Source organism: Tabrizicola flagellatus (assembly GCF_046295235.1).
Classification (GTDB): Bacteria; Pseudomonadota; Alphaproteobacteria; order Rhodobacterales; family Rhodobacteraceae; genus Tabrizicola; species Tabrizicola flagellata_A.
The window spans coordinates 53,605-106,195 of sequence record NZ_JBKBLV010000010.1 but is presented as its reverse complement, the minus strand read 5'-3'; the positions used below and the strand labels follow the sequence as shown (position 1 = coordinate 106,195).

Annotated in this window: 55 protein-coding genes (1 of these 55 cut by a window edge); 26 read left to right on the top strand and 29 right to left on the bottom strand. The window is 67.2% G+C overall.

What is annotated here, in order from left to right:
* Positions 1-726 precede the first annotated feature (726 nt).
* Both proS and ACK4IU_RS06335 read left to right on the top strand, forming a co-directional pair.
* Positions 727-2,064, top strand: coding sequence for a proline--tRNA ligase (gene proS / locus ACK4IU_RS06340; RefSeq protein ID WP_409732767.1), 1,338 nt, complete (start codon positions 727-729; stop codon positions 2,062-2,064).
* A complete protein-coding gene (locus ACK4IU_RS06335) occupies positions 2,064-2,645 on the top strand; it encodes a DUF998 domain-containing protein (protein WP_409732765.1) in 582 nt (193 codons plus the stop codon). The genes proS and ACK4IU_RS06335 overlap by 1 nt, the downstream gene beginning before the upstream one ends.
* Positions 2,646-2,695: 50 nt before the next feature.
* On the opposite strand, the gene ACK4IU_RS06330 is transcribed toward ACK4IU_RS06335, so the two are convergent.
* The 4 genes from ACK4IU_RS06330 to ACK4IU_RS06315 are packed head-to-tail and all read right to left on the bottom strand — an operon-like array spanning position 2,696 to position 4,989.
* Positions 2,696-3,658, bottom strand: coding sequence for an NADP-dependent oxidoreductase (locus ACK4IU_RS06330; RefSeq protein WP_409732763.1), 963 nt, complete (start codon positions 3,656-3,658; stop codon positions 2,696-2,698).
* The gene (locus tag ACK4IU_RS06325; protein WP_409732761.1) at positions 3,655-4,296 is read right to left on the bottom strand and encodes a DUF2306 domain-containing protein; all 642 of its coding nucleotides are present in this window, start codon (positions 4,294-4,296) and stop codon (positions 3,655-3,657) included. Before ACK4IU_RS06325 ends, ACK4IU_RS06330 begins: the two co-directional genes overlap by 4 nt.
* Positions 4,297-4,319: 23 nt before the next feature.
* Positions 4,320-4,541 (bottom strand): helix-turn-helix transcriptional regulator, encoded by a 222-nt coding sequence (locus tag ACK4IU_RS06320; protein WP_409732759.1) that lies wholly within the window; start codon positions 4,539-4,541, stop codon positions 4,320-4,322.
* A 1-nt stretch (position 4,542) separates the two neighbouring features.
* Entirely contained in the window at positions 4,543-4,989 is a 447-nt protein-coding gene (locus tag ACK4IU_RS06315; RefSeq protein ID WP_409732757.1) for a hypothetical protein, read from the bottom strand.
* A gap of 149 nt (positions 4,990-5,138) precedes the next feature.
* Between ACK4IU_RS06315 and ACK4IU_RS06310 the strand changes: the two genes are divergently transcribed.
* From ACK4IU_RS06310 to ACK4IU_RS06295, 4 genes are all read left to right on the top strand, one after another.
* Positions 5,139-5,795, top strand: a complete 657-nt coding sequence (locus ACK4IU_RS06310; RefSeq protein WP_409732756.1) for a ThuA domain-containing protein — start codon at positions 5,139-5,141, stop codon at positions 5,793-5,795.
* 86 nt (positions 5,796-5,881) lie between these two features.
* Positions 5,882-6,544, top strand: coding sequence for a PAQR family membrane homeostasis protein TrhA (trhA, locus tag ACK4IU_RS06305; protein WP_409732754.1), 663 nt, complete (start codon positions 5,882-5,884; stop codon positions 6,542-6,544).
* Between the two features lie 58 nt (positions 6,545-6,602).
* Entirely contained in the window at positions 6,603-7,451 is an 849-nt protein-coding gene (locus tag ACK4IU_RS06300; RefSeq protein ID WP_409732752.1) for a carbohydrate ABC transporter permease, read from the top strand.
* Positions 7,448-8,227: a carbohydrate ABC transporter permease gene (locus tag ACK4IU_RS06295; RefSeq protein ID WP_409732750.1), complete on the top strand. Its 780-nt coding sequence runs from the start codon at positions 7,448-7,450 to the stop codon at positions 8,225-8,227. Before ACK4IU_RS06300 ends, ACK4IU_RS06295 begins: the two co-directional genes overlap by 4 nt.
* Before the next feature lie 29 nt (positions 8,228-8,256).
* Here ACK4IU_RS06295 and ACK4IU_RS06290 read toward each other — a convergent pair whose 3' ends face one another.
* From ACK4IU_RS06290 to ACK4IU_RS06280, 3 genes are read right to left on the bottom strand one after another with little or no spacing between them, the layout of a single operon-like run.
* A complete protein-coding gene (locus ACK4IU_RS06290) occupies positions 8,257-8,769 on the bottom strand; it encodes a helix-turn-helix transcriptional regulator (RefSeq protein ID WP_409732748.1) in 513 nt (170 codons plus the stop codon).
* The gene (locus ACK4IU_RS06285) at positions 8,766-9,410 is read right to left on the bottom strand and encodes a cytochrome b/b6 domain-containing protein (RefSeq protein ID WP_409732746.1); all 645 of its coding nucleotides are present in this window, start codon (positions 9,408-9,410) and stop codon (positions 8,766-8,768) included. The genes ACK4IU_RS06290 and ACK4IU_RS06285 overlap by 4 nt, the downstream gene beginning before the upstream one ends.
* A 1-nt stretch (position 9,411) precedes the next feature.
* Entirely contained in the window at positions 9,412-9,687 is a 276-nt protein-coding gene (locus tag ACK4IU_RS06280) for a PepSY domain-containing protein (RefSeq protein ID WP_409732744.1), read from the bottom strand.
* Between the two features lie 221 nt (positions 9,688-9,908).
* Here ACK4IU_RS06280 and ACK4IU_RS06275 point away from each other — a divergent pair, with 221 nt between their 5' ends.
* Genes ACK4IU_RS06275 through ACK4IU_RS06265 form a run of 3 tightly spaced genes read left to right on the top strand, consistent with a single transcriptional unit; the run spans position 9,909 to position 14,008 of the window.
* Positions 9,909-11,090, top strand: a complete 1,182-nt coding sequence (locus tag ACK4IU_RS06275; protein ID WP_409732742.1) for an AI-2E family transporter — start codon at positions 9,909-9,911, stop codon at positions 11,088-11,090.
* Positions 11,087-11,752, top strand: a complete 666-nt coding sequence (locus tag ACK4IU_RS06270) for a chromosomal replication initiator DnaA (RefSeq protein ID WP_409732740.1) — start codon at positions 11,087-11,089, stop codon at positions 11,750-11,752. The genes ACK4IU_RS06275 and ACK4IU_RS06270 overlap by 4 nt, the downstream gene beginning before the upstream one ends.
* Before the next feature lie 45 nt (positions 11,753-11,797).
* The gene (locus ACK4IU_RS06265; protein ID WP_409732738.1) at positions 11,798-14,008 is read left to right on the top strand and encodes an RNA degradosome polyphosphate kinase; all 2,211 of its coding nucleotides are present in this window, start codon (positions 11,798-11,800) and stop codon (positions 14,006-14,008) included.
* 54 nt (positions 14,009-14,062) lie between these two features.
* Here the strand turns inward: ACK4IU_RS06265 and ACK4IU_RS06260 are convergent, their stop codons facing one another.
* The 4 genes from ACK4IU_RS06260 to ACK4IU_RS06245 form a co-directional block, all read right to left on the bottom strand.
* On the bottom strand, positions 14,063-14,518 hold the full coding sequence (locus ACK4IU_RS06260; RefSeq protein WP_409732781.1) for an MmcB family DNA repair protein: 456 nt from the start codon (positions 14,516-14,518) through the stop codon (positions 14,063-14,065).
* Positions 14,519-14,872: 354 nt separating this feature from the next.
* Positions 14,873-15,697: a YdiY family protein gene (locus ACK4IU_RS06255; protein WP_409732736.1), complete on the bottom strand. Its 825-nt coding sequence runs from the start codon at positions 15,695-15,697 to the stop codon at positions 14,873-14,875.
* A gap of 222 nt (positions 15,698-15,919) precedes the next feature.
* On the bottom strand, positions 15,920-16,801 hold the full coding sequence (locus ACK4IU_RS06250) for a LysR family transcriptional regulator (RefSeq protein WP_409732734.1): 882 nt from the start codon (positions 16,799-16,801) through the stop codon (positions 15,920-15,922).
* A gap of 165 nt (positions 16,802-16,966) precedes the next feature.
* Positions 16,967-17,284, bottom strand: a complete 318-nt coding sequence (locus ACK4IU_RS06245; protein ID WP_409732732.1) for a hypothetical protein — start codon at positions 17,282-17,284, stop codon at positions 16,967-16,969.
* Positions 17,285-17,486: 202 nt separating this feature from the next.
* Between ACK4IU_RS06245 and ACK4IU_RS06240 the strand changes: the two genes are divergently transcribed.
* The gene (locus ACK4IU_RS06240; protein ID WP_409732730.1) at positions 17,487-17,909 is read left to right on the top strand and encodes a host attachment protein; all 423 of its coding nucleotides are present in this window, start codon (positions 17,487-17,489) and stop codon (positions 17,907-17,909) included.
* Here ACK4IU_RS06240 and ACK4IU_RS06235 read toward each other — a convergent pair whose 3' ends face one another.
* The 5 genes from ACK4IU_RS06235 to ACK4IU_RS06215 form a co-directional block, all read right to left on the bottom strand.
* The gene (locus tag ACK4IU_RS06235) at positions 17,910-19,736 is read right to left on the bottom strand and encodes a M3 family oligoendopeptidase (protein WP_409732728.1); all 1,827 of its coding nucleotides are present in this window, start codon (positions 19,734-19,736) and stop codon (positions 17,910-17,912) included.
* Positions 19,737-19,883: 147 nt separating this feature from the next.
* A complete protein-coding gene (locus ACK4IU_RS06230; RefSeq protein ID WP_409732726.1) occupies positions 19,884-20,867 on the bottom strand; it encodes a Gfo/Idh/MocA family protein in 984 nt (327 codons plus the stop codon).
* A gap of 35 nt (positions 20,868-20,902) precedes the next feature.
* Entirely contained in the window at positions 20,903-21,535 is a 633-nt protein-coding gene (locus ACK4IU_RS06225; RefSeq protein ID WP_409732724.1) for a class I SAM-dependent methyltransferase, read from the bottom strand.
* A gap of 86 nt (positions 21,536-21,621) precedes the next feature.
* On the bottom strand, positions 21,622-22,371 hold the full coding sequence (gene pssA, locus ACK4IU_RS06220) for a CDP-diacylglycerol--serine O-phosphatidyltransferase (protein WP_409732722.1): 750 nt from the start codon (positions 22,369-22,371) through the stop codon (positions 21,622-21,624).
* Between the two features lie 3 nt (positions 22,372-22,374).
* Positions 22,375-23,067: a phosphatidylserine decarboxylase gene (locus tag ACK4IU_RS06215; protein WP_409732720.1), complete on the bottom strand. Its 693-nt coding sequence runs from the start codon at positions 23,065-23,067 to the stop codon at positions 22,375-22,377.
* A 158-nt stretch (positions 23,068-23,225) separates the two neighbouring features.
* Here ACK4IU_RS06215 and ACK4IU_RS06210 point away from each other — a divergent pair, with 158 nt between their 5' ends.
* Positions 23,226-24,191 (top strand): alpha/beta fold hydrolase, encoded by a 966-nt coding sequence (locus tag ACK4IU_RS06210; protein WP_409732718.1) that lies wholly within the window; start codon positions 23,226-23,228, stop codon positions 24,189-24,191.
* Positions 24,192-24,198: 7 nt separating this feature from the next.
* Here the strand turns inward: ACK4IU_RS06210 and rpoH are convergent, their stop codons facing one another.
* Both rpoH and ACK4IU_RS06200 read right to left on the bottom strand, forming a co-directional pair.
* The gene (gene rpoH / locus ACK4IU_RS06205; RefSeq protein ID WP_409732716.1) at positions 24,199-25,095 is read right to left on the bottom strand and encodes an RNA polymerase sigma factor RpoH; all 897 of its coding nucleotides are present in this window, start codon (positions 25,093-25,095) and stop codon (positions 24,199-24,201) included.
* 183 nt (positions 25,096-25,278) lie between these two features.
* Positions 25,279-27,255, bottom strand: a complete 1,977-nt coding sequence (locus ACK4IU_RS06200; protein ID WP_409732714.1) for a potassium transporter Kup — start codon at positions 27,253-27,255, stop codon at positions 25,279-25,281.
* A 346-nt stretch (positions 27,256-27,601) separates the two neighbouring features.
* Here ACK4IU_RS06200 and ACK4IU_RS06195 point away from each other — a divergent pair, with 346 nt between their 5' ends.
* Positions 27,602-28,633: an IS110 family transposase gene (locus ACK4IU_RS06195; RefSeq protein ID WP_409732712.1), complete on the top strand. Its 1,032-nt coding sequence runs from the start codon at positions 27,602-27,604 to the stop codon at positions 28,631-28,633.
* 457 nt (positions 28,634-29,090) lie between these two features.
* Positions 29,091-29,621, top strand: coding sequence for a DUF4189 domain-containing protein (locus tag ACK4IU_RS06190; RefSeq protein WP_409732710.1), 531 nt, complete (start codon positions 29,091-29,093; stop codon positions 29,619-29,621).
* A 110-nt stretch (positions 29,622-29,731) separates the two neighbouring features.
* Here ACK4IU_RS06190 and ACK4IU_RS06185 read toward each other — a convergent pair whose 3' ends face one another.
* On the bottom strand, positions 29,732-29,989 hold the full coding sequence (locus ACK4IU_RS06185; RefSeq protein ID WP_409732708.1) for a YjhX family toxin: 258 nt from the start codon (positions 29,987-29,989) through the stop codon (positions 29,732-29,734).
* Between the two features lie 345 nt (positions 29,990-30,334).
* Positions 30,335-31,372 (bottom strand): pseudouridine synthase, encoded by a 1,038-nt coding sequence (locus tag ACK4IU_RS06180; protein WP_409732706.1) that lies wholly within the window; start codon positions 31,370-31,372, stop codon positions 30,335-30,337.
* Here ACK4IU_RS06180 and ACK4IU_RS06175 point away from each other — a divergent pair.
* The 11 genes from ACK4IU_RS06175 to ACK4IU_RS06125 all read left to right on the top strand — a co-directional run bounded on the left by ACK4IU_RS06175 (position 31,371) and on the right by ACK4IU_RS06125 (position 42,855).
* A complete protein-coding gene (locus ACK4IU_RS06175) occupies positions 31,371-31,718 on the top strand; it encodes a DUF6476 family protein (protein WP_409732704.1) in 348 nt (115 codons plus the stop codon). The genes ACK4IU_RS06180 and ACK4IU_RS06175 overlap by 2 nt on opposite strands.
* Positions 31,719-31,783: 65 nt before the next feature.
* Positions 31,784-33,463, top strand: coding sequence for an ATP-binding protein (locus ACK4IU_RS06170; RefSeq protein ID WP_409732702.1), 1,680 nt, complete (start codon positions 31,784-31,786; stop codon positions 33,461-33,463).
* Between the two features lie 103 nt (positions 33,464-33,566).
* Positions 33,567-35,003, top strand: coding sequence for an amidase (locus ACK4IU_RS06165; protein ID WP_409732700.1), 1,437 nt, complete (start codon positions 33,567-33,569; stop codon positions 35,001-35,003).
* Between the two features lie 62 nt (positions 35,004-35,065).
* Positions 35,066-36,139, top strand: coding sequence for an ABC transporter ATP-binding protein (locus tag ACK4IU_RS06160; RefSeq protein ID WP_409732698.1), 1,074 nt, complete (start codon positions 35,066-35,068; stop codon positions 36,137-36,139).
* On the top strand, positions 36,140-37,054 hold the full coding sequence (locus ACK4IU_RS06155) for an ABC transporter permease (RefSeq protein ID WP_409732696.1): 915 nt from the start codon (positions 36,140-36,142) through the stop codon (positions 37,052-37,054).
* Positions 37,047-37,850: an ABC transporter permease gene (locus ACK4IU_RS06150; protein ID WP_409732694.1), complete on the top strand. Its 804-nt coding sequence runs from the start codon at positions 37,047-37,049 to the stop codon at positions 37,848-37,850. The genes ACK4IU_RS06155 and ACK4IU_RS06150 overlap by 8 nt, the downstream gene beginning before the upstream one ends.
* A 22-nt stretch (positions 37,851-37,872) precedes the next feature.
* The gene (locus ACK4IU_RS06145; protein WP_409732692.1) at positions 37,873-38,901 is read left to right on the top strand and encodes an extracellular solute-binding protein; all 1,029 of its coding nucleotides are present in this window, start codon (positions 37,873-37,875) and stop codon (positions 38,899-38,901) included.
* Between the two features lie 80 nt (positions 38,902-38,981).
* A complete protein-coding gene (locus tag ACK4IU_RS06140; protein ID WP_409732690.1) occupies positions 38,982-40,397 on the top strand; it encodes an amidase in 1,416 nt (471 codons plus the stop codon).
* 24 nt (positions 40,398-40,421) lie between these two features.
* Positions 40,422-41,357 carry a Gfo/Idh/MocA family protein gene (locus ACK4IU_RS06135; protein ID WP_409732688.1) on the top strand — a complete coding sequence of 312 codons (936 nt, stop codon included), beginning with the start codon at positions 40,422-40,424 and terminating at the stop codon, positions 41,355-41,357.
* Complete coding sequence (locus ACK4IU_RS06130; protein WP_409732686.1) at positions 41,358-42,059, top strand: cytidylyltransferase domain-containing protein; 702 nt, start codon at positions 41,358-41,360, stop codon at positions 42,057-42,059. It abuts the gene before it with no gap.
* On the top strand, positions 42,052-42,855 hold the full coding sequence (locus ACK4IU_RS06125; protein ID WP_409732684.1) for an SDR family NAD(P)-dependent oxidoreductase: 804 nt from the start codon (positions 42,052-42,054) through the stop codon (positions 42,853-42,855). Before ACK4IU_RS06130 ends, ACK4IU_RS06125 begins: the two co-directional genes overlap by 8 nt.
* Here ACK4IU_RS06125 and ACK4IU_RS06120 read toward each other — a convergent pair.
* The 8 genes from ACK4IU_RS06120 to ACK4IU_RS06085 form a co-directional block, all read right to left on the bottom strand.
* Complete coding sequence (locus ACK4IU_RS06120; protein WP_409732682.1) at positions 42,842-44,116, bottom strand: 3-deoxy-D-manno-octulosonic acid transferase; 1,275 nt, start codon at positions 44,114-44,116, stop codon at positions 42,842-42,844. The genes ACK4IU_RS06125 and ACK4IU_RS06120 overlap by 14 nt on opposite strands.
* A complete protein-coding gene (locus tag ACK4IU_RS06115) occupies positions 44,113-45,360 on the bottom strand; it encodes a 3-deoxy-D-manno-octulosonic acid transferase (RefSeq protein WP_409732680.1) in 1,248 nt (415 codons plus the stop codon). Before ACK4IU_RS06115 ends, ACK4IU_RS06120 begins: the two co-directional genes overlap by 4 nt.
* Positions 45,353-46,468 (bottom strand): UDP-N-acetylglucosamine 2-epimerase, encoded by a 1,116-nt coding sequence (neuC, locus tag ACK4IU_RS06110; RefSeq protein ID WP_409732678.1) that lies wholly within the window; start codon positions 46,466-46,468, stop codon positions 45,353-45,355. Before neuC ends, ACK4IU_RS06115 begins: the two co-directional genes overlap by 8 nt.
* A 274-nt stretch (positions 46,469-46,742) precedes the next feature.
* Positions 46,743-47,897 carry a rhamnan synthesis F family protein gene (locus ACK4IU_RS06105; protein WP_409732676.1) on the bottom strand — a complete coding sequence of 385 codons (1,155 nt, stop codon included), beginning with the start codon at positions 47,895-47,897 and terminating at the stop codon, positions 46,743-46,745.
* The gene (locus ACK4IU_RS06100; protein ID WP_409732674.1) at positions 47,894-48,922 is read right to left on the bottom strand and encodes an N-acetylneuraminate synthase family protein; all 1,029 of its coding nucleotides are present in this window, start codon (positions 48,920-48,922) and stop codon (positions 47,894-47,896) included. The genes ACK4IU_RS06105 and ACK4IU_RS06100 overlap by 4 nt, the downstream gene beginning before the upstream one ends.
* A gap of 48 nt (positions 48,923-48,970) precedes the next feature.
* Complete coding sequence (gene thpR / locus ACK4IU_RS06095; RefSeq protein ID WP_409732672.1) at positions 48,971-49,510, bottom strand: RNA 2',3'-cyclic phosphodiesterase; 540 nt, start codon at positions 49,508-49,510, stop codon at positions 48,971-48,973.
* On the bottom strand, positions 49,507-50,646 hold the full coding sequence (locus tag ACK4IU_RS06090) for an acetoin utilization protein AcuC (protein ID WP_409732670.1): 1,140 nt from the start codon (positions 50,644-50,646) through the stop codon (positions 49,507-49,509). The genes thpR and ACK4IU_RS06090 overlap by 4 nt, the downstream gene beginning before the upstream one ends.
* Positions 50,646-51,161, bottom strand: coding sequence for a glutathione peroxidase (locus tag ACK4IU_RS06085; RefSeq protein ID WP_409732668.1), 516 nt, complete (start codon positions 51,159-51,161; stop codon positions 50,646-50,648). The genes ACK4IU_RS06090 and ACK4IU_RS06085 overlap by 1 nt, the downstream gene beginning before the upstream one ends.
* A 165-nt stretch (positions 51,162-51,326) precedes the next feature.
* On the opposite strand from ACK4IU_RS06085, the gene ACK4IU_RS06080 reads away from it, so the two are divergent.
* Together ACK4IU_RS06080 and ACK4IU_RS06075 are read left to right on the top strand one after the other, a co-directional pair.
* Complete coding sequence (locus ACK4IU_RS06080; protein WP_409732666.1) at positions 51,327-51,875, top strand: NUDIX hydrolase; 549 nt, start codon at positions 51,327-51,329, stop codon at positions 51,873-51,875.
* Between the two features lie 54 nt (positions 51,876-51,929).
* Positions 51,930-52,379, top strand: coding sequence for a DUF1178 family protein (locus ACK4IU_RS06075; RefSeq protein WP_409732665.1), 450 nt, complete (start codon positions 51,930-51,932; stop codon positions 52,377-52,379).
* Between the two features lie 153 nt (positions 52,380-52,532).
* Here ACK4IU_RS06075 and ACK4IU_RS06070 read toward each other — a convergent pair whose 3' ends face one another.
* A protein-coding gene (locus ACK4IU_RS06070) for a MarR family winged helix-turn-helix transcriptional regulator (RefSeq protein WP_149589925.1) crosses the window boundary here: on the bottom strand, positions 52,533-52,591 show its 3' portion. It continues 439 nt past the right edge of the window; only the last 59 of its 498 coding nucleotides appear in the window; the start codon falls outside the window, past its right edge; the stop codon is at positions 52,533-52,535.

Here is a 52,591-nt window from a genome sequence, read left to right as displayed (position 1 = left end):
GAAGGGCTGCAAACGGGCCATCTGCGCATCGGTCAGCCAGAAAAGGTTGCTCATGATCCAGTCTCCCTGCGGAGGCTGAATCACGCCGCGAGCGGATGATCAATGGGTCCTGACCCTAGAAGATGGGTTGTTTGAGTTACTCCAAAGTATTGGGAACCGCCGTCTTTATGGTAGGCAGCTCGAGCGCTTTTTGAAAGCCGCGCGTAGTGTTGTTGATGCCGATGGCCAAGTCCACACTTCAGAGTATGAGTTTATCGAATATCTGCACGACTTGGCCGGCAATATTTGACGAAAGTGTCGAAATGCATGGAAGCAAATGCACGATTCCACACCGTCAGCTTTGCCCAAAGCAAATCTCACCGCGCCCTCCCTCCCGGCCCTCGGCAGCGGCCTCGGGCGTTCGACGCTGAAAACGGTCCACTGGACCGTTTTCGCCCCGGCAAGCCGGGGCCGCGTCTCACCCCCCGCATGCCGGTCGCGGTCAGCCTTGCACCCCGGCGTCCCGACGCGCCTCCCCTCCCCCTCGTGGGGAGGGGATGGGGGTGGGGGGCAACCCGGCGTCACACTTCCCCAATGTCACCCCCGAAATCATCCTTGCCGCCCGGTAAACTCCCACGACCAACCCATTGCGATCAAACAACAATCCGGAAATGTCCACCGTGGACACTTGCCTGCCCGCGCCCGACCCGCTAGGAAACCCGGGACCCCATTGGCAAAGGCCCGAAGATGCGTCTGTCCCGCTACTTCCTCCCCGTCCTCAAGGAAAACCCCGCCGAGGCGCAGATCGTCAGCCACCGCTACATGCTGCGGGCCGGCATGATCAAGCAGCAGGCCGCCGGCATCTATTCCTGGCTGCCGCTCGGCTACCGGGTCCTGCGTCGGATCGAGGAGATCGTCCACCAGGAACAGATCCGCGCCGGGCACATCCCGCTTCTCATGCCGACGATCCAGCCCGCCGACCTCTGGCGCGAGTCGGGCCGGTATGGCGACTACGGCGAGGAGATGCTGCGCATCACCGACCGCCAGAAGCGCGAGCTTCTCTACGGCCCCACGAACGAGGAGATGATCACCGACATCTTCCGGTCCCATGTGAACAGCTACAAGGACCTGCCGCTGACGCTCTACCACATCCAGTGGAAGTTCCGCGACGAGATGCGGCCGCGCTTCGGCGTGATGCGCGGGCGCGAGTTCCTGATGAAGGACGGCTACAACTTCGACGTGGACAAGGAAGCGGCGCTGCATGCCTACAACCGCCACATGGTCAGCTATCTGCGCACCTACGAACGCATGGGCCTGACCGCGATCCCGATGCGCGCGGCTTCGGGCCCGATCGGCGGCGACAACACGCATGAATTCCTGGTGCTGGCGCAGACCGGCGAGTCCGAGGTCTTCTACGACGACCGCGTGACGCAGCTGAAACTGGGCCAGCGGGACATCGACTACGACGACCGCGCCCAGGTGGCGAAAGTCTGCGAGGAGTTCACCACCCTCTACGCCCGCACCGACGAAACCCATGACGAGGCGATCTTCGCCCAGGTGCCCGAAGCCCACCGCAAGGTCGGCCGCGGCATTGAGGTCGGGCAGATCTTCTACTTCGGCACCAAGTATTCCGCCGCGATGGGGGCCGAGGTGACGACCGCCGAGGGCACCAAGGTCCCGGTCGAGATGGGCAGCCACGGGATCGGCGTCAGCCGCCTCCTGGGCGCGATCATCGAGGCAAGCCACGACGACAAGGGCATCATCTGGCCGGAAGGCGTGACGCCTTTCCCGGTCGGGATCGTGAACCTCAAGCAGGGCGACAGCGCGGCCGATGCGGCCTGCGAAGGGCTTTACAAGGCCCTCGCCGCCAAGGGGCTTGAGGCGCTGTATGACGACCGCGACGAACGGGCGGGGGCGAAGTTCGCCACGATGGACCTGATCGGCCTGCCCTGGCGGATCACCGTCGGGCCGCGGGGCCTGGCGAACGGGGTGGTGGAACTGACCTGCCGCCGCACAGGCGAATCCGAGGAGGTCTCCCCGGAGGCCGCCGTCGACCGGATCGCGCAGATCTACGCCGGGCGCTGATGGAACGGGTCGCGGCCGCGCTGTACGGCCTCGACCTTATGTTCCTTCTGTCGTTCCAGGTGCTGAACCGGGACCAGCGGCCCTTTGCCAAGCCCGTCAGCGAATACGGCCTTGGCCGCACGGCGCGGCTGTTCCGTATCTACCTGGTCGCGGGCTGCATCGCGCCACCGATCCTGGCCTGGCAGGTCCATGTCTCTGGCGAGCCGGACTTTCCGCTGGCCGTCACGGTCTACCTTGCGCTCGTCGCGCTGGGGCGGCTGGGGATCGCGATCTGGCAGAACGACCCGCACGGCACCCGCCGCACCCGGCGGGGGAACCTGCACCGGGCCGCGACGCTGCTGGCCTTCACCGCGGCCTACATGGCGGTGGTCGAGGCGACGCCGCATCTGGTGGCCCTGCACGAGGGCTGGCGGTCGGTGGGCGACGAGGTCCTGAAACTGGTCATCAGCGCGGCCTTCCTGGCCGTGGTCCTGACCACCTCGCCCGGCCTTCGCCCCTGGTTCGGGCTGGCGGAGCGGGTGTTCCTGTATGCAACGGCACTGTGGTTCCTGCTGGCCACGCTGACCCTACCGCCGCTTTAGTCGTCTCAACGCCCCGGGCCGCGAACGGCGCGCCGATGTCGCGCCGGTGGTCAGTCCATCGTCACGACCAAATTGCCGGGCTTGTGAAAGCTCTCGGCGATGGCATGGGCTTCGGCCAGCCGTTCGAAAGGCAGGACAGGTCCAAGCGCAGGCGTGTAGCCCCCGGCACGATGCAGCGCGACCAGGCGACGCATCGACGGCAGGTCGTCCTTGTTGGAACCGGTGATGATCCGGCGCCCCTCCCGGACCGGCCGCAGGCTCGCCCCCAAGAACTCGGCCAGGCTGGCGGTGATCTGCACATAGCGGCCGCCGGGGGCGAGCAGCGGCCACGCGCCCGCCCTACCAAGCCGGCCCATCACGTCGAGGATCACGTCGAATGGCCCCGGCGGCGGGGCATCGCGGTAATCGGTCACCGCCTCTGCCCCCAGATCGCGGGCCAGAGGATGGTTGACATGCGAGGCCGTCGCACTGACCTCTGCCCCTAGGTGCCGCCCGATCTGCACCGCCGCCCCGCCGACCGCGCCCGTGGCACCGCAGACCAGAAGTCGCTCTCCCGGCGCAAGCTTCGCCCGGTCGATCAGGAACTCGGCTGCGGTCAGCCCGCCGAAGAAGAAGGCCGCGCCGGTCAGGTGGTTCAGCGTCTCGGGCAGGGGCAGGATCCGGCCATCGGCGCGGATCACCAGATGGTCGCGGTGCGCTCCGCCCTTGAAGCCGGTCAGGCCGAAGACCCTCTGCCCCGGCGTGAAACCGGCGACACCGGGGCCAAGGGCCGCAACCTCGCCCGAGAAGGCCCAGCCAGGGGCGACACGCGGGCGGGTCAGGCCGATCGCAAGCCGCAGCATCGGCCCCAGCCCGCGTGGCACGCGGCCAGAGCGCAGACGGGCGTCGCCGGCCGTGACCGGGGCGGCGTGGACGCGGACCAGCACCTCTCCGGCCGCGGGGACCGGGACCGCGGCCTCGCGGATGACGATGGTTTCCGGCCCGCCATAGGCGGTGTAACTGGCGACCCTCATGCCGGCCTCCGCGACAGAGGGCGAGAAGGCCGGCGCAGGATCAGTTCGGCGATGCCGATGGTCATGGCCCAGGCACCGATGAACAGGATGTCGGCGGCGATCCCATCCGGCGCCCGTCCCGCAAGGACGTAGATCGGGAAGAACACCAGCGCGATGGCCCCCGACCCCATGCCGATCGCATAGGCACGGATGATCCAGGCGCGATGGCGCGGGATGTCACCATCCCGGATCGCCGCCATCGCGCAGGCAAGCGCGGCCAGCAGCGCCAGACCGAACAGGCCGCGCGCACCTTCGGCCAGCGGCGTCCGCACATGCGCCACCTGCGCCAGAAGCGCCAGGCCCGACAGGCCCAGAACCGCACCGGAAATCACGAAGATCCGGCCCGCCAGCCGGTGCAGCGCCCCGAAGCGGTGGCGCAACGCCCGGACAAATTGCAGCGGTCCGGTGACGCCGAAGGCCACCGCCGTCAGGACATGGGCGAACCAGGCGACCGGGGCGACGGCCAGGCGCGCGCTGTCCTCGGGATAGGTGCCGGTGGGGATCTGGACGACCTCGACCAGCGCGATCAGCACCGGGACGGCGCTGAAGACGGCAAGGCCGAAGGCAAGCGGGTTCGGCCGCTGAAACAGGCGGATCATGGCGGTCTCCTGGAAGAATCGGGTCAGTCGTCGTGGAAGGTGAAGACGTCCTCCAGCCCGACCCCGAAGGTGCGGGCGATGCGGAAGGCAAGTTCGAGCGTCGGGAAATACTTGCCGTTCTCGATGGCGAGGATGGTCTGCCGGGTGACTCCCACCCGGTCGGCAAGGTCCTTCTGCGTCATTTCCCCGGCGTCGAAGCGCAGGCGGCGGATGCGGTTCTCGATGCGGCCGGCGGGACGGGCCATCTCAGGCCCCGCGCCGGTAGAGCATCACCTTGGCCGCGTCCTTGAAGGCCTCGGACAGAAGGCACAGCGCCAGGACCGTGTTCATCGCCTTGAACGCGGTATCGCCAAGGGCGAGGCCCACGATGATTCCCAGAAGCCCGAAGGACAACAGATACCAGGCCCAGGTCAGCGCGCGGCGGTCGATGTCGCGGTCGCGCTCGTCGCGGCGGTCGTCGGGCTTTTCGCCGGTCAGGATGCCGTGCAGGACGGCGGACAGGATGGCCACCGCGATCGCGATGCCGATCGACCAGCCGATCAGCAGCAGAACCGACCGCGCCCAGAGCCTCAGCCCCTCGGGCCCGTCGAAGGCCCCGGCGGCCGTCTGGCCGGACAGCTGCCACAGGAACAGGACGATCACGATCAGGCTGGTGACCAGACCGGACAGGGCTTCGCGCTCGCCATAGGACATCGGGGCCTCCATTCTTGTCGGCTTGGTATGCCAGGGCAGACATGGAGTAAAGATTATTTTACATTGTGTCAGGCTTTCCATACCTGCCGTCACGGATTGACCCCGCCCCGCGCTCTGCCTAGCCTGCGGCGCAGACAAGCGGAGGCGGCATGGCACGGGCACTGGTCACCTGGGGCGGATGGGAGGGGCACGAGCCCGAGAAGGTCGGCCCGATGTTTGCCGACTGGCTGCGCACGGCGGGGATGGAGGTCACGCTCACCGACAGCCTCGCCTGCTTTGACGATGCCGAAGCGGTCAGGGGGTATGACCTGATCGTGCCGGTCTGGACCATGTCGAAGATCGCCAAGGAACAGGCGCTGAACGTCTGCGCCGCCGTTGCGGCGGGCACCGGGATCGCGGGTTGCCACGGCGGCATGTGCGATGCCTTCCGCGAGAATGTGGACTGGCAGTTCCTGACCGGCGCGCAATGGGTAGCGCATCCGGGGAACGACGGTGTGGAATACGGCGTCCGCATCGTCTCGGACGACCCGCTGGTGGCGGGGGTGGGCGATTTCACGGTGAAGACCGAACAGTATTACCTGCATGTCGATCCCGTGGTGAAGGTCCATGCGGTCTGCGACTTCCCGGTGGTGGACGGGCCGCATGCGGTGAACGGACCCGTCGCGATGCCGGTCGTCTTCACCAAGGGCTATGGCGCGGGGCGGGTCTATTACAACGCGCTCGGCCACCAGAAGAATGTCATCGACCATGGCCCGGCGGCCGAGCTGATGCGGCGCGGCCTGCTCTGGGCGGCGCGGCGGGGCTGACATTACGTCACATCAGGCGAAGGTGACTTGGCCTTGCGCCTTGTCCCGGTCATGCTTTGGCAACATTTGCCTGCAAGACTGGTGCCATGACCCTGCCCGCCGATCATCACCGCATGACCAAACGCGATCTGTCGCTGGCCGAACTGCTGGCCGACGGCATCGTGCATGCGCTGGCGCTTCTGGCCGGGCTGATCGCCTTTCCGCTGCTTCTCTTCCATGGGCTTCAGAACGCGGGGCCGGGCACCTTTGCGGCGCTGACGGTCTATGCGGCGGGGTTCTTCCTGATGTGGGGCTTTTCGCTGGCCTACAACATGACGCCGCCCTCGGCGCTGAAGTGGCTTCTGCGGCGGTTCGACCATTCGATGATCTACGTCATGATCGCCGGCACCTACACCGCCGTCATCCCGCATCTGGACAGCCCCGCCTGGGCCTGGACGCTGGGCGCCGTGGTCTGGACCGGGGCGGCACTGGGGATCGTCGTCAAGGTCGCCCTGCCCGGCCGCTATGACAGGCTGTCGATCCTGGCCTATGTGCTCCTGGGCTGGGTGGGGGTGATCGCCGCCGGCCCGGTGATCGCGGCGCTGCCCACCGCCTCGCTCTGGCTGCTGGTGGCGGGCGGGGTGACTTATGTGTCAGGCGTGGCCTTCTATGTCTGGGAACGGCTGCGCTTCCAGAACGCGATCTGGCACCTTTTCGTCGCCGTGGCCGCCGCGCTGCATTTCGCCGCCATCGCCGTCGCCGTCGCCTGAAGGCGGACCGTCCGTGCGGGGTTGACATCCCCCGGCCCTCGCGATGCTCTGGCCCGCGATGCGCCCCCATGACAACCGCGCCTGGTTCCTGATCGCCCCGGCCTGCCTGCTTCTGGCGCTGGTCGGAGGGCTGCCCTTGCTCGCGGTCGTCAACTACGGCTTCCACGACATCTTCACCCTGTCGGACGTGCACTGGGTGGGGGTGCAGTGGTTCGCCGACATCCTGGGATCGGACCGCTTTCTCGCCTCGCTGGGGCGGAGCCTCCTCTTCTCCGCCCTCGCGCTGGCGATCCAGGTGCCGTTGGGGATCGCGGTGGCGCTGCTGCTCATGGGCTACGGGCGGCACGCGGTCTGGGGGCTGATGCTGGTCGCGCTGCCGCTGGTCGTGCCCTGGAACATGATCCCCATGCTCTGGCTCGGGCTGGTGCAGCCCCAGACCGGGCTGATCGGGCCGGGGCTCGCTGCGCTGGGCTTCGACTGGAAGTTCACCGGCTCGCACAGCTGGGCACTGATCCTGACGATGGACACCTGGCACTGGCTGGGCCTGGTCGTGGTCCTGGCCTATGCCGGCCTTTTCGCCATCCCACCCGCCTTCCGCCAGGCCGCGGCCATCGACGGCGCCTCGCGCTGGTCGGTGTTCCGGCACATCGAACTGCCGCGGCTCGGCGGCGCGCTGGCCATCGTGTTCCTCCTGCGCTTCGTGGACAGCTTCATGATCTACACCGAGGCCTTCGCGATCAACGCCGGCGGCCCGCAGGACGCGACCCGCTTCCTGTCGATCGAGCTCGGCGAGGAAATCAAGGGCTTCTCCTATGGCCAGGCCGCCGCGCGCGCGACGCTCTACTTCCTGATCGTGCTGGCCGTGGTCTGGGCCTTCGTCGCCGCCACCCGCAGGCGCGAGGCATGATTCGCGCGCTCGCCCTTCTGGCACTCGCCGGCTTCATCCTCCTGCCCCTCGCCCAGGCGGTGATCCTGAGCCTGACCGCCACCCTGCCGACCGGGACGGTGGCCGAGGGCAGCCTGGGCCTGATGAACTATCGCAACGTGCTGGCCACGCCGGAACTCCGCGCGGCGATGGTCAATTCCTTCGTCTATGTCGTGCTGAACGTGGCGCTCTGCCTTGCCATCGCCCTGCCCGCGGCCTATGCGCTCGCCCGCTTCCGCTTCACGGGCGACCGGCATTTCCTCATGGCGATCCTCGTCTTCCGCGTCACCCCGCCGGTGGTGCTGTCGCTGCCGATCTTCATCCTGTTCAGCCGCTTCGGCCTGGTGAACTCTCCCGTCGGGATCGCGCTGGTGCATTGCCTCTTCAACCTGCCCGTCGCCATCTGGATCCTGGAAAGCTTCATCCGCGCCGTCCCGAGGGAGTTCGACGAGACCGCCTGGCTCGACGGCCATTCCGGCCCTTCCTTCTTCTTCCGCCACCTGATCCCGCAGATCGCGCCGGGCATCGGCGTCGCGGCCTTCTTCTGCTTCATCTTCTCCTGGGTCGAGGTGGTCTTCGCCCGCATCCTGACAGTCACGGGGGGCAAGCCGATCACCATGGCGATCCAGGCGATGTTCGGCTTTCAGATCGACATCGGCAAGGTGATGGCGATGACCTGCCTGTCGCTGGTGCCGGGCGTGGCGATGATCTGGTTCGTCCGCCGTCACCTCGCACGCGGCTTCACGCTGCGGGCATGACCCGGAATTCTTCGGCGAAGAATTCCGGGTCATGCCGCCTTCAGCCCGCCGCCCAGCAGGTCCTCGACGAAAATGGCTGCAAACTGCGCGCGGCCCGAGACGCCCGCCTTGGAGTAGATCCGCGTCAGCTGCGCCCGCACCGTTCCCTGAGCCGCGCCGCGCAGCTCGGCGATCTCGGCCACGTCAAGCCCCTTCAGTGCCAGAAGGCCGACATCGCGTTCGGCCGGCGTCAGCGCCCAGGCGTCGAACTGGCCCTCGATCACTTCTGACAGGGCCCCGCGCGCCACGGCCAGCGCCTGCTCCTGCGAGCGCAGAAGCTCGATCGTCCGGCGCAGCGCGAAGGTGCCGAGGATCACCCCCAGCACCAGTGCGGCGGTGACGATGGCCTCGAAGATGAAATGCGCCGAGGCCGGGGCTTCCCGCAGATCGGCGATCACGTCGCCGACGTAGAACACCGTGCCGAGCGTCTGGATCACGAGGAAGATCGAGAGCGCCACGATCTGGCGGCGCCCCGAGACCAGGATGTCCGGGCCGAAGCTCATCGCTGCCGCTTGCCGATCAGCATCGCGGCCACAAGGTTCCGCCGCTTAGCGCGGCTTTCCAGGGCCACCCCGGCGACATGCAGGGCCGCCAGGATCAGCAACAGGTTCGCTGCCACGTCGTGCACCTCCTTGGCTGCCTTTCCGAGGGATTCGTCCTCGTCGGACGCGCCTTCCCCTTCACGGATCAAAGCAGACCAGTCGCCGGATGCAACTGCCGCCTTGTCCGCGGCGACCTGCATCGGTGTCGCACCGCCGGTCATGACCAGCCCGGTGATCGTGACGACCGCCAGCGTGGCCCAGAATGCATAGGCCATCAGGGCCCCGGCCGGGTTGTGCGAGGGGTAGTGCCGCACCCGACCGGCGGCCAGCTGGCGCAGATGGCGCAGGGCCGCCAGCGGGTTCGGCGGAAAGGCCGAGAAGCGGGCCTCGACCGGGCCGAGCACCCCCCAGACCATCCGCAGGAGCAGAAGCGCCATGACGATCCAGCCGACCGTGACGTGCAACACGCTTCCGCCTTCATCGAGCAGCGCGTTCAGCAGCACGGAAGCGGCAATGCCCCAATGCGTGACGCGCACGACGGGATCCCACAGCGTGGGCGGGGTCTCGGCGGCCGTTCCGGCCAGGATCCGGGGGGAGGCCATGTCAGTCCTTTTCCTTGATCTCGGTGACCTTGCCCGACGCCGGGTCGATATAGACCTCCATCAGCTTGCCGGTGGCGGCGTCCGTGCACTGGGCTTCGACCTTGCCGCCCTCGGCCTCAAAGCTTTTCACCGGGCAGCCGGCCTTTTCCAGGGCCGCCTTGGCGGTTTCGGCATCCGTGCCGATCATGTCGCCGACGGCAGGCATAGCCAGCGCGGCAACCGGTGCGGCCAGCGGCAGGGCCGCGAAAACGATCATCGAGAGGAACCTGTTCTTCATCGTCTTGCCTTTCGGTTGGGCCTGCCCGCTTCGGCAGGCCGGACCCGGGACACCGCGTCCCGGATGCCGCTTCCTGACCCGGACGGCACGGCGCGGCCATCCCGGGGCCGCTTACCCCGTGTGTCCTAAGCGCCGGCTGACAGCGGCTTTCCGCCGGCCCTCCCCTTGCGCGCCTGCCCGCCACCGGCGATATGAGGGGACACGCCAGAAGGACCGCCCGCATGGCATTGGCCACGAAAGACCAGATCCGTTACTGGGCAATCGCCGCGGCGGTGTTCCTGGTGCTGCTCTGGCTTCTCGGCAACGTGCTTCTGCCCTTCATCGTCGGCGGGGCCATCGCCTATTTCCTCGATCCCGTCGCCGACCGGCTGGAGCGGATGGGCCTCAGCCGGGTCGCCGCAACCTCGGTCATCTCGCTTTTGGCGCTGCTGCTGGTCGTGCTCATGGTCCTGGCCGTAATCCCGACGCTGGTGAACCAGCTGAAGGCCCTGGTCAACGCCGCGCCCGACATCAGCCGCCAGTTGCAGGACTTCCTGCTGCAACGGTTCCCCGACCTGGCCGATTCCACCTCGACCATCCGGCAGACGCTGTCCGAGATCGGCCTGGCCATCCAGGCCCGGGGAGCCGAGCTGGCACAGGGCATCCTGTCCTCGGCGCTGGGGGTGATCTCGGTCGTCCTGTTCGTCGTCGTCGTGCCGGTGGTGGCCTTCTACCTGTTGCTCGACTGGGACAAGATGGTGGCCCGGATCGATTCGATGCTGCCGCTGGACCACGCCCCCACGATCCGCCGCCTCGCGCGCGAGATCGACGCGGTGCTGGCGGGCTTCGTGCGCGGCCAGGTCTCGGTCTGCATCACGCTGGGCACCTTCTACGCGATAGCCCTGATGGCGGCCGGCCTGCAATTCGGCGTCATCGTCGGCGCGATTGCCGGGGCCATCACCTTCATTCCCTATGTCGGCTCGATCGTCGGCGGGGTCCTGGCCATCGGGCTGGCGCTGTTCCAGTTCTGGGGCGACTGGTTGCAGATCGGACTGATCGCGGCGATCTTCGCCATCGGCCAGTTCGTCGAGGGCAACATCCTGACTCCGCGTCTCGTGGGAAAGTCGGTCGGCTTGCACCCGGTCTGGCTCCTGTTCGCTCTGTCGGCCTTCGGAACCATCTTCGGCTTCGTCGGCATGCTGGTCGCGGTGCCGGTCGCCGCCTCGATCGGGGTTCTGACCCGCTTTGCGATCGAGCAATACCGGGCGAGCCTGCTCTATCAGGGCCGGGCCGGGCTCGCGGCGCAAGGCCCAAGCTTCACCGTCGCGGCCGAGGCTCCGAAGCGTCGCCGCAAGCAGAAGGCGGGATCTGCCGGCGCGGATGCCGCGCGCCCCGACACCGCCGGACCGGGCCCCGGCGCGTGATCCGCCAGCTGGCCTTCGACCTGCCGGCCGCCGAGGCGATGACCCGCGATGCGTTCTTCGTCGCGCCGTCGAACGCGCTTGCCTTGCAGATCGTCGAACACTGGCAGGACTGGCCAGGCCGGAAGCTGCTGATCCTCGGCCCCGAGGGGTCGGGCAAGACCCATCTCGCCCATGTCTGGGCCGCGCTGGCCGGGGCCGAGATCCTGGCGGCCGAGGCGCTGGCCGAAACCGACCTTGCCGCCCTGTCCGGCCGCCCCGTGGTGGTCGAGGACGCAGACCGCGTCGGACCGGCCGAGACCCGCCTCTTCCACCTGCATAACCTGGCCACCTCGGGCGCGGCCCTGCTCATGACCGCGCGCAGGCCACCGCGCGACTGGGGCCTCGGCCTGCCCGACCTGCTCAGCCGGATGCAGGCCACCCAGATCGCCCGGCTGGAGGCGCCCGACGACGCGCTCTTGTCCGCCGTGCTGGTCAAGCTGTTCGCCGACCGGCAGGTCGCGGTGCCCGGCAACCTGATCCCCTACCTGGTCAGCCGGATGCCCCGGTCGATCGGCGCCGCGCGGGCGCTGGTGGCCGCGCTCGACGCCCGTGCCCTGGCCGAGGGTCGGCCGATCACCCGTGCGCTGGCCGCAGCCTTTCTGGACAGGGCCGAGCAGGAGTGAAAGACTGTCACGATAGCTTCACGAACCGCACGGCATATGCCCGTCATGACCCAGGCCGATTTCCTCCACTCCGCCTTCCCCGCCCCCGTCGAGCTTCCCTTCGCGGAAACCGCCGGCCCGGGCCGCTTCTTCAACCGCGAACTGTCCTGGCTGGCCTTCAACTGGCGCGTCCTGGAAGAGGCCGCTAACCCGGCGGTGCCGCTTCTGGAACGGCTGCGCTTCCTGTCGATCTCGGCCACCAACCTGGACGAGTTCTACACCGTCCGCGTGGCCGGCCTGCGCGCTCTGGTGCGCACCGGAAATGCCACCCTGTCCGAGGACGGCCGCAGCCCGGCCGAGCAGCTGCACCTGATCAATGCCGACGCGCGGCGGCTGATGCAGACCCAGCAGACCACCTTCAACCGTCTGCGCAAGGAGATGGAGACCGAGGGCATCAGCATCGTGTCGCGCTCCAGGCTGAACGCGCGCGACCTGAAGCACCTCGAGTCGCATTTCCTGTCGAACGTCTTTCCGGTGCTGTCGCCGCTGGCCATCGACCCCGCGCACCCGTTCCCCTTCATACCGAACACCGGCTTCAGCCTGGCGCTGGAACTGGAACGGGTAACGGACCACCGCCAGCTGAAGGCGCTCCTGCCCGTGCCCCAGCAGATCGCCCGCTTCGTCCCCCTGCCGGGGAAAGAGGGCGAATACCGCTTTCTGCCGCTGGAAGAGCTCTTGCTCCTGCACCTCGACATGCTGTTCCCCGGCTATACCGACCGGGGCCATTGCACCTTCCGCGTGCTGCGCGACAGCGACCTCGAGGTCGAGGACGAGGCCGAGGATCTGGTCCGCGAATTCGAGACCGCGCTGAAACGCCGCCGCCGGGGCGAGGTCATCCGGTTGAAGCTGTCTGCAGGCGCACCCGAGGAACTGCGCGCGCTGATCATGGAGGAACTCGCCGTCACCGAGGACGAGGTGGTCGAGGTCAAGGGCCTCCTGGGTGTCGCGGACCTGAAGGAACTGATCCTGCCCAGCCGCAAGGACCTGATGTGGCCTCCCTTCACGCCGCGCGTGCCGGAACGGGTGACGGATCACGACGGCGACATGTTCGCCGCGATCCGGCAGAAGGACATGCTGCTGCATCACCCCTACGAGACCTTCGACATGGTCATCCGCTTCCTGGAACAGGCGGCGCGCGACCCGAACGTGCTGGCGATCAAGCAGACGCTCTACCGCACCTCCTGGGACAGCCCGATCGTCTCGGCGCTCTGCGAGGCGGCGGAATCGGGCAAGTCGGTCACCGCGCTGGTGGAACTGAAGGCCCGCTTCGATGAGGCCGCGAACATCCGCCAGTCGCGCCGGCTGGAACGCGCGGGCGCCCATGTCGTCTATGGCTTCGTCAACTACAAGACCCACGCCAAGATCAGCACGGTCGTCCGGCGCGAGGGCGACCACCTGGTGACCTATACCCATTACGGCACCGGCAACTACCATCCGATCACCGCGCGGATCTACACCGACCTGTCTTTCTTCACCTGCGACCCCGCGCTCGGCCGCGACGCGACCAAGGTTTTCAACTACCTCTCGGGCTATGTGCAGCCGCAGGGGCTGGAGAACCTGGCCATCTCGCCCATCACGCTGAAGCCGCGGCTCCTGGAGCTGATCGCGGCCGAGGCCGACCACGCCCGCGCCGGCCGCCCGGCCGAGATCTGGGCCAAGATGAACAGCCTGATCGAACCCGACGTGATCGACGCGCTCTATGCCGCCAGCCAGGCAGGGGTGAAGATCAGCCTGGTTATCCGCGGCATCTGCGGGCTGCGGCCGGGGATCAAGGGCCTGTCGGAAAACATCCGCGTCAAGTCGATCGTCGGGCGTTTCCTCGAACATTCCCGGATCGTCTGTTTCGGCAACGGTCACGGCCTGCCTGCCAAGAAGGCGCGGGTGTTCTTCTCCTCGGCCGACTGGATGGGCCGCAATCTCACCCGCCGGGTGGAAACCCTGGTCGAGGCGCTGAACCCCACGGTAAAAAGCCAGATCCTGTCGCAGATCATGGCCGCCAACCTGCAGGACGAGGCGCAAAGCTGGATCCTCGCGCCGGACGGCACCTATGCCCGCGACCTGGGCGGCGAAGGGGCAAAGCTGTTCAACTGCCACCAGTTCTTCATGGAAAACCCCTCGCTCTCGGGGCGGGGCACGGCGGGCGCCAAGGATGCGCCCCGGCTGATCCCGGTCAAGGATGACGATGCCGGCAGCGCCGTGGCGGACGCTGCGCAATAGCGCCAAATTCCCTCTAAGGAATTTGCAAATCTCTTCGGACAGATTTGGCCCCGCTCAGACCCCCGCGCCCGGGTCGCGCAGCATCTGCAACCGCCCTGCCGCGGCGCGGGCGAAGGTGCGCAGCACCAGCTTGCGCCGCGCCCCCGCCAGCGGGGTCTCGGGCGCCATCCGCACCACCTCGGCGTCATAGGCATCGGCCAGGATCAGGCCGGTGCCCTCGGGCAGAAGCTCGACCGGGAAATCGGCGTCCACCGCCCAGAAGAACCGGTCGCACCAGTCAAGATAGCCCTGCCACTTGCGGTCGGCGCGGAAATCGGCCCGGCCCGACTTGCACTCCACCACCCAGACCTCGCCCTTCGGCCCCAGCGCCATCACGTCCACCCGCAGGCCGGGGGCGGGGATCAGTTCCTCGACGCAGACGAAATCCAGCGCGCGCAGGCCACGGCAGACGCCCCTTTGCAGGCGCTGGCCCGGAAGGGCGGGCAGGATCTCGGGACTATCGACCGGCATGTCCATGTGCCAATCATGAACCAAAGGTGAACATCTGTCCAGCGGCCGGTCACCCCAAGAATTTTCGCCGAAAGTTCTTGGGCCCGCCCTTGGCTTGCAGCTCCGCCGCGCGCGCCCTATGTTCCGGGGTGGCGGGTTCTGCTCCTCGCGTGCGGGGCCAATTTTCCAGTGGCCGATAAGCAAGCGAACGGGGGCTGGCTCTGCCTGGATCCTGGTCCAGGTATCTGGCGCCCACCTGAGACCTCTGGCTCTCGGGAAAACCCCGGTCCTCACGGTTGCTGCGGGCCCGCCACCCGCAAAGGAAAACGGGGCAGGTCGCCCTGCCCCGTCCCCGCCGCGATCAGGCGAGGGAAATCAGAACCCGATCACCAGCGAGACACCAAGACGGTTGTCGGTCTTGATGCCGCGGGCATCGTTGTAGTCGGTCAGATAGCTGACCCGGGTGGACAGCGTGTCCGACATCTTGAAGTTCACGCCGAAGTCGTTGTTGGCCCGCAGCGCGGTGTCCGAGGACAGGATGTCGGTGTCGTTGGTCAGGAAGACCGCGTCCGAGATCTGGTAGTAGAACCGCGAGGCGGCCAGGTAGCCGGTCTCGGTCTCGGAATTGCCAAGCCCGTCCTTCAGGTAGCTCACGCCGATACCGGCCTGCACACGCCAGGCCATGTCGGGGGTGTTCACCACCCGGTAGCCCGGACCGAAGCCGATGAAGCCGTCGCGGGCGATCTCGTCGGCGGTCGAGGCGAGGCCATCGCGCTGCACGCGGCCCAGACCGAACAGGTAGAAGCGGTCGTTCAGATAGTAGTTCGCGTCATAAACCGCGAAGAGGTCCTCCTTGGTCTTGACCCCGGCGTCCTCGGCGAAGTCGGCGGCGACACCGAAGGTTTGCACCCAGTTGCCTTCCGCATAGCGCAGGCGGGCACCGAGGTTGAACTCCTGGCTTTCGGTGTTGCCGGTGCGGGCGACATAGCCCAGCGAGGCGCTGCCGCTGAAGCCGGGCTTGAACTCGGGGAAGCCGAACCGCGCCGCGTCGTTCGACCGCGCCATGTCCTCGGCCACGTCCTCTTCGATGTCGGTGATGCGGTCGTCCAGGTTCTGGATGCCGGTGATATCCTGCGCCAGGGCCGGCATGACGGCCAGCACGGCCAGGGCGGGGACGGTCAGGAACAGATGCTTTTTCATCGTCAAACCTCATTCTCTGCAAGCGGGACCGGGATGGTCGCGCTTCGGTGAGGCAGAGATAAGCCGCTGATAACGCTAAGAAAAATTTGGAATACTTGAGGGGGTCTCAAGAATTTCTCGTGTGCTGCAAGCCTTGAACACGGGCACCGGCCGCTTAGGGACCGGGGCGGTGCCGGGAAAACGCCCGGAAATCAGCGCGATGCCCGGCCCGCCCCTTCTGGCCTAAAGCTGCTCCATCACCTCGCTGGCGTCCTCGCGCACCAGTGCCAGCGTCTCGGCCAGTGCCCTTGCCGCAACACTGCGCAACTCTTCGTCGGTGTCCTCGCGCCAGACGGCCCAGGACACCAGCGAGAATCCGGGCGCGTCCTGCACCGCGAACAGCTGCCCCGTCTCCAGCGAGGCATGGGCCAGCCGCGTCGGGATATAGGCCGCGCAGGGGCGCGAGCGCAGGAACCAGGCAGCCATGGCCCCGTCGCTCAGCGTCAGGCGCGGGTTGGCCAGGCCCGGCAGGGCGGCTTCGTGAAACCGCAGGAACTCCGGCCCCCAGTCCACCAGCGTATAGGCGGCGGCGACGCTTTCCACCGTCGCCTCGGGCCAGGGGCAGACCATGACCAGCTGTTCCTCGATCAGCCGTTCGGAATGCAGGCCCGGCCGGTCCAGCGGCCCGTGGGTCAGCATGGCCTGCACCTCGCCCGACAGCGCCATCTGCACCAGCCCGTCGGGTTCGGCCAGCACGGCGCGAATCTCCAGCTCGGGATGGCCCTCGCGCAGCCGGTCGATCCAGCGGAAGCCGAACCGCGGCCAGAGCGTGCTTTCCGCCCCGATCGCCAGCGTCCGCGCGCGTTCGTCCAGCGTGCTGACCCGCTGTCGTGCCTGTTCCCAGTTGCGCAGGATCATGGTGGCGAACCCGCGGAACTCGCGCCCCGCCGCCGTCAGAACCACGCCCGCCTTCGTCCGTTCGAAGAGGGGACGGCCCAGCTGGTCCTCCAGCCGCTGGATGCGCAGCGACACGGCAGATTGCGTCACGAACAGCCGGCCGGCGGCGGCACCGAAGGATCCGGTGGCCGCGACTTCGAGGAAGGTCTTTATCAGTTGCAGGTCCACGAAAACGCACTCCCAGACGACACGTGCCGGGACAGCTGCATCATTTTTCGCGAAAGCCAAGCCCCGAAGCTTGCGGTCCCGGGCTCCCTGCCCAATTCCCTCAAGTCGGATCACGCCCGGACAAACGGACGAAACCTGCCGAAGCAAATCGTGAGATGTCGGGGATCAGCGCCCCGTGCGACGGGCCGCGACCGGCACCGGCACTTGCACTGGCACGGCGACAGGCTCACGAACCCCGCGACCGCCGCCCGGGCCGTCCTCGGCCTCGGCCATCCCCATGACCCGGAAGGCAAACTGGACGGCCGAAAAAACGATCCCGTTGAAGACGACCAACATGGCCACCGCGACCCAGCCCATGCTGGAGGCCTTGACCAGATGTCCCAGTCCGGCAACGTCCAGCCACAGAAGGCCAGCGGTGAACCCTGCCGAGATCGCGAAGCCAAGGGCAACGCTCTGGATATAAAGGCGGACGAGCTTGGGCATGGCAACCTCCTGCGATGCTACGAGGTTAGGCACGGTAAGCCGACTTGCCAAGCCCCGCGTCACCCGTTGCGCGATTCCGCCGCAGGGGCAGGTCGACTGGTGAACAGAAAAGTGGCTGCCTGATGCAGATCATTTTGTTCGGCCTCTGTCGGCACCATATTGTTAGACATGACATTGGACCGTCGATCCAGGAGGACCTGACATGAAAGTTGCCGATACCTTGTTCTGCATTGCCGACGACCACAGCTTTCGGCTGTTGCGTGGCGGTCCCGGCCGGATGCAGGCCGTGCAGGCGGCCGATGCGGCGGATTTCCCCGATGTCTCGAAGGCGCTGACCGAGCCTGGCCGCAATCGGGCGGTCGGGGTCAGCTTTACCCACGAAACCGGTGCCGCGATCGAGGTGGAACGCCCGCGGCTTGCAAAGCACATCGTCGCGGCGATGCAGGCCGAATGGAAGAAGGGCGGCGCCGACCGCATCGTGGTGGTCGCCGCCCCGAAGATGCTGGGAGAGCTGCGCAAGGCCATGCCGAAGGATCTTGCGCAGTCCGTTGTCCGGGAACACGACAAGGACCTGTCGGATGTGCCCGATCACGCCCTTGCCGAGCATCTGGCAAAGCTGGGCTGATCAGCCTTCCAGGGCTTCCAGCTCGTCGATGAAGCCCGCAATCATCGAAAGGCCCTTGTCCCAGAACTTCGGATCGCTCGCGTCCAGGCCGAAGGGCGCGAGCAAGTCCTTGTGGTGCATCGACCCGCCCGCCTTCAGCATGGCGAAATACTTCTCCTGGAAATCCGGGAGCCCCCCCGCATAGGCCGCGTAAAGCGCGTTCACCAGGCCATCGCCGAAGGCATAGGCATAGACGTAGAACGGCGAATGGACGAAGTGGGGTATGTAGGACCAGAAGGTCTCGTACCCGTCCATGAACTCGAAGGCATCACCAAGGGACTGCGCCTGGACGGACATCCACAGCGCGTTGATGTCCTCGGGTGTCAGTTCCCCTTGCGCGCGGGCGGCGTGCAGCTTGCATTCGAAATCGTAGAAGGCGATCTGGCGGACAACCGTGTTGATCATGTCCTCGACCTTGCCGGCGAGCAGCGTCTTCTTCTCGGCCGGGGTCTTCGCCTGGTCGAGCAGCCTGCGGAAGGTCAGCATCTCGCCGAAGACGCTTGCCGTCTCGGCCAGCGTCAGGGGGGTCGAGGACAGAAGCTCCCCCTGCCCCGCCGCCAGCACCTGATGCACGCCATGGCCCAGTTCGTGCGCCAGCGTCATCACGTCGCGCGGCTTGCCGAGGTAGTTCAGCATGACGTAGGGATGCACCGTGGTTACGGTCGGGTGGGCAAAGGCCCCCGGCGCCTTGCCGGGCTTGACGCCCGCGTCGATCCAGCCCTTGTCGAAGAAGGGTTTCGCCAGATCGGCCATGCGCGGGTCGAAGGCGGCATAGGCTTCGGTCACGGTCTTGCGCGCCTCGTCCCAGCCGACCGTGCGCGGGGTTTCGGTGGGCAGGGGCGCGTTGCGGTCCCATACCTGAAGCTTGTCGAGGCCCATCCATTTCGCCTTGAGCCGATAGTAGCGGTGGCTGAGCTTGGGATAGGCCGCGACGACGGCATTGCGCAGCGCCTCGACCACCTCGGGCTCGACGTGGTTCGACAGATGCCGGGAATGTTGCGGCGTGGGCATCTTGCGCCAGCGGTCGTGGATTTCCTTTTCCTTGGCCAGCGTGTTGTGGATGCGGGCGAACAGCTTGATGTTCTTTTGGAACACCTCGGCCAGCGCATGCGCCGCAGCCTCGCGCCGGTTGCGCGCGGGGTCGGTCAAGAGGTTCAGCGTGGCTTCCAGGTTCAGCTCTTCCGGCTCGCCCTCGACCGCGAACATCAGCCCTGCCATCGTCTCGTCGAACAGCTTGTTCCAGGCACTGGCCCCCACCACGCTTTCGTCGTGCAGGAAGCGTTCCAGCTCGTCCGACAGCTGGTGCGGCCGCATTGCGCGCATCCGGTCGAAAACGGGCTTGTAGCGGGCAAGATCCGCGTTCTCGGCCAGAAGCCGGGCCAGGTGGTCGTCGTCCAGCCGGTTGAACTCCAGGCTGAAGAAGACCAGCGGCGTGGTGGCCGTCGTCACCTTGTCCTGGGCGTTGCCCATGAACTGCGCGCGTTCCGGGTCGATGGTGTTCTGGTAATAGCGCAGCCCGGCATAGGACATCAGGCGGCCGGCGATCACCTCGATCCGCTCGTATTCCCGGACGCAGGCCAGAAGGCCCGCGGCGTCCTGCCGTCCGAGGCGGCCTTCATAGGTCTGCGCGAAGGCCGCGCAGGCGCGTTCCAGTTCCGCCATGTCGGCAGCGAACTCCGGGCTGTCGGCCGAGGGGTAGAGATCGGTCAGGTCCCAGTCCGGCAGATCCCCGAACCCGCCCCCCGAGGCATTGGCGTCGTAAACGGGCTGCGGCAGGTCAAGGGTCATCGGGTCCTCCGGGGATACTGTCACTGTGATCTAGGCCAGGCAGAGGTCCGGGAAAAGCCCCCGACCCCTCCTCGTTCGACTTCGTCTCCTCGTCGTGATGCGCCACACCCCGAGCGAGGAGTGACGAAGTCATCGACGAGCGGCGCCTCAGATCTCGACCGCCACGTCGTAGACCCGGTCCATCATCGCCTGCGTGCCCCGCACGAATTCCAGCGGGCAGGGATAGGCCGCGCCCGTCCGCACCGACCGGCTGAAGGCCTCGACCTGAAGCTTGTAGTGGTTGGCCGTCGGAAAGCGTTCCACGATCACCCGGTTGCCGTCCTGGTGCAGTTCCACCTCGGCCAGATCGTTCACGTTGGCGTTGAACGGCCCGCCCTCCAGCCGGATCATCCCCTTCGTGCCCTGGAAGGTCGCCACCTGCCGGTTGTACATCCGCATCGAGGTCATCGAGCCATAGGTGAACCGTCCGCGCGGCCCCTCCATAACCGCCGCGACCTGGGCGAAGGTGTCCACCCCGTTGTCGCGGTGGATGCGGGCCGAGATGTCCACCGGCTCGGCCCCGGTGACGAAACGCATCGAGCCGAAGGTGTAGACCCCGATGTCGCGCAAACTGCCGCCGCCGGTCTCCGGCTTCATGCGGATGTTGCCCATGTCGGTCAGGTTGAAGCTGAAGGCCACATCGGCATGGACCAGATCGCCGATCTCGCCCGCCTCGAACCATTCCTTCGCGCGCTGCCACTGAGGATGGTGGACGATCATGTAGGCTTCCGCCGCCAGCAGGCCCGAAGCGTCGCGCGCGGCGATGATCCGGTCGATCTCTTCGGCGCGCAGCGCGATGGGCTTTTCGGTCAGCACATGCTTGCCCGCCGCCAGCGCCTTCAGGGTCCACTCCACATGCAGGTGATTGGGCAGCGGGATGTAGACCGCGTCGATCCCCGGATCGGCCAGCAGAGCGTCATAGCTGCCGTGCACCGTCAGCGACGGGCAAAAGGCGCGGAAGCCCTCGGCCTTCGCGGGGTCCGAGGTCGCCAGCGCCGCCAGTTCCGCCCCCTCGGCGGCATGGATCGCCGGAGCCATCTGCTCGCGGGCGAAGCGGGCCGCGCCCAGAACCCCCCATCTGACCGGTTTCATCCTGATCCTCCCCTGCCGTTGCGGCCGACACTAGGTCAGGTTTTGCCGCCCGTTTCAACCCGGCGAAAGCGCAGGAAGGTCATCAGGCCGAAGGGGCGGACCTGACGGCTTTCCTCCAGCCGCAGGCCGGGATGGCCCAGCACCCGCTCGATCGGGAAATCGGCGTGCCAGCCCAGCCAGTCGGCCAGCGGCGCGGCGAGGCGCTCGGCTAAGGACCAGCCCTCGGCGCGGCCGGCGAAATGGTTGGCGATGAGGACCGAGCCGCCGGGGCGGACGACGCGCACCATCTCGTCCAGCACCCTTTCGGGTTCGGGGACGACCGACATGATGTGCATGGCGGCGACATGGTCGAAGCTGGCATCGGGAAAGGCGATCGCTCGCGCGTCCATCGGGTAGAGGCCGTCCACGTTGCGCAGACCCTTGCGGCGCACGCGCGCCTCTGCCTCGCGCAGCATGTCCTCGGACAGGTCGATCCCCGTGACCCGGACATGGGGGCCGTAGAACTCCAGCGCGAGGCCGGTGCCGATGCCGACCTCGAGCACCGAGCCGCCTTGCAGGTTGACATGGTGCGCGGCGAGGATGCGCCCGCCCTGGGTGATCCGGCCGAAGGTAAGATCATAGACCGGCGCCCAGCGCCGATAGGATTTACGGATCGCTTCTTCCTGCATCGGCATTATTCCCCTGCCTTTTGCGCCGAACGGACTGTGACCCGCAATCCGGGAAATGCAAGCGGAAGGAGCGGTAAATCACACGCTCAGGTGGAATTCGGCTTCCGGAAGCTCTGCATGGCCAGCCACAGGACCCCCGCGAGGTAGACGAGGCACAGGGTAAGAAGCGTGACCCAGGGATAGGTCAGCAGCGCCGCCACCACCACGACCGCGCCGACAAGGGCATAGCGGGCATGTTCGGCGGAGATGGTGATGCGCTTCAGCGATGGTGTGCGGACCCGGCTGATCATCAGCGCCCCGATCCCCACCATCCAGGCCGCCACCACCACCGCCGGCAGGGTCAGGACCCGGTCGGTGGCGAAGGCCAGGTAAAGCGGCGACAGCACCAGCATCGCCCCGGCCGGCGACGGCACCCCGATGAACGAGGTCTTTTCGGCCGCCTCGCCCGCGGGCGCGCGGCTGCCCACGTTGAACCGCGCCAGCCGCAGCATGCAGCAGACCACATAGACCAGCACCGCGATCCAGCCGAGGCTCGTCTCGGGCCGCAGGCCCCAGAGATACAGCACAAGGGCCGGCGTCACTCCGAAATTGACGAAGTCGCACAGGCTGTCCAGTTCCGCCCCGATCGCGCTTTCCGACTTCAGCATCCGCGCCAGCCGCCCATCGAGGCCATCCAGCGCCGCCGCCACCCCGATCAGCAGCACCGCCAGCGTGAAATTGCCCGCGATCGCATAGCGGATCGCGGTCAGTCCCGCACACAGCGCCAGGATCGACACCAGATTCGGCAGGAGCTTCAAGAGCAACAGCTGCCGCGGCGGTTCGGCGGGGGCAGCCATGGCCTATTCCATCCGGGCTGCGCGGGCCGGGGCGTCCTGCCCGATCAGCGCGATCACTGTCTCGCCCGCGATCATGGTCTGGCCCAGCGCGACCTGCGGCTGCACCCCCTCGGGCAGATAGACGTCCAGCCGGCTGCCGAACCGGATCAGGCCGAACCGCTCGCCGGTGCGCACCCGCTCGCCTTCCGTCTTCCAGCACATGATGCGCCGCGCGACGAGGCCCGCGATCTGCACCACCGCGATCTTGCGCCCGTCCGCCATCTCGATGGCCAGCGCGTTGCGCTCGTTCTCCTCGGAAGCCTTGTCCAGCGAGGCGTTGAAGAACTTGCCCGGCCGGTAGGCGACCGCCGTCACCCGGCCGGCAATGGGCGCGCGGTTCACATGGCAGTTGAACACCGACATGAAAACGCTGACCCGGGTCAGGGGCTCCGGCCCCATGCCCAGCTCGGCCGGGGGCACGGCGCGCTCGATCAGGCTGACGACGCCGTCGGCGGGGCTGACCATCAGACCCGCGTTCTCGGGCACGGCGCGCTTGGGGTCGCGGAAGAAGTAGTAGCACCAGACGGTCAGGCCCAGCCCCAGCCAGCCCAGCGGCTCCCAGATCCAGAACAGGACCAGCGTGACGGCCGCGAAGACGGGAACGAATTTCCACCCCTCGGGGTGCATCGGCTTGAGGAAGGTGTCGATCATCCGCATGCGCGTCCTCCGTTGCTGCACGCACCTAACCCCAAGGGCCGGAAGGCGCAATTCCTAAACCTGCCGCACCGGCGCGGGTCAAGCGGATTTGACGCCGGTCAATGACGGCTGGTCCGGCATGTCCCAGGGTCGGTCATCGGCCAAGGGGAGAGGCGGGGATGCGGCGCAGGACGATGCTGGGCTTCGGCGCGACGGCGCTGGTCGCCGCGGGGGCCGGGATTGCGGTGCGGGATTACCGCCAGATGCTGGATGCCGCCCGCACCGCCATCGCGGCAGCGGGACCGCCGCGCCAGGCGTCCAGCCGCTTCGGGCCGCAGGAATATGCCGAAGCCGGACAGGGGCCGCCGGTCCTGGTGATCCACGGCACGGGCGGCGGCTACGACCAGGGGCTTCTCTTCGCCCATCGCCTGATCGCCGGCGGGTTCCGCATCATCGCGCCCTCGCGCTTCGGCTATCTCGGAACGCCGTTTCCGGCCGACCCGGGGCCAGAAGCGCAGGCCGATGCCCTGGCCGACCTGCTCGACGCGCTCGACCTGCCCTCGGTTGCGGTCATCGGCGGCTCGGCCGGCGCGATCCCGGCGCTGGCCCTGGCGCTGCGCCACCCGGCCCGCGTCCGCGCGCTGGTGCCGCTGGTGCCTGCGACCTACGTTCCCGGCCGCCCGGCCCCGCCCCCGCAGGGTCCGGTCGCCGGCTGGATCATCGCGCACGGCCTACGCTCGGATGTGCTGGTCTGGGCCGGGATCCGCGCCGCCGAGAGACGGATGATCGCCACGCTTCTGGCCACCGACCCGCAACTCGTCGATGCCGCAGCGCCCGACGAACAGGCCCGGGTCCGCGCCATCCTGCACGGGATCCTGCCGGTCAGCCTGAAATATCAGGGCCTCCTGAACGACGCCCGCTGGGCCGCCGCGCCGCCGGACTTTCCCCTGGCCGCGATCGCCGCGCCCACGCTGGCGATCTCGGCCGAGGACGACCGCTTCGGCACTGCCGCCGCGGCGCGCCACATCGCGCGGTCGGTTCCGGGCGCCGAGCTGATGATGCTGCCTTCCGGAGGCCATGTCTGGGTCGGGCGCGACGCGGCGATCATGGACCGGATCGCCGCGTTCCTCGGGACTGTGGGCTAGGGGCCGGTCAGGCCGGAACCAGCATCCCCTTGCCCTTGGCCAGTTCGCGCATCCTGGCCTGCAGCTTCTCGAAGGCGCGCACCTCGATCTGGCGGATGCGCTCGCGGCTCACGCCATAGCTTTCCGACAGTTCCTCCAGCGTCACCGGCTCGTCTGCCAGGCGGCGCTGCATCAGCACGTCCTTCTCGCGGTCGTTCAGGACCGCCATCGCCTGCACCAGGAGGGCGCGGCGGGCATCCAGCTCGTCCTTCTCCTCGTAGGCCTCGGCCTGGTCGCTGTCCTCGTCCTCCAGCCAGTCCTGCCACTGGGTCGCGCTGTCGCCGTCCGAGCCGACCGTGGCGTTCAGGCTCGCATCCGACCCCGACAGGCGCCGGTTCATGTCGATGACTTCGTCCTCGGTCACGCTCAGATCCTTGGCGATCTGGGCCACGTTCTCGGGCCGCAGGTCGCCCTCCTCGAGCGCGCCGACCTTGGCCTTGGCCTTGCGCAGGTTGAAGAACAGCTTCTTCTGCGCGCTCGTCGTGCCCAGCTTCACCAGGCTCCAGGAGCGCAGGATGTATTCCTGGATCGAGGCGCGGATCCACCACATCGCATAGGTCGCAAGGCGGAAGCCCTTTTCCGGGTCAAACCGCTTGACCGCCTGCATCAGGCCCACGTTCGCCTCCGAGATGACCTCGGCCTGCGGCAGGCCATAGCCGCGATAGCCCATGGCGATCTTGGCCGCGAGCCGCAGGTGCGAAGTCACCATCTTGTGCGCGGCCTCGGCGTCCTGGTGATCGACCCAGCGCTTGGCCAGCATGTATTCCTCTTCCGGCTCCAGCAGGGGAAACTTGCGGATCTCCTGCAGATACCGGTTCAAGCCCTGTTCCGGGCTCGGTGCGGGTAGGTTCGTATAGGTGCTCATCTTGCCCCCTCTTCATCCCGGTGCGTCAGCGCCCCCGGGACGGCGATAACCTAAGGTAACCACCACTCCTGCGCAAGGGTCGTCTCGCACACAATGTTTAACGTGAAGTGTGGTTCCCGCCGTCGCCCGCGAAGCATTGTGACAGAGGTCTCACGCGAATGTCAGAAAAACCGACCGATTTCGTCAGATTGCCACCCGTTCGCCCAGTTCCACCACCCGGTCGCGCGGCAGGTGGTAGAAATCGGTCGGGTCCGCCGCCATGCGGGACAGGGCCACATAAAGCCGGTCCATCATGAGTTCCCACCCCGCCCCGGTCGCCACCGCGCGCCTGCGCCCCAGGAAGAATGTCGAGGCCATCACGTCGAACTTCAGCCCCGCCGCCCGCGCGTGGGCCATGGCGCGGCTGACGTTCGGCGTCTCCATGAAGCCAAAGCGCAGGATCACCCGCACAAAGCAGCCACCCAGCGGTTCCACCGTCGCACGCTCCTCGGCGGTTGCATAGGGCACGCGCAGCGTCTCCACCGTCAAGAACACCGTCTGCTCGTGCAGGACCCGGTTGTGCTTGATGTTGTGCAGCAGCGCCGAGGGCACGATCGCAGGATCGCCGGTCAGGAAGAAGGCCGTGCCGGGAATCACGTTGACGCTGGACCCCCGCATCATCCGCACGAAACTGTCCACCCGGATCGCCAGCTTGGCCACCCGCGTCCGCACGGCCTGCGTGCCGCGCCACCAGGCCCACATCAGCATGCCGACCACCGCTGCCACCGCCACCGGCACATAGCCGCCGTCGGCGATCTTCACCGCGTTCGAGGCGAGGAACACCAGTTCCACCCCCAGGACCGGCGCGGCCGCCAGGGCCGCCAGCGGCGCCCGCATCCGGCCCGAACGCACCAGGTACAGCACCCCCAGGACCGAGGTCAGCACCATCGTGCCCGTCACCGCGATCCCGTAGGCCGATGCCAGCGCCGAGGACGACCCGAAGGACAGGACCAGCCACAGCACCCCCCACAAGAGCAGCCAGTTCACCGCGTCGATGTAGATCTGCCCGCTCTGGCCCTCGGCGGTGTGCTGGATGCGCAGGCGGGGCAGGAAGCCCAGCTGGATCGCGCCCCGCGCCATGGAAAAGGCCCCGGTGATCACCGCCTGGCTGGCGATGACCGTTGCAGCGGTGGCCAGGACGACCAGGGCCGGCAACAGCGCCTCGGGCGCCATGGCAAAGAAGCTCTCCGCGGCAAGGTCCGGGTTCGCCAGCACCATGGCGCCCTGGCCCAGGTAGTTCAGCATCAGCGCGGGCAGCACCAGCCCGAACCAGGCCAGCATGATCGGCCGCCGCCCGAAATGGCCAAGGTCGGCATAAAGCGCCTCGCCCCCGGTCACCGCCAGAAAGACGGCACCCAGGACGACGAAGGCCACTCCGGTATTCTGCCAAAGGAAGCCCAGGCCCCAGAGGGGGTTGAAAGCGGCCAGAACCCCGGGTTCCTCGGCGATGTGCCACAGACCCAGGCCCGCAAGCGTCAGGAACCAGACCACGCAGATCGGCCCGAAGAGCCGCGCCACGCTGGCCGTCCCGCGCCGCTGCACCATGAACAGCGCGACCAGGATGCCCAGCGTGACCGGCAGCACATAGGCCGACAGCGCCGGCAGGACCAGCCCCAGCCCCTCGACCGCCGACAGGACCGAGATCGCCGGCGTGATCGCCGCATCGCCCGCAAACAGCGCCGCCCCCGTCAGCGCCAGCACCAGGACCGGCACCGACCGCCTGCCCGCCGCGAGCCGGACCAGCGTGTACAGCGACAGGATGCCTCCCTCGCCCCGGTTGTCGGCGCGCAGCAGGACAAAGACATATTTCACGGTGACGATCAGGATCAGCGTCCAGAACAAGAGCGACAGGATGCCCAGCACCTCTTCCGCGCCCGGGTCGCGCACCCCGGTCGCCCGGATCGCCTCGCGGAAGGCGTAGATCGGCGAGGTCCCGATGTCGCCGTAAACCACCCCGACCGCCCCGAGCGTCAGCGCCGCAAGCCCCTGTCTGCGGGTCGCGTCGGTGTGGATGTCGTCCGGGCCGGCTTCGGCCTTCAGGTAATCGGCGATGTCCAGGGCGTCTTCGTCGAAACGCGGCAATGCGGTCTGGACGCCCCGCGGAATCGGGTCGTGGATCATGGCTCACCCTCGGGTGTTGCTCTGTGGCTGGTCTGGGGTCTGGATGCGGGTCCGGCAGCCACCGGCTTGCCGATGAGCGAAGGGGCGGGTCCGGGTCCCCCCTGGCAGGAGGGGTGCGCGATGGCTCCGATGCCGATACCGACTCAAGGACGTCGGCCTAGCCAAAAGATATACGCCGATATCGCTCCCCTGACAATGCTGCGGATGCGAAAGGACCGGCGACCGGACCCGCGGGGCCAGTCAGGTGCCGTCAGGCCAGATGGGGTGGTTGCCGCCCTGACCTGACGGCATCGCAATGTGCCAAAGTGGTGGTGTTCACAGCCACTGAGTAGAAAGGACGGCAACCATGGCAAAAGATACAATGATCGGGGTGGATCTGGCAAAGAACTCGTTTCAGGTCCACGGCGCGACAATGGGCGGTCATGTGAAGTTCCGCCGGAAACTGTCGCGCACGCAGTTTCTTGCCTTCATGGCCGCGCAGCCCCCGGCCATCGTGGTGATGGAAGCCTGTGCCGGTGCTCATCACTGGGCGCGCGAGTTGCTGGCGCTTGGCCATGAGGTCAAGCTGATCGCGCCGATCTACGTCAAGCCCTTCGTGAAGCGGCAGAAGAATGACGTGGCCGACGCTGAAGCCATTGTCGAGGCGGCACAGCGCCCGGAAATGCGCTTCGTCGAGCCAAAGGGCACCGAGCAGCAAGCCAGGGCGCTTCTCTTCCGCACCAGGGAACAATTGGTCCATCAGCGCACCGAACTGGTCAATGCCCTGCGGTCGTACCTCTATGAGTTCGGCCACGCCCTGCCGATCGGTATCGCCAGTCTCCGGCGCATCGAGGTGATCGTCGAAGACCTGGACGCTGATCTCCCTGACATCGTCCGCGAAATCTGTCGCGACCTGCGCCAGCAGATCGCGGAGAAGACGCTGCGGATCGACGCGCTGATGAAGCGCATCAAGTCCACGGCAGAAGACACCGAAACGGCACGGCGGCTCCAGACCATGCCCGGTGTCGGCCCCGTTACCAGTCTGGCCATTGAAGCCTTCGCGCCACCGCTGGAGACCTTCCGGTGCGGGCGCGACTTTGCCGCCTGGCTCGGGCTCGTCCCTCGCCAGAGCTCGACGGGGGGCAAACAGCGCCTCGGGCGTGTGACCAAGGCTGGTCAGGCCGACATCCGGCGCCTGCTCATCGTCGGTGCGATGTCCCGTCTGACATGGGTCGGTCGAAAGTCGATCCGCGAGGGATCGTGGCTGGCGCGTATGCTTGAACGCAAGCCAAAGATGCTGGTGGCCATCGCGCTTGCGAACAAGATGGCCCGCGCGATCTGGGCCATGCTGAACCGCAATGAAGATTACAGGGATCCGCTGCCAGTCGCTGCCACCTGAATTCATCAGGCGATCAGCGAAACGGTATCGGTGTCAGGGAGGTGCGAGAAGGCGACGACCAGAATGGGCAAAACGATCGATGAGATCTGGGTGGGGAAAACCAGCGATCCGCTGAGAACCTCTTGAGTTCTTAGGCCAGATTTGGACCCTGTCCGCTGATCACCATACCGGCCCGCGGCGGACTGAAAAGCCGCTGAGATGAGGCCTGACAGAAGACCGCGCTCGATCACCTCCCCAGTTGTTCAAAATCCTCCTTGCATCTCGGGCGGCAACCACAGAAGGTGATCCACGCGCCTTTGCCTGTCTGCACCCTCCCGCCTTGCCTCGAACTCCGCGGCAAGGTCCGGGTCGCTCGCGATCAGCGCCTCGGTCGCGGCAAGGATGCGCGGCTCCGACCCGACAGTCTGCCCGGCAGGCGCTAGACCATCGTGCATCGAACTCATTTCGCAGGACGAACATGCTCCGCCTTCCCCGCCTGATCCGTCTGGCCACCGCCGGCCTTCTCGCCCTGCTGCCGACGCAGGCTCTCGCCTATTATCCCTGCAACGGGCCGGGCCCGGACGAGGTGCTGATCGGGATAGACAAGAGCGCCGGCTACGACGTGCCCCTGTGCGAATATGTCGGCCCCCCCGAGGATCAGGCGGGCGGATACTGGGTTGACCAGTATGCCGTTCTGGCCTGGGGGAACGATGCGAACGGAACGCCGACCTACACCTGGACGGTCGGCGCCGACAGCCAGGCCGCCGCCGAAAGCGGCGCCCTCGGGGAATGCAGCAACCGCGGCTTCCTGAACTGCCGGGCCGCGACCTGGGTCGTCAATGGTGCCATCGCCGTCACGGTGGACAACTCCGGCAGCCTTCATTCCGATCAGGGACCCGACGCGGCAACGGCGCGGAAAAAGGCGATCCGGGTCTGTAAGAGCCAGGGTGGCAAGGGCTGCAAGGTGGAACAGGTGCTGGAAAGCCTGCCGGTCTGGGTCAGCAACTGACGGCCAGAAGGCGGGGGGCCCGCACCTGCGCCCCCCCTGATTTGCCCTTTTCCCGGATACTCCCGCCGGAGGCCCACCAGCCACCGGGCGCGGGTCGGGGATGGGGCGGATCAGCCCTGGTTGTCCGCCTGAGCCCGCACGCTGAGCCGCCCCAGCCGCGAGATACAGTAGGGTCCGCCGCCCTGCGATGCGATCAGGCCTTTCCTGCGCAAACGCTGGAACACGTCCAGCGTGCAGTCGGCCAGGATCAGCCCGTCGCGCGTGACGCACAGGATCTCGTCGATCCGCTTGCCATTCCGCACATGGTCGATCCGCCCACCCAGGGCGAGGACGTGCAGCACCCGCTGCTCGGTCCGTGAGATGTTCATTTAAGGAAGTCCGAAATCTGGTGCCATGCCGAACCGGACGAAGGCAGACGCGCTTCGTCGGGTCGTTCAGGTCATCCACCTCCCCCGGTCAGGGGCGGAATGACGTCAGCAGGCTGCCACAGTCTCCGGCATGCAGCGCACTCCTCTGGACGGTCTTGTCCCGTGCAAGGCCGAGTGTAGCGGACAAAAATCAATCGAGAAAGGGGGGGCTGGCAGACTTCCTGCCGAAGAGATCTGGTCAAGAGGGTCCGCGCCGGGAGATCCTTTCCAGATCCCTAACGCCCACGATCAAGGCATTGATAAAATGAAGGTATCCGGTTTTGTCCACCGTGGACACTTTCCGGCTCATGCCCCCCGCAGCGCCCCGATCAGGGCTTCCATGTCCTCTGGCAGAGGCGAGGAGAACTCCATCCTTTCTCCCGTCACCGGATGGTCGAACCCCAGGGTCGCGGCGTGCAGGGCCTGCCGGGGGAAGGCGTTCCCGATCTCCGCCCCCTGCCCCAGCGAACCGGGCAGTTTCCGGCGGCCGCCATAGGTCTGGTCGCCCACCAGCGCGTGCCCGGCATAGGCCAGATGGACCCGGATCTGATGCGTCCGCCCCGTCTCCAGCCAGCAGTCCATCAGCGCGGCCTGCCCCGCGAAGTCCTCCACCACCCGGGCGCGGGTGATGGCGTGGCGGCCCTCGTCCCAGACCACCGCCTGCCGCTGCCGGTCGGTCCGGTGCCGGGCGAGGTTGGTCGCGATCCGCAGGATGCCGCCCGGCTCGAACCCGACCCCGCGCAGGCCCCGCAGGCGGGGATCGGCGCCGGAGGGCACGCCGTGGACCACCGCCAGGTAATGCCGGGCAACCGAATGGTCCTCGAACTGCCGCGCCAGCCCGTGATGCGCCCGGTCGGACTTGGCCACCACCAGAAGCCCCGAGGTATCCTTGTCGATCCGGTGCACGATCCCCGGCCGCCGCTCGCCCCCGATCCCCGACAGGCTGTCGCCGCAGTGATGAAGCAGGGCATTGACCAGCGTGCCCGAGGGCGATCCCGGCGCGGGGTGGACGACCATCCCGGCCGGCTTGTCGATGACGACCAGGTCGGCATCCTCCCAGACCACCGCCAGCGGGATCGCTTCGGGCCGGGTCTCGACCGCGATCGCAGGGGCGAGGCGGAGCGTGTAGACCTCCCCCTCTGCCACCTTCGCCCTGGGGTCCGTCACCGCCTGTCCGTCGCGGCTGACATCCCCCTCGGCGATCATCCGTATCAGCCGCGACCGCGACAGTGCGGCTTCCTCTGGCACGGCGGCGGCAAGCGCCTTATCAAGGCGGGCGGGGGCATCCGCACCGATGGTGACCGAGAGCGTCCCGCCCTCGTCGTCCTCGAAAGGCCCCTCCATGCCCTCGTCCCCAATGCCCGATCCAGTCACGCCCGACGCCCCCGATGCGGCCCTGCCGCCCAGCCTGCGGCTTCTGAAGTGGCTGGTCGTCCTGCTGACGCTGACGATGATCGGGGGTGTCATAACCGTGGTCGGGCTGCTTGTCACCCGGATGCCCGAGACCCTTGCCGCCTCGACCCCTGCCCTGCCCGAGGGACTGCAACTGCCCGTGGGCACCCGACCGGCCGCCATCACCTTCGGCACCGGCTGGACGGCGATCGTGACCACCGACGACCGCATCCTCATCTACGGCAAGAGCGGGACCCTGCGACAAGAGATGCAGATTGTTCCCGAAACCGGGCCTTGACCAGCCGCACAACGTTGGGGCTACAGTCGAAGCCATCCCCGCAATTTCCTGGTGCACCCCGACCGATGCCCCTGTCCCCAAGTTTCTCGAAGGCGGAAGGGGAGCGGGTGCGCGACGAGCTGGCAAGGCAATACCGGATCCTGCGCGGCGAATTCGTGCCCAGGCTGATCCTGGTCGCGCTGGCCTACCTCCTTTGCTCCATCTACATCTCGCCCGTCCTCGCGACCGCGCTCTTCTGCGTCGAGATCGGCGGCGAACTGGTGTCCCAGCACCTATTGCGCGGTCTTGACCCGAACCGGCAGCCGCGCCGCTATCTGGGCTATCTGTTCTCGCTTGTGCCGATGGAAGCCGCCATCATCTCGGCCGCGGGGATGGTCTGGTTGCAGGACGACCCCTACGCCAAGGCAATCGCGGTCGGCATCGTGATGGGATCGCTCCTGCATCTGACCTCGGTGCGCTCGATCCATCTGCGGCTGGGGATTGTCGGCCTCGCCACGGCTGCTGCGGTCGTCCTGATCTTCAACACCTGGCACTGGCTGACGCTGGGCAGCTGGATCGGCCTTGTCGCGTCCACGGTCACGGTGGTCTTTGCCTTCGGCTATGCCCTGACCGCCATGGTGTCGAACAACCGCCTGCATCGCGCCGGTGTCGAGGCGGCTGCGGCCGCGCGGGCGGCCAATGTAGCCAAGGGGCGCTTTCTGGCGCAGATCAGCCACGAGCTGCGCACGCCGCTGAACGCCGTCATCGGCCTGGGCGAGATCGAGGCGGCGGCGGCCGGCGGCGCCTCGCGGCAGCGGCTGCGCACCATCGTCACCTCGGCGCGCGACCTGGCGGTGATGCTGGACGATGCCGTTGACTATTCGGCCCTGACCGAGGGGCGGGTAGCGATCACCCCGCGCCCCGTTGCGGTCAGGGCGGAACTGTCGGCCAACCTGCTGGTGTTCGAGTTGCAGGCGCGCAACCAGGGACGCGAGCTTGTGGTGACGGTCGAACGCGATGTTCCGACCTACCTGCTGATCGACAGCCAAAGGGTCCGGCAATGCCTGGGCAATCTGGTCGGCAACGCGTTGAAACATTCCTCGCGCGGCCCGGTCTCGGTCACGGTGCGATATGTTCGCTCGCGGCTGGTGATCGACGTGGCCGACCAGGGCCGGGGCATCCCCGAGGCGTTGCACGAAAAGGTGTTCGAGCCCTTCTACCGCGGATCCAGCGAAACGCCGGGTGTGGGGCTAGGCCTGGCGATCAGCCGTGCGGTCGCGCGGCAGATGTCGGGGGATCTGGTGATCCTTCCCACGGCGCAGGGCACCACGATGCGCCTCACGGTGCTTGCCCCCGAGGCCGAGGCCGTACCGCAGCAACCCCGGGTTTCCGACCTTCGGGATTGCACCGTCCTGGTTGTGGACGACATCGCCACCAACCGTCTGGTCGCTGGCCAGTTGCTGACGGCCATAGGCGCGCGCTTCATCGAGGCGGCCAGCGGCCCCGAGGCCTTGCAGCGGCTGGAGCAGGGCGGCGTGGATGCGGTGCTTCTGGACCTGATGATGCCCGGCATGGACGGGGCCGAGACGCTGCGGCACATCCGGGCGCGCCACGGCCAGCGGGTGCCGGTGATCGCAATGACCGCCGACATCCTGGCCGTGCGCGAGGACGAGGCGCTGCGTGCTGCCCTGGACGGGTTCCTGCCCAAGCCGATCCTGCCGGAAGCCCTGCGCGAGGTCCTGGCCCGTGTGATGCCCGGACGCTGACGCGGACGTTCTGTCCGATACCGGCAAGCAATGTCGGGTTCGGACATGACGCCGCCCGCCGCCCCGGCGCAGGCTGACCGGACAGCAGGATGGGAGACCCCTCATGATCGGAGATCTTGGCGCCCCGGACGCAACGGCGCTGGCCGCGCTCGTGGCCTCGGGCGAGGTGACGCCGTCCGAGCTTCTGGACGCCGCCCTGGCAGCCGTCGAGGCGCGAAATCCGGCGCTGAACGCGGTGGTTCTGATCCGGGAAGGTGTGGCGCGCAGGGCTATCACCGAGGGCTTGCCTCCGGGGCCGTTCCGCGGGGTGCCCTTCCTGATCAAGGATCTGGGGATCGAGGCGAAGGATTTCCCATCGCACAACGGCTCGCGCCTGTTCGCGAACACGGTCTATCCCGGCGATTCCAACATCTTTCAGCGCATCCGGGCGACCGGAGTGGTGACCTTCGGGCGCACCACCAGCCCCGAGGGCGGTATCGGGGCGGCGACCGAGGCTGCCGTCTATGGTGGGCCGACGCGAAACCCGTGGAACACCGACCACACGCCGGGTGGATCGTCGGGCGGGGCTGGGGCAGCGGTCGCGGCGGGGATCGTCGCCTTCGCACATGGCTCGGACGGGGGCGGATCGGTGCGGATTCCCGCCTCCAGCTGCGGGCTTTTCGGGTTCAAGCCGACCCGGGCGCGGCTGCCTGACGGTCCCTACGCCGGCGAAGGCTGGGCCGGCATGGCGATCGACGGGTTCCTGACGCGATCGGTCCGCGATACCGCCGTGATGCTGGACGCCTGCGAGGGACCGGATCTCGGCGCGCCCTATGTCGCGCCGCCACTGGACCGGGGCCATGCGGCGGCGATCAGCCGCCCGCCGCGCCGGCTGCGCATCGGGATCTGCGACACCACCTTCACCGGAGAGCCCATCCACCCTGAGGTCGCCGAAACAGTGCGCTCGGCTGGGCGGCTGCTGGAAAGCCTCGGGCATGTCGTCGAACCGGCGCGGCCCCGCGCGGACGTGGCGATGATGATGCGGGCCTGGACCGACATCGTGGGCATCGGCACGGCGTTGTCGATCCGGTCCAGGCTGGGCGAGCGGGCGCCACGGCCGGACGAGGTGGAGGGTGTCGGGCGCGGCGCCTGGGCCCATGCGCAGAGGCTGCACCCGACCCGCTATCTTGAAGCGGTGGGCGAGATCCATGCCTTCGGCCGGCAGATGGCCGGGTTCTTCGACGGCGGTCCCGACGTGCTTCTGTCCGCGACCCTGGCCGAACCCCCGGCAAGGGTCGGGCGGTTCAACCACGACACCGAGGACTATTTGGCCTACCGCACCGGGCCGAACGGGATCTTCGCCTATTCTCCCTTCTGCGCCATCTTCAACGCCAGCGGCCAGCCCGCGGCCAGCCTGCCGCTGGGCTGGTCGTCGCAGGGGCTGCCGATCGGGGTGCATCTTGCGGCGGCCTTCGGGCAGGACGAGCTTCTGATCAGCCTCTGCGCAGAAATCGAGCGTGCCGCTCCCTGGGCCGGGAAAAGAGCCGCGATGGCAGGGTAAGGGCAAGGAATCGCTTGTCGGTAAAGAAAGTTTCCGAACAATATGATCAAACTTGGGGAAACATGGGGGATTCCTTGGCCGATGCAGTGACAATCTCGGCCCGGAACGTCGTCAAGGCCTTCGGGCAGGGTGCCGGTATCGTGCGGGCGCTGGATGATGTGTCGGTGGATATCCGGCGGGGGGAGTTCTTCACGCTTCTGGGGCCCTCGGGCTGCGGCAAGACCACGCTTCTGCGCCTGATCGCCGGGTTCGAGATGCCGACGGATGGCACGATCCTTCTGGACGGGACCGACATCACCACCCTGCCGCCGAACCGCCGCCCGGTGAATACGGTGTTCCAGAGCTATGCGCTGTTCCCGCATCTGACGGTGGCGCAGAACATTTCCTTCGGCCTTGAAATGCTTGGGAAACCCGCCGCCGATGTCAAGGCGCGGACGGCGCAGATGCTGGCGCTGGTGAAGCTCGAGGCCATGGCCGGGCGCAAGACCAGCCAGCTGTCGGGCGGGCAGCAGCAGCGGGTGGCACTGGCCCGCGCGCTTGCGCCGCAGCCGAAGGTGCTGCTTCTGGACGAGCCCCTTTCCGCGCTGGACCTGAAGCTGCGCAAGGAAATGCAGATCGAGCTGAAGCGGTTGCAGCTTGAGACGGGAATCACCTTCATCTTCGTGACCCACGACCAGGAAGAAGCCCTGACCATGTCCGACCGCATCGCGGTGATGAGTGCGGGCAAGATCCAGCAGGTCGGCACGGCCAAGGACATCTACATCCATCCGAAGAACCGCTTTGTCGCCAGTTTCATCGGCGAGACGAATTTCCTGCAAGGGACCGCCGAGGCCGGCGCCCTGCGGCTCGCTACCGGAGAGCGCATCGAGGTCCCGGGTCTTCCCGCCGGCGGCGAGGCGACCGTCAGCGTCCGGCCGGAACAGGTGCGGCTCGGGCTGCCCTCGGACGGGTTGAAAGCCAGCGTGAAGGCGCTGGTCTATTTCGGCACCGACACGCATTGCCACCTGGCCCTTGCCGACGGGACCGAGGTCGTCGCGCGGCTGCAAAGTCCGGCGACGGGCGAGGCGGGACTTTCGGAAGGACAGGCGGTCGGCATCCGCTTTGCCGAAGGCGCCGTGCAACGGGTTGAGGACTAGATGAGCCCCGCCGAGGAAAACGCCATCCGCAGCTCGGCCCGGAACGGCTGGCTTCTGTCGCTGCCGGCGCTGGTGGTGCTGGCGCTGGCGGCCTCGGGGCCGCTCTTGATCGTGGTCTACTATTCCTTCCTGACCGCGAACGACACCGGGGGCGTGATCCGGCAGTTCTCCACCGAAGGCTGGCGGGCCATCTTCCTGAGCTACGACATCTTCGAGGACCGCTACACGCTGGCGGACGCGCATCTGACGATCTTCTGGCGCTCGGTCTGGCTGTCGCTGGCGACCACCGCGCTGACCTTCGTCATCGGCTTCCCGACCGCCTGGTTCATCGCCACCCGGCCCGCCCGGCAGCGCGCGATGTGGCTGTTCCTGATCACGATCCCGTTCTGGACCAACCTCCTGATCCGCACCTTCGCGATCAACGAGGTCATCCGCAACGAGGGCATCCTGAACACGTTGCTGCTCTGGCTGGGCGTGATCGACCAGCCGCTGCGCATCGTCTATACCGAAACGGCCGTCCTGATCGGGATGACCTATGTCTACCTGCCGCTGATGGTGCTGCCGCTCTACGCCACCATCGAACGCTTCGACATGCGGCTGCTGGAAGCCTCCTACGACCTTTACGCCAGTCGCTGGACGACGCTCCGCCGCGTGATCCTGCCCATCGTCAAGCCGGGGATCATCGCGGGCTCGATCCTGGTCTTCGTGCCCTCGCTTGGCGCCTATGTGACGCCCCGAATCCTTGGCGGCGGGAAGAAGATGATGATCGGCAACTTCATCGAGCTTCAGTTCCTGCAAGGCCGGAACTGGCCCCTGGGTGCTGCGCTGTCCGTGCTGCTTCTGATCGTCGTGACGGCTGCACTCCTGGTCTATGTCAAGGTCGCCAACCGGGACCGGAGCCAGGGCCATGGCTGAGCGCGGGTTCGAGATCAGCCGCCTGCCGGGCTTTGCCACCGTGGCCATCGCGGCCTTCGTCATCCTCTATCTTCCGATCGTGACCCTCGTGATCTTCTCATTCAACGCCTCGAACTCGGTGGCGGTCTGGGGCGGGTTCTCGCTGCACTGGTATGGCGACGCCTGGGCGAACCAGGCGGTGAAGGATGCGACAGTGCGGTCGCTGGTCATCGGGGTTTCGGCCTCGGTCCTGTCAACGACGCTGGCCACCCTGGCCGCGCTGGGAACGACCCGGCGGCGGGCCTACAGGGGGCAGACGCTGATCTATGTGATGATCAACCAGCCGCTGATGGTGCCCGAGGTGGTGACGGCGGTCGCGCTGATGATCTTCTTCGGCATCATCAAGGTGGCCACCGGCTATCAGGGGCTTGGCTATCTGATCGCGGCGCATACCGCCTTCTGCATCCCCTTCGCCTATCTGCCGATCCGGGCGCGCCTGGAGAGCATGGACCTGGCGCTCGAAACCGCCGCGGCCGACCTTTACGCGACCCCCTGGGCCACCTTCCGCCGCGTCACCCTGCCGCTTCTTGCGCCGGGGATCATGGCCGGGGCGATGCTGTCCTTCGTCATCAGCCTGGATGACGTGGTGATTACCGAGTTCGTGAAGTCCGGCGGCCAGGACACGCTGCCCACCTACATGCTGGGCCAGCTGCGCCGCGCCTTCACGCCCGAGGTCAACGCGATCTCGACCATGCTTCTGGGGGTGACGGTGGTCCTGTTGACCGCCTTCTTCCTTCTGACGCGCAAGAAAGACTGACAACCAACCGGGAGACACGAGAATGAAAAGACTTCTGTCCGCAACCGCGCTGCTTATGGCCTCGACCGGGCTCGCCTCGGCCGAAGGCGTGCTGCAACTTTACAACTGGGGCAACTACACCAGCCCGGAACTCCTGGCCAAGTTCGAAAAGGAGACCGGGATCAAGGTCACCGTCACCGACTACGATTCGAACGACGTGGCGCTTGCCAAGGTCGAGGCCGGCGGGTCGGGCTTCGACCTCGTGGTGCCCTCGGCCAACTATGTGCCGATCTGGATCGAGAAGGGCCTGATCCAGGAACTCGACCTGTCCAAGCTGCCGAACCACAAGAACATCGCGCCGGAATGGCAGAACGTGGACTGGGATCCGGGTCGCAAGTTCACCATCCCGTGGCAGTGGGGTTCGACCGGCATCGCGGTGAACACCAAGGTCTATTCCGGCGACATCAACACCTCGGCCGTGTTCCTGGACGTCCCGCCGGAACTGGTGGGCAAGATCAACGTCGTGCCCGAGATGAACGACATCGTAAGCCTGGCCACGATGTATGTCGGCGGCAAGCCGTGCAGCGAGGATCCCGAGGTGATGAAGAAGGCGCGGGATGTCCTTCTGGCGGCCAAGCCGAACTGGATCAGCATGGACTATGGCGCGACCGAGCGGCTGTCGAACGGCGACTGGGCGGCGAGCGTGAACTGGAACGGATCGACCATGCGGGTCCGGATCAACACCAACGGCGACGTGCAGTACGGCTATCCGCGCGAAGGCTATCCGCTGTTCATGGATTCGGTCGCGCTGCTGTCGGATGCGAAGAACGTGGAGGAGGCCTACAAGTTCCTCGACTTCATCATGGTGCCGGAGAACGCCGCGATGATCTCGGCCTTTGCGCGCTATGCCAACGGTATCTCGGGGTCGGAAGAGTTCATGCCCGAGGACATGAAGACCGCGCCCGAAGTGGTGATCCCCGAGGAGTTCAAGGCCGCGGGCACCTTCCTGCCGACCTGCACCGGCAAGGCGCTGGAATACATCACCGCGATCTGGACCGAATTGCAGAAGTAGGCGCCAGCGGGCTGGCGTCGCAGCGGGGGGGTTTCACACCCCCCGCACCCCCCGTGGAGTATTTCCGAAAGGGCAAGCCCATGCTGGAGTGGTCGGCTACGGAGCTGTCGGCGGCGATCCATGGGCGCAGGGTTTCCCCGTCCGAGGTGATGGCAGAGTGGCTTGTGCAGGTCCACGCGGTGAACGGGCCCGTCAATGCCATCGTCTCGCTGCGCGATCGAGATGCGCTTCTGGCCGAGGCCCGGGCGCTAGACGATGCCGAGCCACGCGGCTGGCTGCACGGCATCCCCTTCGCGGTCAAGGATCTTGTGGCGACGAAGGGGCTGCAGACGACCTGGGGCTCGCCGCTCTTTGCCGACCATGTGCCGACAAAGGACGATCTGGTGGCCGCGCGGCTGCGGGCTGCGGGCGCGGTGATCGCGGCCAAGACCAACGTGCCGGAATGGGGCCAGGGATCGCACAGCTTCAACCCGGTCTTTGGCGTCACGCGCAACCCCTATGACCTGACCCGCAGCGCGGGCGGGTCTTCCGGGGGCGCGGCGGCGGCGCTTGCGGCGCGGATGGCCTGGGTGGCGGACGGGTCGGACATGATGGGGTCCCTGCGCAACCCGGCTGCCTTCTGCAACATCTACGGCTTCCGCCCGACCTGGGGCGTCGTGCCGCAGGATGCCGAGGGGGACACCTATCTTTCCACTCTTTCCACCGAAGGCCCGATGGGTCGCACGGTGGAGGACGTGGCGCGCCTGCTTCTGGTGCTGGCGGGCGACAATCCCGAAGTGCCCTTTCCCCGGCCGGTCCCCGACCTTGCGCTGGACCGTGACATGACCGGGGTCCGCATCGGCTGGCTGGGCGACTGGGGCGGGGCCTATGCGATGGAGCCGGGGATCCTGGAGCTCTGCGAGGCGGCCCTGCGCCAGATGGAGGCGATGGGCGCAGTGGTCGAGCCTTTGCCCCCGCCCTTTCCCGCCGAGCGTCTCTGGTCCGCCTGGGTGACCTTGCGGGCCATGCTGAACGCGGGGGCCAAGCGGGGGCTGGCCGAGGACCCGGTCAAGCGCGCGCTGACCAAGCCCGAGACGCTGTGGGAAATCGAGCAGGGCCTCGGCCTTTCGGCGCAGGCGGTTTACGAGGCCAGCGTCGTCCGCAGCCGCTGGCACGCCCTTGCGGCGCGGCTCTTCGACAGGTTAGACGCGGTCGTGCTGCCCTCGGCCCAGGTCTGGCCCTTCCCGGCCGACTGGCGCTGGCCGCAAGAGATCGCCGGGCGCCCGATGGATACCTATCACCGCTGGATGGAGGTGGTGGTCCCGGCCAGCCTGATCGGCCTGCCGGCCCTGTCGGTGCCGATCGGCTTCGGAGCCGAGGGCCTGCCAATGGGGATGCAGATCATCGGACGGCACGGCGACGACATGGGGGTGCTGTCGATCGGACAGGCCTGGCACCGGGCGACGGACTGGCCCGCGCGCCGGCCGCCTCTGGCAGGGCCCGCCGTTTCGCGCTAGGGCTTGCTCCAGGAGACGGGCATCATGCGGGTTCTGGTGATCGGCGCCGGGTCGATCGGACAGCGGCACCACGACAATCTGGCGGCGTTGGGGGCGATCCCGCGCCTCCTGTCCTGGCGCGCGGGAGGGCTGGTGGCGGCCGAGGCGGCGATGGATCAGGCCGACGCCGTCGTGGTGGCGACGGCGACCGACATTCGCCTGCCGCTGATCGCGGCGGCAGCGGCGCGCGACCTGCCGTTTTATGTGGAAAAGCCGCTGGCCTTCCGGCCGGACGAGGTGGAGGCGATTGCCGAGGCGGCGGCGCCGGTCGCCACGCGCTCGATGCTGGGCTACATGATGCGCTACCATCCGGCCGTGCAGGCCCTGGCGGCGGACGGTCTGGACGACGTCTTCCAGTTCGCCCTGACCATCGGCCACGACGTGACGCAGTGGCGGCAGAACTGGCGCTTTTCGGAAAGCTATGCCGCGCGGGCCGAGGGGGGCGGGGTGCTTCTGGACCTCTGCCACGAGCTGGACATCGCGCTGACGCTCTTCCCGGGTCTGGAGATCCTTTCGGTGGAAAGCCTGGGTCACCCGGCCTTTCCGGGGGTGGATTTCGCGAGCCGGATCTCGCTGCGCCGGGGCGGTCTGGTGGGGGACGTTTCGATGGACTACCTGACGCCGGGTCTGCATCGTCGCGCCCATCTTCGCGGCAGCGAACGGATGCAGGATTTCGACCTGGCCGCACAGGTCTATCGGGTGACCGAACCCGGCGGCACGCGCCAGCTTGACCTGCCCTTGGAGCGCAACGCGATGTTCCTGGCCGCGATGCGGGATTTCCTTGCGCTCGCCTTCGGGGGCAAGGTGTCGGACAACCCGCTTCTGCCGCGGCTGAACCTCTGCCTGCCTTCGGCGCGGCTGGTCGCCCGGGCCTGGGCCGCGCGGCGGTTCATCGGCGAGATTGCCAAGGAGATCCCCTGAATGGTGAAGGTGCTGGGCCATATCGGCGCGCGCAAGGGCAGCAAGGGCGTGCCGCGCAAGAACTTCCGTCCCATCTGCGGCAAGCCGCTGATCGACTGGTCGCTGGACCAGCTTTTCGCCCATCCCCGGGTGGAGGCGGTCGTCGTCAGCACCGACGACGAGGAAATCTACGCCCATTCCGTCGCAAAGGGCGCGCTGGAGATCGGCCTGCGGCCCGCGCATCTGGCCACCGACACGGCGGGGAAATGGGGCGTCTGGCAGCACGCGCTCGAGGCGTCCGAGGCGCTGGTCGGCCCGGTCGAGGCCTTCCTCGACCTCGACTGCACCTCGCCGTTGCGGTTGCCCGAGGATATCACCGGCGCGCTGGACCTCTACGACGCCGAGCATCCCGACCTGGTGATGAGTTGCTGCGAGGCACGCAAGAACCCCTATTTCAACCTTGTCGAGCCGGATGCCACGGGCGCGCTGCATGTCTCGAAACCCCTGCCGGGCGGCGTGGTGGCGCGGCAGCAGGCGCCGGTGGTCTATGAACATGCCGCGAGCACCTATGTGGTGTCGCCGGCTTACCTGAAGCGGTCCAAGGGGCTGTGGGAGGGGCGGGTCATCCCTTACCTGATGCCGCCCGAACGCTGCGTGGACATCGACAGCCCGTTCGATTTCCGCCTTGTGGAATTTCTGATGAAGGAGGCCGGTCATGGCTGAACAACTTGCGGGCCAGCTGGCCGGACGGACGGTGTTCATCACCGGGTCGGGCGGCGTTCTGGGCAGCACCTATGTGCGGCGGATGCTGGCGGCCGGAGCGCGGGTGATCGGCTCGGACCTGCCGGGCCGGCGGGCCGAGGCTCTGATGGAGGCGCATGGTGCAAACCCGAACTTCCGCTTCTACCCGCTGGACGTGGCGAACGAGGACGAGGTGACCGAAATCTTCCGGCGCATCCTGGCAGATGGCTGGGAGCCGAACGTTGTGCTGAACAATGCGGCCATTACCGGGGAACTGTTGATGGGCGCGGGACAGCCCTTCCCCGATTTCGCCGATCTGAAGGTCAGCGACTGGGAAAAGACCCTGCGCACGAACCTGACCGGGCCCTTCATGATCGCGCGGCAGATGGATCGCGACATCGTGGGCAAATGGCCCTGCACGCTGGTCAACGTGGCCAGCATGTATGCCCTGAACGGCGCGCATCACCGGATCTACGAGGGGATGCCGTTCAAGAATTTCTCGGCCTACGGGGTGACGAAGGCCGGCATCCACGGGCTCACGGTCTGGCTGGCGGGCTACTGGGCGCCGCGGGGGGCCACGGTGAACACCATCGCCCCCGGCGCGGTGTTCAACGGCCATTCCGAGGAGTTCCAGCGCCGGGTGGGCGAGCTGATCATGCTGGATCGCATGGCCCGGCCGGACGAGATCGCCGATGCCATGCTGTTCCTGTGCAGCGCGCAGGCCGGTTACATCACCGGGCAGATCATCAACGTGGATGGCGGGTTCAGCGGCTGGTAAGCAGCGGCTCCAGCGCCCGCAGCGTCCGCGTGGTCGCGCCCGAATGGGCGGCGGTGAAGGCCGTGATCGCCTCGGGCGCCGGGTCGGGCCAGCCCAGCACATCGGCGACCAGCCTTTCGGCGCTGGTCTGCCGGCAGACGCCGGCCGCGATGGCCTCGGCTGCCGGATACTCGATGGTCTGGATCTGCGGGCCGACGAGCACCGGCTTCTTCAGGGCCAGCGGCTCGATGATGTTGTGCGACCCCTTGGGCTGGAACCCGCCCCCCACGACGACCCGGTCGGCCATGGCCAGATAGAAATACATCTCGCCGAGCGAATCGCCCAGGAGCACATCCATCGGCGCCTCGGACCTCTGAGCAAAGCTGCGGTCGAAGCGCGTGCTGCGGCGGTCGAACAGGACGCCCTTTGCGGCCAGCCTTTGCGCCACGGCGTCAAAGCGTTCGGGCGCGCGGGGGATGAACAGGATCACGGGCGGCGTGCGGACGGACAGAAGCTCTTGCGCGGCGGCGATGAACAGCTCTTCCTCGGGTTCGGTCACCGAGGCGAAGGCGATCACCCGGCGTGGGCCGAGGCCGGGGCGCAGGCGCCCTGCGGCGGCCAGGTGGTCCTGCGGGATCGGCTGGTCAAAGCGCAACTCGCCGGTGACATGGATGGTCGTGACGCCCACCGATGCAAAGCGCTGCGCCTGCAGGTCGGACTTCACCAGCGCCCCGGCGCAGAGCCGCATCAGCGCCGGGCGGATGCCCAGCCGGGCATCGCGGGCCATGGAATCGGACGGGTATTGCGCGTTGCAGAGGTAGAGAGGCACGCCGGCCTTGCGCGCGGCAAGGATCATGCGCGGCCAGATCTCGATTTCCATCACGAGGCCCAGCTTCGGGCGGAAGGCCCGGAAGAACCGCGCGTAAGCCCATGAAGTTTCAAGCGGAACCCAGACAGGCCTTACGCGGCCGGTCGCGATCTCGGCGGCGAATACCCGCTCTGCCTCGCGCCGGCCGGCGGGGGTGAAATGGGAGGTCACGATCCGCTCGCCCCGGTCGAGCAGCGCGTGGATCAGGGGGACGGCGGAACGCAGCTCGCCCAGGCTGACGGCATGGACCCAGACCGCGCCGGGGTCGGCCGGGGCGTGGCGGCCGAAGCGTTCGCCAAGGTGGCGGGCGTAGAGCGGATCCTTCCTCCCGCGCCACCAGAGATAGGCCACAACGACGGGCAGGCCGAGATGCCAGAGCGCCGACCATATCCGCAGGAAAAGCCAGAGCCTCATGCCAGCCCCCCGAGTGCGAGCAGATCGCGGGCCAGGGGCTCGATGCTGTCGCGGGCGGCTGCGGACAACGCCCGCGCCTTGGCAGCACGATCGGACTGGTCGGCCAGAATGGCCGGGCCGAGCGTCGCGGCCCCGACCTCCAGCGCGGCGTCGGCCTGATGCAGGCGGGCGAAATCGGCGGCGAAGTTCGCCACCCGTGGCCCATGCAGGACGGCCGAGCCGAGCGCCGCCGGTTCCCACGGATTATGGCCCTCGGTCGCGCCGAAGGTGCCGCCGATCAGGGTCACGGGGCAAAGGCGATACCAGAGGCCCATCTCGCCCAGGGTATCGGCGATCCAGACCTCGCCCGCAGGCCCCTGCCCCGCGCTGCGGCGGGTCGCGCGCAGTCCGTGGCGGGCTGCGGCGCCGGCAATCTCGTCCCCCCGCGCGGGATCACGGGGGGCGATGATCAGGAGCGGACGGTCGGGCAAGTCGCGCAGGGCGGACAGTGCCACCGCCTCGTCCTCGGGATGCGAGGACGCGAGCAGCACAAGCCGTCGCCCGGCCAGCGCCTGACGCAGCGCCTCAAGCGCCGTGGGATCGGCGGACAGTGGCGGGGCGGCGGCCTTTAGCGAACCGGTTATGCGGACTCCGGCAGCCCCGAGCCGTTGCAGGTGTCCGGCCGTCGTCTCGTCCTGCGCGGCGATCAGGCGGAAGCGGGCGAGAAGATCTGCAAACAGCCCCCGGAACCGGTGCCGACGGGCATAGGCTTCGGCGTTCATCCGGGCGTTCACCAGAGCCAGCGGGATGCCGCGCGCGGCCGTGGCGGCCACCGCGCCGGGCCAGAGGTCCTGTTCGGCCCAGACCGAGAGCGCAGGCTGCCAGTGGTCGAGGAAGCGCCGCAGGTAGGCGGGCGCATCCAGCGGCAGGAACTGGTGCCTGGTGCGGGGCGGCAGGTTCGTGGCCATGACCTCGGCCGATCCGCGCGTGGTCGAGGTGACGAGGAACTCGGCCTCAGGCGCCTGTGCCGCCATGGCCGCGATCATGCCGCGCAGCGCCAGCGTCTCGCCCAGTCCCACGGCATGCAGCCAGACGAGCGGACCGTCGGGGCGCGTCAGGCTGGGCTGACCCAGCTTCTCGCGCCAGCGGTCGGGCAGTTCCTTGCCTCGCGCCAGCCTGCGGCGCAGAAGCGCGGGCGCGGCCAGCGGAATGGCATGGCTTGCGGCAAGGTAAAGGCGCAGGCCGGGGCCGGTCGGATCAGTCACGGAAGGCCTTCTGCAGGCTGCGCTGCCAGAACTCGGGCCGCGCAAGAACCGCGACGAAACGGTCCGCCGCCGAGCCCTGGCCGAAGCCCTGATGCGGCTCGGCCCGCTTGCCCCAGCGGGTCGCGAGGAAATCGAGGATCGTCGCCCGGTCGCCCGCGGCGCAGCTGACGACCGAGGGCGCCTCGGCCCGGTTGGTCTGGCGGCTGCCGACATCCAGCGAGGGCAGACCGAGGAAGGGCGCCTCGCGCACGCCGGCCGAGGAATTGCCCACCATGCAGGCCGCATTCTTCATCAGCTCGGAGAAATGTGCGAACCGCATCGAGGGCAGCACACGGAAGCGGTCCTTTGGCAGGCGGTCGAGTACGGCAAAGATCGCCTCGGACCCGGGGTCGTTGTTCGGCGCGATCACCACGAAGCTGCGCCCCGAGGCCCGAAGCGCGCCGAACAGGTCCGCCGCCTGCGCACCGATCGTGTCCTGCTCCGAGGTCACGGGGTGGAAGACCGCGATGCCGTAGTCCGCGAACGGAATTGCATAATGCACCCGCACCTCGTCCAGGGTCACCCCCGAGGGGCGGGCGTGGAAGTCGAGTTCCGGGGAACCTATGACGTGGATCGTCTCCTCCGGCTCTCCCAGCGCCATGACGCGCCGTGCGGCGGCTTCGGAGGACACGAAATGGCTGGCGCACAGCTTGGAATTGCAGTGGCGGAACATCTCGTCGATGGTGCCCGAGACCTCGCCTCCCTCGACATGGGCCGAGCGAATATAGTTGGTTGCGGCCACAAGCGAAGCCGCCAGCGCCTCGATCCGGTCGCCATGGATCACGATCAGGTCCGGGCGGTTTTCGGTGACATAGTCGGAAAAGCCCATGACGGTCTTGGCCAGGACCACGTCCTGCGGATCGCCGGGGCGCTGGTTGAGGAATTCGTGCACCGTGACCCCGTCCAGTCGCCGCACCTCGTTCACAGTAAGCCCGTAACGTTCAAGCAGGTGCATGCCGGTAACGAAGAAGGTCACAAGATGCCCGGCATCGCGGGCGGCGAGGGCCAGCGGTTCAAGCTTGCCGAAATCGGCGCGCGTGCCGGTGAGGAAGAGAATGCGGCGGGTCACTGTGCAAGGACCTGTTCACATGCAGGTATCGTCTCGTCCCGATCCCGCGGCATCGGCAGCAGAGCGGCGGAGAGAATGGCCCCGGGGGCAGGAAAGCAACCTTCTGCGACGACGCCGCGTGCGCCAGGCTGAAACCCCGCAAGACGCAGCCGCACCGGGGCGGTCGTACTGGAGGCGATGACGTCACTGCCTTTCCGGGGCACATGCATTTCGGTGGGCAACCCTTGACGAAGCCAATGGCCACGAACGCGCCGGCTGAAACGAGTTCGATCCTTCATCGCGGCTGATCTTTGTTCATGGCTGCCCGGTCACGTTCCGCACGGGCACGCATTTCATCAATGGCCGCGGCGTTGTTGCATTCCAGATCGCCGTTATCCATGGCTTCAAGGAAACGCATTCGGTTCAACTGAAAGAGCATGTCCGGGTGCTTCTTGACAAAGCTGGTGGCAAAGATCTGCTCGGTGGCCCAGCAGAATGACGCATTGAACCGACGACGCGCGACGACGGTCGATATGTGCTTCAATGCCCGCTGACGCCAGTCCGGGTCGTTTCTGGATTCGAGGAGTTCTTTTCCCTCACGGCTGAATTCGGCATCGGAGTAGGCAGCATAGCGAAGCGACTTTTCCAGGAATTCGTCACTCTTTTCGACGATTGCCTGAAGAAAGAGGCTGCGACGCGACAGGGCGCCAATCGTCATTCCGGCCGCGGAAAGCGCCTTGGAAAAACCGATCTCTCCCCTCTTGATCGTCAGGGTTTTCGAGCTTGTCTGCTTGTAGCCCTGCCAGAAGGCGACAAACGGGTCGGAAAGGAACACATGCCTGGGAACAATCGTTACATAGGATTCGATGTGCTCGGCACGTTTCCTCCTTCGCGGGCGGCGAGGCATCTCCTTCTCGACCGCATTTCGGGCCGGCACATGCAGGAACAGGCCAGTCACATCGAATTCCGAAGCCTCCAGCCTTTCGATCACCGGCTGACCGGTGTGCATCGGAAACCAGATACTGTCGTTCATCAGGATCAGGAACCGGGGGCTTTGCCCATCCCGCATCAGATGATGAATGGCATCACGATAGCCGCCGAAGTCATACCCGAAGTTCGGCCTTTCCATCAAACGCCAGACCAGGGGCGCGACGACGGCGCGGTCCTGCGGCCGAAGCCCGCCATTGGCAACCAGCAGAACCGAGTAACCCTTGTCCGACAGGTAGGAGCAGGTCGTGAGGATCGAAGCGGGCACGCCCGACGGCTGATATACCAGAAGGACGCAGATCTTGTCGGTCCTGGGGGGACCATTGCCCTCGACCCGGATGCGGGTCCAGCGCGTCCGGTCATGGTTCCAGCGCAGCGCAGGCTCGATTGCGCGCCGCGGAAGACTGCGGATCTGCTTGACCACCCGGACAAGCTCGCGGCGGAGCTTCCAGGCCGGGATCATCCCAGATCCTCCCACTTCAGCTGCGTGTTCCGCGTCACCGCCCGCTTCAACTGCTTGCCCACCACCTTGTCGAAATCATAAGCCGCGATCTCGCCCGAGCCCGGACGGCGCGCCCAGATATCGGCCTCGGCGATCACATGGCCTTCTGGCAGGTCGCGGTCGGCCACGACCGAGCCGCGGGCAAAGCGATACACGTCCTCCTCGGGTGCCGACCGCTGCTTTGGATTGTTCGCGGCGATCCAGATCTCCTTCGACCGGTCGATCAGGAAGCGCAGCTCCGCCGGGTCCATCGAGTTGATGATGTCCGGCCCCTTGCGATAGCGCGTGTCGGTGTAATGCCGTTCCAGGATGCAGGCGCCCAGCGCCACCGAGGCCAGCGCCATCTCCGGCCCGATGGAATGGTCGGAAAAGCCCACCACCGCCTTCGGGAAGGCCTCACGCAGTTCCTTCACCCCGCGCAGGCTGACGATCTCGGCCGGGCTGGGGTAGAGGTTCGTGCATTCCAGCAGCGCATAATCCACCCCGGCTTGGTCGAGGATGTCCACGCTGGCGCGGATCGTCTCGATCGTCTGCATGCCCGTGGACAGGATCACCGGCTTGCCCTTCCGCGCGATGTGGCGGATCAGCGGCAGATTGTCGGCCTCGCCCGAGCCGATCTTGTAGGCCGGCACGTCCAGCGTTTCCAGGAAATCCGCCGCCGCCCGGCTGAAGGGCGTGGAGATCCAGATCATCCCCAGGCTTTCGGTGTAACGCTTCAGCTCCGCCTCTTCCTCCCGCGACAGGGCGCAGCGTTCCATCACATGCCAGATCGAGACATCGGCGTTCGGCGGGAAGATCGACTTCGCCTCCTCCGTCATCTCGTCCTCGATGATGTGGGTCTGGTGCTTGATCATCTCGCAGCCCGCCCCGGCCGCCAGGCGCACCATCTCCTTGGCCACGGCCAGATCGCCGCCGTGGTTGATGCCGATCTCGGCGATGACAAGGGGGGGATGGCCGGGGCCGATCTCGCGGTGGGCGATCTTCATGGGGGTCTCCGTCGTTGACGCCCGTGGTGCGCCAGCCCGCCGCCCCTGTCAAGCGAGGGGGTAGCGCGCCAGCACCTCGTAGAGCACGGACTTGCCGAGATGGCTTTGCCAGAGCGTCAGTTCCCTCACCTCCCAGGGCTCGGTGCGGAAGCCCGCGCCCATGGCCACGGCGCGATCCAGCCGCGCGATGTCGGGTGGATCGGGGGGCGGGAACCGGCCCAGCGTGACATGCGGCACGAAGTTCCGCGCGTCGATCGGACAGCCGGCGCGGCGGGCGATGGTCTCGGCCTTGGCTTGCAGCCGGATCAGCGGGGGTGAAGGCGCCACCCCGACCCAGACCGTGTGCGGCCGGTCTTTGCCGAAGAGACCAAGGCCTTGCAGAGACAGGGAAAACCGCTCGAACCTCAGGGCCTCGAACCCTTCATGCGCGGCTTCCAGCGCCGGTTCCGGGCAATGGCCCAGAAAGACCAGGGTCAGATGCAGGTTTTCGGGCTCCACCCGGCGCGTCAGGGGCAAGAGGAACTGCTGCACCTGGCAGGCCCCACGCACCGCCTGCGGCAGGTCGATGCCCAGAAAGGCCCGGATCATCTCCGGGCGAGCCTTGCCAGGCGGTCACGGATCTCGGGCCGGACCGGGCCTTCGCGCGGGGGATCGATGAGCGTGGTCAGCATGGCGGGTTCGGGAGCCGGCCGCCCGCCCCCGCCCCAGCTTAGCCCTTCAAGCACCGCCCGGGCCGCCTCGGGCAGAAAGTCTGGTAGCTCTTGCCCCGCCAGTATGCCCCAGATCGCCGTCCACAGCCGCCCCACCGACCAGGGATTGTAGCCGCCCCCGCCCAGCACCAGAACCCGCGGGGCAAGGGGCAGCAGCGCCGACAGCGCCTCCAGATAGGCACGGTTCGACAGCGCCAGGCGCGACAGGGGATCTTCCAGCAGACTGTCCGCCCCGCATTGCAGGACCAGCGCCTCGGGCCGGAATTCCTCGACCCGGGGCAGGATGAGGCCATGCAGAACCGCCCGCGCCTCGCTGTCGTTATAGCCCCTCGGGACCGGCAGATTGAAGGCGCTGCCGCCGCCCGTATCCTCGAGCGCGCCGGTGAAGGGCCAGCGCCCCTCTTCGTGGACCGAGATCATCCGCACCCCCGGATCGCCGGCGAAGGCCAGTTCCACCCCGTCGCTGTGATGCGCATCCAGATCGACATAGGCGATGCGCGTCAGGCCGGAGCGTTGCAGCACCTTGATCCCCAGCACCACGTCGTTGAGATAGCAGAACCCGTTCGCCCGCCCCGGAAGGCCATGATGCGTGCCCCCGCCCGGCACATGGATCACCCCGGGGCTGCGCGACAGAAGCTCGGCCGCCAGCATCGTGCCCCCTGCCCCGGTGGCCGGCCGGCGATAGACCTCCGGGAAGACCGGGTTCGACAGGGTGCCGAGGTGAAAGCGTTCGCGGATCTCGGGTGGCACCGCGCCAAGGGTCTCGGCCTCCTGCAAGGCCGCGACATAGGCCGGCTCGTGCCAGAGCGTCAGCGCCGCCGGCTTGGCGCGCGGACTGGAGCGGAAACGGTCGTTGGGCAACCAGCCCAGGACGCGCGTGAGGTCCATGACCGTGGAAACGCGCGGTATCCGCAGCGGGTGGTGCAGACCGTAGGACGACCTGCGATAGATCTCGGATGCGACGAGAAGCGGGGCAGCCGCCAGCCCGGCGGGGGCTGGAGGCGGCGACAGCATCATTTCGTCAGGGCCTCGATCCTTCCGGCTATGGCGCGGCTTTGCGGCGCAACCGGCGCGCCGAAGGTGGCAACGACCTTGCCATCCGGGCCGATCAGCACCTTGTTGAAGTTCCACCCGGGCACGAAGCCCGTCTCGTCGCGCAGCCAGGCATAGAACGGATGCGCCTTCGGGCCCTTCACATGGGTGATCTCGGTCATCGGCAGGGTCAGGTCGAAGTTCGTGGCGCAATATTCCTTGACCGCGGATTCGTCGGCAAGCTCCTGATTGAAGTCGTCTGACGGTACCGCGAGGATCAGGGCCTTGTTGCCGAACCGGTCATGCAGAGCCTGCAAGCCGTCGAACTGTCCGGCAAAGCCGCAAAGCGATGCGGTGTTGACCACCAGAACCGGCTTGCCCCGCCAGTCCTCGAGGTCGATTACCCCTCCGTCGATCGACACGAAACGCTGCCTGTCGCCCGCAAAAGCCGGCGACAAGGTGATCCAGACCAGCAGGCCGGCGATAAGCCGAATCATGGTGCCTCCGTTTGCAGCATGTTGCTCTAGATCAGATAAGTCGGGTGCTCTTTACGTCAAATTTTCCCGAAAAAGCTGTGATTTCGTCCGCAGCCGTGCCATATTCAACACGTACGGGTCGAGCAGTGGCCAGCGCCGGGAAACGGGCGGCCAAGTGGGCGTAAGATGAGTTGGCAAGACAAGTTCGTGGCGCAGGGCGCCGGATCGGGACAGGCAAGGGTGCAATACGGCGCCCTATGCTGGCGTGAGGGCAGCGAAGGAATGGAAGTGCTGCTCATCACCAGCCGCAACACCGGGCGCTGGGTGATACCGAAGGGCTGGCCGATGCCGGGCCTGGCGCCGGAAGCTGCCGCGGCACAGGAAGCCTGGGAGGAAGCCGGGGTCAGCGGCGGTCTGGTCAGCCCGGTCTGCGTCGGGCGCTACGGCTATCAGAAAGTGCTCGGCGCGGACGTTGCAGTTCCCTGTGCGGTCGCCGTCTACGGGCTGAAGGTGTCCGGGCTGTCCGATACGTATCCCGAGGCAAAGGAGCGGCGCAGGAAGTGGTTTTCTCTGCCCGTTGCGGCCGGTTTGGTCAACGAACCCGATCTGGGTCGGATAATCGCGGGGTTCACCCCGCCAGAGTATGGACGTCCTTCGCCAATCGCGGCGGAGGAAGGTGAGACCGGGGACCCCCCGCCTCAGCGGAGCAAGCGGGACAAGAGCCGGGGGCATTGAACTTTCTCCGCGACTGATTAGCTAGTGGTGTCGCCAGAAACGGGCGGGCACGGAATGATCCGATACAGTCTTCGTTGCGGAAATGACCACGGCTTTGACAGCTGGTTCAAGGGGGCCGATGCCTTTGCCGCGCTGCAATCGGCTGGTCAGGTTGCCTGTCCGGTTTGCGGCTCGACCGAGGTGCGCAAGGACCTGATGGCGCCGGCGGTGCGACCCGCGCGAAAGTCGGCGTCCCGTCCGCAGCATGGCGATGACGACCGCCCGGATCTGAGCGCCCCCGCTTCGGAACTGGAGGCGCAGATTGCCGCCCTGCGGCGGCAGATCGAGGAGAACTCGGAATATGTCGGCATGAACTTCGCGACCGAGGCCCGCCGCATCCACGCCGGCGAAGCCCCGGGCCGGGCGATCCATGGCGAGGCCCGGCCGGAGGAGGCGCGGGCGATGATCGAGGAGGGGCTGCCGGTCGCCCCCCTGCCCTTCCTGCCGTCCCGCAAGGTGAACTGACCAGGCCCTGTCCACGCAGGGCAGACGAAGGGCCGAAAGGAATTCAACGGCTTGACTGTGGGCATTTACCGTCCAGCAACCTTCTTCGCCCAAAAGACCCCTTCTGTCCGGCCCGCCTGTTCTCGCCGATGAGCGTGTCTTGCCGGTGCCGGCCTAGTAGATGTAGCGGATCTGTTCGGTCCAGAACCGCTCCATCCGCTTCAGTGCCATGT

Coding starts and splice junctions, on each gene's coding strand:
- ACK4IU_RS06140 (WP_409732690.1), top strand. CDS start 38,982: ATGCTGGAGTGGTCGGCTACGGAGCTGTCGGCGGCGATCCATGGGCGC.
- ACK4IU_RS06300 (WP_409732752.1), top strand. CDS start 6,603: ATGCGCCCCCATGACAACCGCGCCTGGTTCCTGATCGCCCCGGCCTGC.
- ACK4IU_RS06180 (WP_409732706.1), bottom strand. CDS start 31,372: ATGGAGGGGCCTTTCGAGGACGACGAGGGCGGGACGCTCTCGGTCACC.
- ACK4IU_RS06125 (WP_409732684.1), top strand. CDS start 42,052: ATGGCTGAACAACTTGCGGGCCAGCTGGCCGGACGGACGGTGTTCATC.
- ACK4IU_RS06325 (WP_409732761.1), bottom strand. CDS start 4,296: ATGATCCGCCTGTTTCAGCGGCCGAACCCGCTTGCCTTCGGCCTTGCC.
- ACK4IU_RS06260 (WP_409732781.1), bottom strand. CDS start 14,518: ATGCCGGTCGATAGTCCCGAGATCCTGCCCGCCCTTCCGGGCCAGCGC.
- ACK4IU_RS06210 (WP_409732718.1), top strand. CDS start 23,226: ATGCGGCGCAGGACGATGCTGGGCTTCGGCGCGACGGCGCTGGTCGCC.
- ACK4IU_RS06290 (WP_409732748.1), bottom strand. CDS start 8,769: ATGAGCTTCGGCCCGGACATCCTGGTCTCGGGGCGCCGCCAGATCGTG.
- ACK4IU_RS06225 (WP_409732724.1), bottom strand. CDS start 21,535: ATGCAGGAAGAAGCGATCCGTAAATCCTATCGGCGCTGGGCGCCGGTC.
- ACK4IU_RS06320 (WP_409732759.1), bottom strand. CDS start 4,541: ATGGCCCGTCCCGCCGGCCGCATCGAGAACCGCATCCGCCGCCTGCGC.
- ACK4IU_RS06145 (WP_409732692.1), top strand. CDS start 37,873: ATGAAAAGACTTCTGTCCGCAACCGCGCTGCTTATGGCCTCGACCGGG.
- ACK4IU_RS06185 (WP_409732708.1), bottom strand. CDS start 29,989: ATGAACATCTCACGGACCGAGCAGCGGGTGCTGCACGTCCTCGCCCTG.
- ACK4IU_RS06135 (WP_409732688.1), top strand. CDS start 40,422: ATGCGGGTTCTGGTGATCGGCGCCGGGTCGATCGGACAGCGGCACCAC.
- ACK4IU_RS06235 (WP_409732728.1), bottom strand. CDS start 19,736: ATGACCCTTGACCTGCCGCAGCCCGTTTACGACGCCAATGCCTCGGGG.
- ACK4IU_RS06200 (WP_409732714.1), bottom strand. CDS start 27,255: ATGATCCACGACCCGATTCCGCGGGGCGTCCAGACCGCATTGCCGCGT.
- ACK4IU_RS06330 (WP_409732763.1), bottom strand. CDS start 3,658: ATGAGGGTCGCCAGTTACACCGCCTATGGCGGGCCGGAAACCATCGTC.
- ACK4IU_RS06175 (WP_409732704.1), top strand. CDS start 31,371: ATGCCCTCGTCCCCAATGCCCGATCCAGTCACGCCCGACGCCCCCGAT.
- ACK4IU_RS06130 (WP_409732686.1), top strand. CDS start 41,358: ATGGTGAAGGTGCTGGGCCATATCGGCGCGCGCAAGGGCAGCAAGGGC.
- ACK4IU_RS06275 (WP_409732742.1), top strand. CDS start 9,909: ATGGCATTGGCCACGAAAGACCAGATCCGTTACTGGGCAATCGCCGCG.
- ACK4IU_RS06120 (WP_409732682.1), bottom strand. CDS start 44,116: ATGAGGCTCTGGCTTTTCCTGCGGATATGGTCGGCGCTCTGGCATCTC.
- ACK4IU_RS06075 (WP_409732665.1), top strand. CDS start 51,930: ATGATCCGATACAGTCTTCGTTGCGGAAATGACCACGGCTTTGACAGC.
- ACK4IU_RS06195 (WP_409732712.1), top strand. CDS start 27,602: ATGGCAAAAGATACAATGATCGGGGTGGATCTGGCAAAGAACTCGTTT.
- ACK4IU_RS06085 (WP_409732668.1), bottom strand. CDS start 51,161: ATGATTCGGCTTATCGCCGGCCTGCTGGTCTGGATCACCTTGTCGCCG.
- ACK4IU_RS06240 (WP_409732730.1), top strand. CDS start 17,487: ATGAAAGTTGCCGATACCTTGTTCTGCATTGCCGACGACCACAGCTTT.
- ACK4IU_RS06295 (WP_409732750.1), top strand. CDS start 7,448: ATGATTCGCGCGCTCGCCCTTCTGGCACTCGCCGGCTTCATCCTCCTG.
- ACK4IU_RS06230 (WP_409732726.1), bottom strand. CDS start 20,867: ATGAAACCGGTCAGATGGGGGGTTCTGGGCGCGGCCCGCTTCGCCCGC.
- rpoH (WP_409732716.1), bottom strand. CDS start 25,095: ATGAGCACCTATACGAACCTACCCGCACCGAGCCCGGAACAGGGCTTG.
- pssA (WP_409732722.1), bottom strand. CDS start 22,371: ATGGCTGCCCCCGCCGAACCGCCGCGGCAGCTGTTGCTCTTGAAGCTC.
- ACK4IU_RS06080 (WP_409732666.1), top strand. CDS start 51,327: ATGAGTTGGCAAGACAAGTTCGTGGCGCAGGGCGCCGGATCGGGACAG.
- ACK4IU_RS06245 (WP_409732732.1), bottom strand. CDS start 17,284: ATGCCCAAGCTCGTCCGCCTTTATATCCAGAGCGTTGCCCTTGGCTTC.
- proS (WP_409732767.1), top strand. CDS start 727: ATGCGTCTGTCCCGCTACTTCCTCCCCGTCCTCAAGGAAAACCCCGCC.
- ACK4IU_RS06090 (WP_409732670.1), bottom strand. CDS start 50,646: ATGCTGTCGCCGCCTCCAGCCCCCGCCGGGCTGGCGGCTGCCCCGCTT.
- ACK4IU_RS06255 (WP_409732736.1), bottom strand. CDS start 15,697: ATGAAAAAGCATCTGTTCCTGACCGTCCCCGCCCTGGCCGTGCTGGCC.
- ACK4IU_RS06285 (WP_409732746.1), bottom strand. CDS start 9,410: ATGGCCTCCCCCCGGATCCTGGCCGGAACGGCCGCCGAGACCCCGCCC.
- ACK4IU_RS06190 (WP_409732710.1), top strand. CDS start 29,091: ATGCTCCGCCTTCCCCGCCTGATCCGTCTGGCCACCGCCGGCCTTCTC.
- ACK4IU_RS06265 (WP_409732738.1), top strand. CDS start 11,798: ATGACCCAGGCCGATTTCCTCCACTCCGCCTTCCCCGCCCCCGTCGAG.
- ACK4IU_RS06105 (WP_409732676.1), bottom strand. CDS start 47,897: ATGATCCCGGCCTGGAAGCTCCGCCGCGAGCTTGTCCGGGTGGTCAAG.
- ACK4IU_RS06150 (WP_409732694.1), top strand. CDS start 37,047: ATGGCTGAGCGCGGGTTCGAGATCAGCCGCCTGCCGGGCTTTGCCACC.
- ACK4IU_RS06165 (WP_409732700.1), top strand. CDS start 33,567: ATGATCGGAGATCTTGGCGCCCCGGACGCAACGGCGCTGGCCGCGCTC.
- ACK4IU_RS06215 (WP_409732720.1), bottom strand. CDS start 23,067: ATGCGGATGATCGACACCTTCCTCAAGCCGATGCACCCCGAGGGGTGG.
- ACK4IU_RS06280 (WP_409732744.1), bottom strand. CDS start 9,687: ATGAAGAACAGGTTCCTCTCGATGATCGTTTTCGCGGCCCTGCCGCTG.
- ACK4IU_RS06155 (WP_409732696.1), top strand. CDS start 36,140: ATGAGCCCCGCCGAGGAAAACGCCATCCGCAGCTCGGCCCGGAACGGC.
- ACK4IU_RS06335 (WP_409732765.1), top strand. CDS start 2,064: ATGGAACGGGTCGCGGCCGCGCTGTACGGCCTCGACCTTATGTTCCTT.
- ACK4IU_RS06170 (WP_409732702.1), top strand. CDS start 31,784: ATGCCCCTGTCCCCAAGTTTCTCGAAGGCGGAAGGGGAGCGGGTGCGC.
- ACK4IU_RS06160 (WP_409732698.1), top strand. CDS start 35,066: ATGGGGGATTCCTTGGCCGATGCAGTGACAATCTCGGCCCGGAACGTC.
- trhA (WP_409732754.1), top strand. CDS start 5,882: ATGACCCTGCCCGCCGATCATCACCGCATGACCAAACGCGATCTGTCG.
- thpR (WP_409732672.1), bottom strand. CDS start 49,510: ATGATCCGGGCCTTTCTGGGCATCGACCTGCCGCAGGCGGTGCGTGGG.
- ACK4IU_RS06310 (WP_409732756.1), top strand. CDS start 5,139: ATGGCACGGGCACTGGTCACCTGGGGCGGATGGGAGGGGCACGAGCCC.
- ACK4IU_RS06100 (WP_409732674.1), bottom strand. CDS start 48,922: ATGAAGATCGCCCACCGCGAGATCGGCCCCGGCCATCCCCCCCTTGTC.
- ACK4IU_RS06315 (WP_409732757.1), bottom strand. CDS start 4,989: ATGTCCTATGGCGAGCGCGAAGCCCTGTCCGGTCTGGTCACCAGCCTG.